Source organism: Fusibacter sp. A1, from assembly GCF_004125825.1.
Taxonomy (GTDB): Bacteria; Bacillota; Clostridia; order Peptostreptococcales; family Acidaminobacteraceae; genus QQWI01.
The window spans coordinates 173015-230685 of the sequence record NZ_QQWI01000008.1 but is presented as its reverse complement, the minus strand read 5'-3'; the positions used below and the strand labels follow the sequence as shown (position 1 = coordinate 230685).

Annotated in this window: 50 protein-coding genes and 1 pseudogene (2 of these 51 running past the window's edge); 40 read left to right on the top strand and 11 right to left on the bottom strand. The window is 36.9% G+C overall.

Features of this window, described 5'->3' with window-relative positions:
* From DWB64_RS13225 to DWB64_RS13200, 6 genes are all read left to right on the top strand, one after another.
* Positions 1-6, top strand: the end of a protein-coding gene (locus DWB64_RS13225) for a DUF6079 family protein (RefSeq protein ID WP_243118983.1). It extends 3672 nt beyond the left edge of the window; the window shows 6 of its 3678 coding nt (coding positions 3673-3678); its start codon lies beyond the left edge, outside the window; its stop codon occupies positions 4-6.
* 12 nt (positions 7-18) lie between these two features.
* Positions 19-2535, top strand: coding sequence for a DNA methyltransferase (locus DWB64_RS13220; RefSeq protein WP_129488717.1), 2517 nt, complete (start codon positions 19-21; stop codon positions 2533-2535).
* Positions 2536-2556: 21 nt separating this feature from the next.
* Complete coding sequence (locus DWB64_RS13215; RefSeq protein ID WP_129488716.1) at positions 2557-5226, top strand: DEAD/DEAH box helicase; 2670 nt, start codon at positions 2557-2559, stop codon at positions 5224-5226.
* Positions 5227-5232: 6 nt separating this feature from the next.
* On the top strand, positions 5233-6687 hold the full coding sequence (locus DWB64_RS13210; protein ID WP_129488715.1) for a PglZ domain-containing protein: 1455 nt from the start codon (positions 5233-5235) through the stop codon (positions 6685-6687).
* Positions 6680-7384 carry a hypothetical protein gene (locus DWB64_RS19490; protein WP_243118982.1) on the top strand — a complete coding sequence of 235 codons (705 nt, stop codon included), beginning with the start codon at positions 6680-6682 and terminating at the stop codon, positions 7382-7384. Before DWB64_RS13210 ends, DWB64_RS19490 begins: the two co-directional genes overlap by 8 nt.
* Before the next feature lie 81 nt (positions 7385-7465).
* Positions 7466-8455, top strand: coding sequence for a YafY family protein (locus DWB64_RS13200; RefSeq protein WP_243201598.1), 990 nt, complete (start codon positions 7466-7468; stop codon positions 8453-8455).
* 450 nt (positions 8456-8905) lie between these two features.
* Here the strand turns inward: DWB64_RS13200 and DWB64_RS19485 are convergent, their stop codons facing one another.
* From DWB64_RS19485 to DWB64_RS13185, 3 genes are all read right to left on the bottom strand, one after another.
* Entirely contained in the window at positions 8906-9151 is a 246-nt protein-coding gene (locus DWB64_RS19485) for a response regulator transcription factor (protein WP_243118981.1), read from the bottom strand.
* A 345-nt stretch (positions 9152-9496) separates the two neighbouring features.
* Positions 9497-9943 (bottom strand): hypothetical protein, encoded by a 447-nt coding sequence (locus DWB64_RS13190; protein ID WP_129488713.1) that lies wholly within the window; start codon positions 9941-9943, stop codon positions 9497-9499.
* Positions 9944-9962: 19 nt separating this feature from the next.
* A complete protein-coding gene (locus tag DWB64_RS13185) occupies positions 9963-11159 on the bottom strand; it encodes a leucine-rich repeat domain-containing protein (RefSeq protein WP_129488712.1) in 1197 nt (398 codons plus the stop codon).
* Positions 11160-11477: 318 nt separating this feature from the next.
* Between DWB64_RS13185 and DWB64_RS13180 the strand changes: the two genes are divergently transcribed.
* The gene (locus DWB64_RS13180; RefSeq protein WP_129488711.1) at positions 11478-12563 is read left to right on the top strand and encodes a hypothetical protein; all 1086 of its coding nucleotides are present in this window, start codon (positions 11478-11480) and stop codon (positions 12561-12563) included.
* Between the two features lie 54 nt (positions 12564-12617).
* On the opposite strand, the gene DWB64_RS13175 is transcribed toward DWB64_RS13180, so the two are convergent.
* Positions 12618-12794 carry a hypothetical protein gene (locus DWB64_RS13175; RefSeq protein ID WP_129488710.1) on the bottom strand — a complete coding sequence of 59 codons (177 nt, stop codon included), beginning with the start codon at positions 12792-12794 and terminating at the stop codon, positions 12618-12620.
* A 274-nt stretch (positions 12795-13068) separates the two neighbouring features.
* Here DWB64_RS13175 and DWB64_RS13170 point away from each other — a divergent pair, with 274 nt between their 5' ends.
* Positions 13069-13881, top strand: a complete 813-nt coding sequence (locus DWB64_RS13170) for an ImmA/IrrE family metallo-endopeptidase (protein WP_129488709.1) — start codon at positions 13069-13071, stop codon at positions 13879-13881.
* A 106-nt stretch (positions 13882-13987) separates the two neighbouring features.
* Positions 13988-14839, top strand: coding sequence for a hypothetical protein (locus tag DWB64_RS13165; RefSeq protein ID WP_129488708.1), 852 nt, complete (start codon positions 13988-13990; stop codon positions 14837-14839).
* A 651-nt stretch (positions 14840-15490) separates the two neighbouring features.
* On the opposite strand, the gene DWB64_RS13160 is transcribed toward DWB64_RS13165, so the two are convergent.
* Positions 15491-16498, bottom strand: a complete 1008-nt coding sequence (locus DWB64_RS13160) for a GGDEF domain-containing protein (protein WP_129488707.1) — start codon at positions 16496-16498, stop codon at positions 15491-15493.
* A 36-nt stretch (positions 16499-16534) separates the two neighbouring features.
* Positions 16535-17332, bottom strand: coding sequence for a class III extradiol ring-cleavage dioxygenase (locus DWB64_RS13155; RefSeq protein ID WP_129488706.1), 798 nt, complete (start codon positions 17330-17332; stop codon positions 16535-16537).
* Positions 17333-17984: 652 nt separating this feature from the next.
* On the opposite strand from DWB64_RS13155, the gene DWB64_RS13145 reads away from it, so the two are divergent.
* From DWB64_RS13145 to DWB64_RS13095, 11 genes are all read left to right on the top strand, one after another.
* Complete coding sequence (locus tag DWB64_RS13145; protein WP_164980410.1) at positions 17985-20684, top strand: DEAD/DEAH box helicase family protein; 2700 nt, start codon at positions 17985-17987, stop codon at positions 20682-20684.
* 189 nt (positions 20685-20873) lie between these two features.
* Positions 20874-21188 carry a type II toxin-antitoxin system RelE/ParE family toxin gene (locus DWB64_RS13140; RefSeq protein ID WP_129488704.1) on the top strand — a complete coding sequence of 105 codons (315 nt, stop codon included), beginning with the start codon at positions 20874-20876 and terminating at the stop codon, positions 21186-21188.
* A gap of 10 nt (positions 21189-21198) precedes the next feature.
* On the top strand, positions 21199-21507 hold the full coding sequence (locus DWB64_RS13135) for a DNA-binding transcriptional regulator (protein WP_129488703.1): 309 nt from the start codon (positions 21199-21201) through the stop codon (positions 21505-21507).
* A 275-nt stretch (positions 21508-21782) separates the two neighbouring features.
* A complete protein-coding gene (locus DWB64_RS13130; RefSeq protein WP_129488702.1) occupies positions 21783-22508 on the top strand; it encodes a type II toxin-antitoxin system prevent-host-death family antitoxin in 726 nt (241 codons plus the stop codon).
* A gap of 668 nt (positions 22509-23176) precedes the next feature.
* Positions 23177-23728, top strand: a complete 552-nt coding sequence (locus tag DWB64_RS13125) for a DUF6155 family protein (protein ID WP_129488701.1) — start codon at positions 23177-23179, stop codon at positions 23726-23728.
* Between the two features lie 854 nt (positions 23729-24582).
* Positions 24583-26208: a BCCT family transporter gene (locus tag DWB64_RS13120; RefSeq protein ID WP_206736678.1), complete on the top strand. Its 1626-nt coding sequence runs from the start codon at positions 24583-24585 to the stop codon at positions 26206-26208.
* Positions 26209-26352: 144 nt separating this feature from the next.
* Complete coding sequence (locus DWB64_RS13115; RefSeq protein WP_129488700.1) at positions 26353-27138, top strand: IclR family transcriptional regulator; 786 nt, start codon at positions 26353-26355, stop codon at positions 27136-27138.
* Between the two features lie 129 nt (positions 27139-27267).
* Positions 27268-28641, top strand: coding sequence for an FAD-dependent oxidoreductase (locus DWB64_RS13110; protein WP_129488699.1), 1374 nt, complete (start codon positions 27268-27270; stop codon positions 28639-28641).
* Positions 28642-28702: 61 nt separating this feature from the next.
* On the top strand, positions 28703-30253 hold the full coding sequence (locus DWB64_RS13105) for a BCCT family transporter (RefSeq protein WP_129488698.1): 1551 nt from the start codon (positions 28703-28705) through the stop codon (positions 30251-30253).
* Positions 30250-31395, top strand: a complete 1146-nt coding sequence (locus DWB64_RS13100; RefSeq protein ID WP_129488697.1) for an alanine--glyoxylate aminotransferase family protein — start codon at positions 30250-30252, stop codon at positions 31393-31395. Before DWB64_RS13105 ends, DWB64_RS13100 begins: the two co-directional genes overlap by 4 nt.
* Positions 31396-31418: 23 nt before the next feature.
* Positions 31419-32708 (top strand): FAD-dependent oxidoreductase, encoded by a 1290-nt coding sequence (locus DWB64_RS13095; RefSeq protein WP_129488696.1) that lies wholly within the window; start codon positions 31419-31421, stop codon positions 32706-32708.
* 60 nt (positions 32709-32768) lie between these two features.
* On the opposite strand, the gene DWB64_RS13090 is transcribed toward DWB64_RS13095, so the two are convergent.
* Complete coding sequence (locus tag DWB64_RS13090; protein WP_129488695.1) at positions 32769-33656, bottom strand: LysR family transcriptional regulator; 888 nt, start codon at positions 33654-33656, stop codon at positions 32769-32771.
* Positions 33657-33769: 113 nt separating this feature from the next.
* Here DWB64_RS13090 and DWB64_RS13085 point away from each other — a divergent pair, with 113 nt between their 5' ends.
* The 4 genes from DWB64_RS13085 to DWB64_RS13070 all read left to right on the top strand — a co-directional run bounded on the left by DWB64_RS13085 (position 33770) and on the right by DWB64_RS13070 (position 36490).
* Complete coding sequence (locus tag DWB64_RS13085; RefSeq protein ID WP_129488694.1) at positions 33770-34723, top strand: NAD(P)-dependent oxidoreductase; 954 nt, start codon at positions 33770-33772, stop codon at positions 34721-34723.
* Between the two features lie 150 nt (positions 34724-34873).
* Positions 34874-35233 (top strand): CidA/LrgA family protein, encoded by a 360-nt coding sequence (locus tag DWB64_RS13080; RefSeq protein WP_129488693.1) that lies wholly within the window; start codon positions 34874-34876, stop codon positions 35231-35233.
* On the top strand, positions 35223-35915 hold the full coding sequence (locus tag DWB64_RS13075; protein ID WP_129488692.1) for an LrgB family protein: 693 nt from the start codon (positions 35223-35225) through the stop codon (positions 35913-35915). The genes DWB64_RS13080 and DWB64_RS13075 overlap by 11 nt, the downstream gene beginning before the upstream one ends.
* A 326-nt stretch (positions 35916-36241) precedes the next feature.
* Positions 36242-36490 carry a YdeI/OmpD-associated family protein gene (locus DWB64_RS13070; protein WP_129488691.1) on the top strand — a complete coding sequence of 83 codons (249 nt, stop codon included), beginning with the start codon at positions 36242-36244 and terminating at the stop codon, positions 36488-36490.
* A 20-nt stretch (positions 36491-36510) separates the two neighbouring features.
* On the opposite strand, the gene DWB64_RS13065 is transcribed toward DWB64_RS13070, so the two are convergent.
* On the bottom strand, positions 36511-37701 hold the full coding sequence (locus tag DWB64_RS13065; RefSeq protein WP_129488690.1) for an IS256 family transposase: 1191 nt from the start codon (positions 37699-37701) through the stop codon (positions 36511-36513).
* On the opposite strand from DWB64_RS13065, the gene DWB64_RS13060 reads away from it, so the two are divergent.
* From DWB64_RS13060 to DWB64_RS13035, 6 genes and pseudogenes are all read left to right on the top strand, one after another.
* The gene (locus tag DWB64_RS13060; RefSeq protein ID WP_129488689.1) at positions 37674-38744 is read left to right on the top strand and encodes a methyl-accepting chemotaxis protein; all 1071 of its coding nucleotides are present in this window, start codon (positions 37674-37676) and stop codon (positions 38742-38744) included. The two genes, DWB64_RS13065 and DWB64_RS13060, sit on opposite strands and share 28 nt — an antisense overlap.
* 376 nt (positions 38745-39120) lie before the next feature.
* Positions 39121-40215: an ABC transporter substrate-binding protein gene (locus DWB64_RS13055; RefSeq protein ID WP_129488688.1), complete on the top strand. Its 1095-nt coding sequence runs from the start codon at positions 39121-39123 to the stop codon at positions 40213-40215.
* Positions 40216-40247: 32 nt separating this feature from the next.
* On the top strand, positions 40248-42188 hold the full coding sequence (locus tag DWB64_RS13050) for an ATP-binding protein (protein ID WP_129488687.1): 1941 nt from the start codon (positions 40248-40250) through the stop codon (positions 42186-42188).
* A 248-nt stretch (positions 42189-42436) separates the two neighbouring features.
* A pseudogene (locus DWB64_RS19650) lies at positions 42437-42487 on the top strand (SEC-C metal-binding domain-containing protein); the annotation flags it as partial.
* Positions 42488-42758: 271 nt separating this feature from the next.
* Positions 42759-45743 (top strand): two-component regulator propeller domain-containing protein, encoded by a 2985-nt coding sequence (locus tag DWB64_RS13040; RefSeq protein ID WP_129488686.1) that lies wholly within the window; start codon positions 42759-42761, stop codon positions 45741-45743.
* A gap of 199 nt (positions 45744-45942) precedes the next feature.
* A complete protein-coding gene (locus DWB64_RS13035) occupies positions 45943-47952 on the top strand; it encodes an FAD-dependent oxidoreductase (protein ID WP_164980409.1) in 2010 nt (669 codons plus the stop codon).
* A gap of 102 nt (positions 47953-48054) precedes the next feature.
* Here the strand turns inward: DWB64_RS13035 and kynU are convergent, their stop codons facing one another.
* Positions 48055-49329, bottom strand: a complete 1275-nt coding sequence (gene kynU, locus DWB64_RS13030) for a kynureninase (protein ID WP_129488684.1) — start codon at positions 49327-49329, stop codon at positions 48055-48057.
* Positions 49330-49410: 81 nt separating this feature from the next.
* Positions 49411-49869, bottom strand: coding sequence for an Lrp/AsnC family transcriptional regulator (locus tag DWB64_RS13025; RefSeq protein ID WP_129488683.1), 459 nt, complete (start codon positions 49867-49869; stop codon positions 49411-49413).
* A gap of 163 nt (positions 49870-50032) precedes the next feature.
* Between DWB64_RS13025 and DWB64_RS13020 the strand changes: the two genes are divergently transcribed.
* The 5 genes from DWB64_RS13020 to DWB64_RS19290 all read left to right on the top strand — a co-directional run bounded on the left by DWB64_RS13020 (position 50033) and on the right by DWB64_RS19290 (position 53421).
* Positions 50033-50524 carry a prolyl-tRNA synthetase associated domain-containing protein gene (locus tag DWB64_RS13020; RefSeq protein WP_129488682.1) on the top strand — a complete coding sequence of 164 codons (492 nt, stop codon included), beginning with the start codon at positions 50033-50035 and terminating at the stop codon, positions 50522-50524.
* Between the two features lie 39 nt (positions 50525-50563).
* Positions 50564-51130, top strand: coding sequence for a class I SAM-dependent methyltransferase (locus tag DWB64_RS13015; protein WP_129488681.1), 567 nt, complete (start codon positions 50564-50566; stop codon positions 51128-51130).
* A gap of 44 nt (positions 51131-51174) precedes the next feature.
* Positions 51175-52038, top strand: coding sequence for a phosphotransferase family protein (locus DWB64_RS13010; RefSeq protein WP_129488680.1), 864 nt, complete (start codon positions 51175-51177; stop codon positions 52036-52038).
* A 407-nt stretch (positions 52039-52445) separates the two neighbouring features.
* Entirely contained in the window at positions 52446-53162 is a 717-nt protein-coding gene (locus DWB64_RS13005; protein ID WP_164980408.1) for a PHP domain-containing protein, read from the top strand.
* A 103-nt stretch (positions 53163-53265) separates the two neighbouring features.
* Positions 53266-53421, top strand: coding sequence for a hypothetical protein (locus tag DWB64_RS19290; protein WP_164980407.1), 156 nt, complete (start codon positions 53266-53268; stop codon positions 53419-53421).
* A gap of 124 nt (positions 53422-53545) precedes the next feature.
* Here the strand turns inward: DWB64_RS19290 and DWB64_RS13000 are convergent, their stop codons facing one another.
* On the bottom strand, positions 53546-54088 hold the full coding sequence (locus tag DWB64_RS13000; RefSeq protein ID WP_129488678.1) for an exonuclease domain-containing protein: 543 nt from the start codon (positions 54086-54088) through the stop codon (positions 53546-53548).
* Positions 54089-54414: 326 nt separating this feature from the next.
* Here DWB64_RS13000 and DWB64_RS12995 point away from each other — a divergent pair, with 326 nt between their 5' ends.
* The 5 genes from DWB64_RS12995 to DWB64_RS12975 all read left to right on the top strand — a co-directional run.
* Positions 54415-54897 (top strand): peptide-methionine (S)-S-oxide reductase, encoded by a 483-nt coding sequence (locus DWB64_RS12995; protein WP_129488677.1) that lies wholly within the window; start codon positions 54415-54417, stop codon positions 54895-54897.
* A 25-nt stretch (positions 54898-54922) separates the two neighbouring features.
* Positions 54923-55591, top strand: coding sequence for a hypothetical protein (locus tag DWB64_RS12990; protein ID WP_129488676.1), 669 nt, complete (start codon positions 54923-54925; stop codon positions 55589-55591).
* Positions 55592-55796: 205 nt separating this feature from the next.
* A complete protein-coding gene (locus DWB64_RS12985; RefSeq protein WP_129488675.1) occupies positions 55797-56558 on the top strand; it encodes a DJ-1/PfpI family protein in 762 nt (253 codons plus the stop codon).
* 64 nt (positions 56559-56622) lie between these two features.
* Positions 56623-57447: an MBL fold metallo-hydrolase gene (locus tag DWB64_RS12980; protein WP_206736677.1), complete on the top strand. Its 825-nt coding sequence runs from the start codon at positions 56623-56625 to the stop codon at positions 57445-57447.
* Between the two features lie 40 nt (positions 57448-57487).
* Positions 57488-57671: the start of a type 1 glutamine amidotransferase domain-containing protein gene (locus tag DWB64_RS12975; RefSeq protein WP_129488674.1), read on the top strand. Its footprint extends 650 nt past the window's final position; 184 of the gene's 834 nt are visible here — the first part of the coding sequence; it begins with the start codon at positions 57488-57490; the stop codon falls past the right edge of the window.

The following is a 57671-nucleotide window of genomic DNA, read 5'->3' as shown; positions in this document are numbered from 1 at the left end:
AGATAGGTGGGATGCAAAATGAAACTAACTAAAGAAGATATTGATAAAGTAAGACATTTTGAGGGATTTCCAATTGCAAAAGATGAGGATATTATTGCACTCTCAAAACCTCCATATTATACTGCATGCCCAAATCCATTTATTGAGGATTTTATTAATGAGTATGGAAAGGTATATGATGAAGCTACGGATGATTACCAAAAAGAACCATTTGCAGCAGATGTAAGTGAAGGGAAAAATGACCCAATATATATGGCACACAGTTATCATACAAAAGTGCCTTATAAAGCAATTATGCGATATATATTGCACTATACATCTCCAGATGATATTGTACTCGACGGTTTTTGTGGTACAGGTATGACTGGTGTAGCAGCGCAGATGTGTGATATGCCTGATCCAGATTTTAAGGCAATTATCGAGAAAGAAAATCCTAATGTTGAATGGGGATCAAGAAAAGCAATTCTGAATGATTTATCACCTATGGCAACGTTTATAGCTCATAACTATAATTCACCATTTGAACTTGATGAATTCAAGAATGAATTTGAATCAATAATTGAGGATGTTGAAAATAAGTATGGTTATTTATATAGAACTAAACATAGTGAAAATGACGAATCATTTTCTCAAGTAGAAATTGAAGAGGAGTCAGAACAATATGGAAATATAAACTATACTGTATGGTCTGACGTATTTATTTGTTCACATTGTGGAAAAGACGTAGTTTTTTGGGATTCCGCTGTTGATCGTACTAAAAATAAAATAATTAGTGAGTTTAAGTGTTTAAGCTGTGGAGTTGAATTAAAGAAAAACACATGTGTTCGTTCTAAGGAGATGATTGTTGATGTTAAAGGGGAGGTCATTCAGTTGGCAAAACAAAATCCTGTCCTAATTAACTACACACATAATGGAAAGAGATACGAGAAGACACCTGATGCTGATGATTTAAAACTAATTCAACAATTAGACTATCAGCAAACTAACGATTGGTTTCCGACAAGCCGAATGTGCGATGGAATTGAATCAAGACGTAATGATATTAGTGGTGTAACACATGCGCACCTGTTTATGACCAAACGGAATCTTAAAATATTTGCATACATTTTTGGGCATAAAAAACTTAACTTGAGTAAAGTCGTTTTTACTAGTGTTATGATGAACTGCACAAAACTTTATAGATTCAGATTGAACGGTAAAGGCGGTTCTGTATCAGGAACTTTGTACATACCATCACTTTTCCAAGAAAATAATATTATCGAGAGTGCAAAACGGAAATTAAAAGATTTCTCTATTAGAAAGAACTTAAATACTACTATAATCGGCTGTGGTAGTACAACACAATTACCAATTTCAGATAACACTATAGATTATATTTTCACAGATCCACCATTTGGAAGTAATTTGAACTACTCAGAATTAAGTTTCATTTGGGAATCATGGTTAAAAGTATATACAAATAATCAAACGGAAGCTGTTATGAATCGTGTACAAAAGAAAAATTTACTTGAATACCAAAATATAATGACTAACTGTTTTGAAGAGTATTATAGAGTACTTAAACCAAATAGGTGGATGACTGTTGAATTTCACAATTCGCAAAATGCAGTTTGGAATGCAATTCAAGAAGGTTTGCAAAGAGCGGGATTCATTGTTGCGGATGTAAGGATATTAGATAAGCAACAAGATAGTTTTAAACAAGTAAACACTACAGGAGCCGTAAAACAAGATCTTGTTATTTCAGCTTATAAACCACAAGATAGCTTTAAAAGAGATTTTATATCACATGCAGGTAGTGAAGATACATCATGGGATTTTGTGCGCCAACATTTAGAAAAACTTCCTGTAGTATTGGTGAGAGTTGGAAAAATTGAGTTAGTTGCTGAGCGACAATCCTTTGTTTTATTTGACCGCATGGTTGCTTACCATATTATGAATGGTATTTCTGTACCATTAGATGCATCAGATTTTTATAGAGGGCTCGATGAAAAATTCTTAAAGCGTGACAATATGTATTTTCTAACGAATCAGGTAAATGAATATGACTCGGCTCGTATTATAAATGATATAGAACCAATTCAGTTTAGCCTTATGGTAACTGATGAAAAAACAGCAATTGCATGGCTGTATCAGCAATTAGATAATCCACAAACTTATGCAGATATCCAACCCAAGTTTATGCAAGAAGTTCGTTCAGTAGCAAAGTATGAAAAAATGCCAGAACTTTCAATTTTACTTGAGGATACATTCTTACAAAGTGATGATGGAAAATGGTATGTTCCAGATGTTACAAAAGCCGGAGATGTTATGAAACTACGTGATAAAAAGCTTTTAAAAGAGTTTGAAGACTATGTAGGAACAAAAGGCAAACTGAAATTATTCCGTTCAGAAGCTATTCGTGCCGGATTTGCAAAGCTTTGGAAAGAAAAAAATTATAAACTCATAGTAGATATAGCAGAAAGATTGCCTGAAAAAGTTATACAAGAAGATGATAAATTGCTGATGTATTATGATATTAGTTTAGGTAGAATTTAAGGTTAATTGAGGGGTGTGAATATGTACTGTGTTGGTGATTATGCTTTTGATATAACTAAAAGTGAAAAAGTGCAGATTCTAGAAAAATCTGAGGTTTGGGGATTTATTTCTTATAAAGTATATCATCATTCCAGTGGCGTGATTTACAAGCTTTCAGCAGATCAGCTCAGCGATACTCTTTCTGAGTTTAGTTATAATGAAAGTTATCTACGCTATATTACTCTTTTGTCAAAAATTAAAAGCGAAACATCCACAGGAATTCTTGCTAACCTTACTAGTGGCATTATACCGCTACCTCATCAGCTACATGTTCTTAATCGTGCATTGTCATCAAATAATGTAAGATACATATTAGCAGATGAGGTAGGGCTTGGTAAGACGATTGAGGCCGGCCTAATAATTAAAGAGTTAAAGGCTCGCGGTCTTGTAAAAAGGGTGTTAATTGTTTGTCCAACTGGTCTTGTGTCACAGTGGGAACTTGAAATGCATGAAAAATTTCATGAAAAATTTCATGTTATTCTTCCCCAAGATTATGACACAATTCGTAAAATAACCAGTAACGAAGATGTATATGGTCAGTTTGATCAAGTGTTATCCCCAATGGACTCGATTAAGCCACTCGAAAAACGGAGTGGTTGGTCAGAAGAAAAAATCGCTAAGTATAATGAAGATAGAATTTATTCAATTATCAATAGTGGATGGGACCTAGTAGTAATAGACGAGGCACATCGTGTAGCGGGCAGCTCAAGTGAAGTTGCAAGATATAAACTTGGTAACTTGTTGTCAGCATCAAGTCCATACTTGCTATTATTGACGGCTACTCCCCACAACGGAAAAACTGAACCCTTTTTAAGGTTAGTACGTTTAGTTGATGAAAAGGCATTTCCAAACTTTAGAGCAATAGTAAAAGAACAAGTTTCACCATATGTTATACGCACTGAAAAAAGAGAGGCTATTGATAATAGTGGAAATAAACTATTTAAAAATAGAATAACAAAAATTGTAGCGCTTAATTGGGATGAACGTCACTCATTGCAAAGAGAACTTTATGAAATTACTACAGAATATGTATCAAAAGGATACAACAAGGCAATGAGAAACCGAGGAAAAAACATGTGGTTTGTGTTTTTACTTATCATGATGCAAAGGTTGGTTACTAGTAGTACCAGCGCAATAAGGCAAAGTATAGAGAGACGGATAAAAGTATTAGAAGATCAAAGTTTTAAATATCAAAGTATGACTGAAGAAGATTTTTTAGAAATGGAAATGGAAGGCAATATGGAAGAGGCTATCCAAACAATTTCTTTGGATATTAAAGATGAACTTGAGCAACTAACTAAATTAGTTGCCATTGCAAAACAGGCTGAATATCAGTACATTGATGTAAAAATTGAACCACTACTTAATATAATTGATAATCTGTTTTCGGAGGATAAGAATCGAAAATTAATTATTTTTACTGAGTTTGTTGCTACCCAGGATTATTTGAGTAACTTACTTAAATCAAAAGGATATTCTACATCACTTTTGAATGGCAGTTTAGGTATGGATGAAAGAAATACGGTGTTGTCTGAATTTAAGACACAAACTAATATCATGATTTCTACAGATGCTGGTGGCGAGGGTTTGAACTTACAATTCTCTGATTGTCTTATTAATTATGATTTACCTTGGAATCCGATGAAAATTGAGCAAAGAATTGGACGTATTGATCGTATTGGTCAAATGAGAGACGTACAAATATTTAATTTTATACTTGCTGATACTGTTGAAAATAGGGTAAAAGATGTCCTGGAGCAAAAGCTTGAGGTTATTTTAAATGAGGTCGGAATAGATAAATATTCAGATGTACTTGATAACGAAATGGCTGAAGTTAACTTCACTGATGTTTATATGAACTCTATCAGAAATCCTAAGGATATAAATTACAATATCAAACCAGTGGAAGAAGATTTAAAACGACAAGTTAAAAATACATTGGCGGTACGAGACATTATTAAAGATGAAAAAGATCTTTCAACTTTTGTTGGAACTGAATCTAATTTTGATTTAGAAAATGCTCTTCAACAAATGGTTACTCATTATGAAAATTATAGAGGGAATCCATATTTACCAATTCACAATTTAAGCATCACTGATGCTATCATAACAAAACATTTGAATAGTGATATTGAGTTTGACATAAAAGGCAATGTCATAAATGTAAGCATTGAAAATTTTCCGAATGAAAAGGGTTATTTTATGTTGTGGCAACTTATAATTAAAAATGATTCGCAAGCTCAAAGAATTTTGCCGATTTTTGTTAATGATAAGATGTTGCTTCGACCAGTAGCTGGAATGAAAATTTGGGATGCGTTTTTGGATGAAAAAGTAGGTTTATCAACAACTGATAGAAAAGATATTGACAAAAATATAATATTAGATCTTGAAAAAATATCAAGTGATTTTGCATATGATACCTTTGTTTCATTAAAAAATGAATTTGAAAAACGTAATGATGAGACTTATAGAAAATACATGTATGCACTGGAATTAAGAATAGAAGCTGCTAAACGTATAGGTATAGAAAATATTCGAAGTCATAAATTAAAAAGTTTGGCTAAAGAAAAAGCAGAAGTTGAAAGAAATTTTATAGCTGGGAAGCAACTTTGTCCTGAATTCAAGCTTATGTTTTTAGCATGTTTGGAGTAGTGAGAGATGAAAAAACGAATATTCGATTTAATTTCAGCAGAATATGAGAAGTTGATCCTTATTTTTGATGAAGATAATATAATTGATAGAATTGATTATGCAGCATACATAAAAGGTAGTGGATTTAATATTTCCTTCTATCAAGATGTAGAAGAATTTCGGTTCTTATATGAATCAGAAATAAGAAATTCTAAAGAAAATTGGGCTGTAATCGTTACAAGTGATATATATGTGCCATTTGATATAAGGAAAGCTATGTATATAGCAAATTTGAGTATGAGTCGAATTTTTTCCAAGTTAGATAGGAATACATTACTGAGTCATAAAGTTGATTTTGAGCTACTTAGTTTGGCGTATGAGGAGCTTTTTGAATTATGTAATAGTTATGATAAAACAATTCGGTTTATTGAAAATATAGTTTATGGAAACAAAAATTTAGAAAAATATTGTGAAGTTTTGGATAAAGAGATTAAAAATAGCATAATGGTAAGTGAGTTGTCATATATAAATTGGATTGATATGGCCAAGAAAAAGGGTAGATTAGAATATTTTTCTGCAAAGCTCGATCAAACATTTGACCTAAAATTTGTTGAAGATGCTTTTAAAGATTTTATTCTTAATAAGTACAACTCACTTTCTGGAATAATGAATAATAATGGTCCAGTAATGTTAACTAGAGTACTCGAATATATAGCAAGAGGGAATAGGAAAACCGCTTTAATAGTAATGGATGGAATGTCAATTTTTGATTTTGAGATTATTTCAAAAGAATTTGATAATATTTTGTTTGACTATAATTGTTGCTATGCTCTGATTCCTACAACTACTTCGATATCTAGGCAAAGTCTTTTAAGTGGGAAATATCCAGTTGAGTTAAAAAATCCTTTTAATTTAGCTAAAGAGGAATATGAGTTTAGAAGTACAGCAGAAACTTTGGGATATAAGAAAAATCAGATTTCATATGAAAGAGGATATAATCTTAATCTTTCACCAATTGTTAAATTTGTAAGTATAATCATTAATGACATTGATGATTTGGTACATAATCAAATGCAAGGTAGACATGGTATGTTAAATGATATTGAGTACTATGCTAAAAAAGGTGAACTTCAACATTTGGTAAGTGATTTATATTCGAATGGTTTTGATATTTATATTACATCTGACCATGGGAATACATTGTGTACAGGAGTTGGAAAACCAAAAGGTCTAGGGATAGAGGTTGAAACTAGATCAAAACGGATGATGGTATTAAAAGAATTTGCTGATAAAGGCATATATGGTGACTGTGGAGAAATTTCATACCCTGGTTATTATCTAGACAAGCAATATGAGTATCTTATATGTGAATCAGGATCGTCATATGACATTCAAGATGAGATTGTAATGACTCATGGAGGTATGTCAATTGATGAGGTAATTGTTCCATTCATTAAAATAAAAGGAGTTAAAAATGGCTAAAATTGTTGGTTTATCACGCCCTATAAAATTAGAATGGTTAACTAAAACAGTAGAATTAGTATTAGAAGGTAAAACTAAAATTGAGATAAAAACTGAATTAGATGAATATTTATCTTTTGAGGTAAAAAGCCCTACAAATTTAAGAAAATCAAGAGATATTTTGATGAATATATGGGTTAAACCTATGGATGAAAATGAACAAATACGTCAGTTCGCGTTAGAGTGTTATAAAAATAATAAATCAAATAAACATGCTATTCATTGGTGCATGATTATTATCACTTACCCAGTTTTTTCAGATGTATGTAATTTGATTGGAAAAGTAACAAACATTCAGGATACTTTTACAACCTCTTGGATAAAGCAAAAATTGTTTGAACTGTGGGGTGAAAGAACAACCTTGTTACATTCAATTGACAAAATTCTTCAAACACTAAAGTACTTGAAGGTTATTGAAAATGAAAAGAATGGTGTTTATAAGATTAATAAGCAAATGATAACAGATGATATGACAATTAAACTTTTAATATTAACCGTAATTGCTATTGGTGAAAAAGCATACTATGAAATTTCAGAATTATCGCAAACTGCACAAATGTTTCCATATAATTTCCAAGTAAGTCATGAAATACTTCACAATTCTGAAGAGTTTACATTAAATAATTTTGGTGGGAAAATTGTTTTAGCAAAAGACTAGTGTGCGTTTGAGATGATGTTTCGAAATTGTTGATTTGTGGAAATTGTTTAAAAATAGCTTATAGAAAAGGGGATGATAATAATGCAGTTAAATAATCAAAAATTGAAAACGTTATTTTTATTAAAAATACTAATGGCTAAAACTGATGAAAATCATCCCTTAACGGTTAATGAATTGATTGTTGAACTTAATAGTTGTGGAATATCTGCAGAACGAAAATCTATTTATACGGATATAGATCTTTTAAAGAATTTTGGCATCGATATAATTTGTGACAAGACAAGAACAAATAATTATTATGTTGCAGGTAGAGAGTTTCAATTAGCTGAACTAAAGCTCTTAGTAGACGCTGTACAAGCTTCTAAATTTATTACACATAAAAAAAGTGAAGAGTTAATCAAAAAAATCGAAAAATTAGCAAGTATACACGATGCTAAAGACTTACATCGACAAGTGATTGTAAACGATCGTGTTAAAACCATGAACGAAAGCATCTATTATAATGTGGATGCTATTCATAATGCAATACAGCAAAATAAGATGGTGAAGTTTAAGTATTTTGATTATACAGTTGATAAACGTCTTAAGTTTAGACGAAATGGAGAAGTTTATTGTGTAAGTCCTTATGCTCTAACGTGGGTCAATGAAAATTATTATTTGATCGCTTATCATGATAGATACCAAGACATAAGCCATTTTAGAGTGGATCGCATGTCTGAAATGGAAGTGAGTAAAATTGTTAGACCAATAATTAATGAGTTTGAAGATTTTAACTTAGTCGAATATTCAAAGAAAGTTTTTAATATGTTTAGTGGTGATACTGAGCGTGTAGAACTTGAATTTGATAATTCACTAATTAATGTCGTTATTGATCGGTTTGGGAAAGATGTAAGCATTCATGGTAAAACAGAAACTACATTTAGAATTTCTGTTGATGTATCCGCTTCAGACACTTTTTTTGGATGGCTTTTAATGTTTGGTGAAAAGGCCAGAATTGTAGCGCCTGCAGCATTAGAAGAATTAATGAAAGACTATTTAACTAATGTGTTGCAAATGTACATGAATAAGTAAAAGCATTCTATTTGGAGTGCTTTTTTGTAGGAATTTATTGTGAAATCATATAATTGTAGTTGCATACACACATAAAATCGTTGTCTGGGAAGCTGTTATAAATTTAGAAAGGGAATATCATTTAACATTTTTTTGAATTGTTGATTAAATTATATGAGTTTTGAAGAAGGTAGGTGATTGAATGTGTAGAGGGGATTCCTATTATTGAAAACTACACACGCAATATCATAAACCACGATAACCTTGTCAGTAGTCACTTGACGGTTTTGACTAGCATTTACAAGCCAAAGAAAGGACCTGATAAACAGGTCTGAGTTGAAGGTGTTAAGATTTGTTTATTCCAAAATGAAATATGCGCCAACGCCTCCTTCATAATAGTTGATGGCATCAAATTGTCTAGCTGGCTTCATGAAGCTTCCGCCAGAGCAGTGGCAGGCTGATAGGTTTGACCTATCTGTTTTCATCAATCTTGAGTTTAAACTCCATGCGATTTTTTGCATCTGCTTTTTTGAGTATATGCTGAACATGTTTCTTTACAGTGCTTTCAGCAATAAAGTATTTTTTTGCGATAGCCTTATTCGATTTGCCCTTGAGCATTTCAATCGCAATTGACATTTCTCTTTCAGATAATCCGTAGTCAGATGAAAGGATGTCTTCAAGGTCTGAAACAGGTGAATTGCCTGTTCTTGTTTGCATATGAATGATATTTGCCCCCAAATAGAACAAGACACCATATATGATGGGCTTTAGGGGCGTTACAAAGTTTATGATTGATGAACCTGATAACTCTTTTAAAAATAAGAGGGTCGCAGTGAATAAACTTGTCAGTAGGACCTGATAAGTGTAAACGCTTATAAAGTTGGATTCCTGCTTGTTATATGAGGCAAATGTAAGCATCAGTATACAGGTAAACATGAGGAGGACAATTTTTACGTCAACAATTGCCTGGATGTTATAATCTATAACCCCCATAATAAGCAGGATAAACAGAATAAAAACTGATAAGCTTTTCAACCGTTCTTTCATAAATAACACCTGTCTTTAGTTATCGTTCTCTTTATTCAACAAAAGGCCCTTTATTTTAAACGTCATAGGAAGGGTTATTAGGATCACAGATAAGCTATAAAAAATACTGATGAGCACTACCGCCACTGAAGGCAAAAGGTCATATGGGCTGTAAGTACTTTGAGCAAGTCCTAAAGCGCCAATGACCGTGCCGTATACTCCTGTGCAAATCACTATGATTCTTAAGGCTTGTAGTGCCAACAAGGACCTTTTCAACTCAAGCACCTCATAGAAATTGCCTTTTGTTAGTGTGAGTCTGACAGCTCTTTTGAAGTCATTCCACAAGCCTGTTACAAGAAACAGAAGGACAGAAATGCCAAGTACAATGATTAAGGATGGGAAATCAAGTATATAGAAAATCCCTTCAATCGATAAAGAGACTGCTATGAGTATGATTGCTAGAATCAATACGATAATATACATGTTGTCCTCCCTTCAAAACCTACTGTGTAATAATCAATGTGTTTTCCAATGAATCAAGGGGTGTTAGATCAATAATTGGATTACCGCCGATGTAGAGTTTTTCAAGATTGAATAAGTGCGACAATGTGTCGACGTTTTGAATTTCATTAATGCGTAAGTTCAACACTTTAAGGTTGACCAAGTACTCCAAAGCGGTGATGTTTTTGATTTGATTGCTACCCAGTTGAAGTGTTTCCAGTGAATACATGTGTTTTAAGGGATTGATGTTATTGATTCTGTTGTCTGTAAGGTCCAATAATTTTAGATTAGGAAGGTCCTTTATAGGCGACAATTCACTAACTTCATTTGTTTCAAGAACCAGATTTTGTAGTCGGGTCAAATTGGAAAGTGGTGAAAGGTCCTGAATCTTATTATCAGACAAATCAACATGTACAAGTTTGGATAGGTCTCTTAATGGTGTGATATCCTCAATTCTTGTATGCCAAACATTTATTTCTTCTAGGTTTTTAAGTGATGCCAAAACACCGATATCTGTTACGGGGCCTAAACTGAGGTTGACTCGTTTGAGTTCTACAAGGTTTTCTAGAGGCTCTAAGTCGACAATTTGGTGGCCTAATAGGCATAAATCCTCAAGTTTTGTCAGTCCTTCAAGGTAAGAGATGTCATCAAGGCCCATAGAGCACGCATCTAGATTCCTTAGTTCATGTAGGTTTTCAATGCCCTGTAAGTTGTCTAGGTCACAACCTTCAAAACTTAGCACCTGTAATTTGCTTAAGCCTGATAGGGGTTGTGCAGTCTTAATCGGGTTGCCGTATAAGTGTAACTGCTCAAGGTTTGTGAGTTTGGATAATGGGGTCAAATCAGTAATTTGATTGATTCCAAGGTTCAGTTCCTTCATGTTGATGAAGTATTCTAGTCCTGATAGGTCTGATATTGCCATACGGCTTAAAGAAAGCGATGTAACCTTTTCGGCCTCATCAAGTGAGATTCTGCCGTCACCATCAATATCAACCTTGGACGATACTTTGTCTTGTGCGTTATAAACGGACACTGAGTACATGATTGCTCGTTCTAGTCGCGGGTCTGTGAAACTGATATATTTTTTTCCACTGATTGATCCGTTTAAGCCATTCTCTGATTGACACGATACGAGTATTAAAGCAATAAAAACGATGGAAATCAAAATCAGAATTGCTGCAGAAGTTTTCGATTTCACAGTGATCACTCCTTTCTTTGGGTTGCGTTACTATAGCTTAAGTATATTCCCATTTAGGCACAAAGACTATTATCTCATGTGAGTATTTTAAGGCGTATTATGTGAGAATAAGAGGTATATGAACTACTTCAAGAGCTTGATTTCATTTTAGAGCATGACTAGTTGATGGTAGTGTGAAGGTTCTATCCACTATATGGTAGGCCTTTTTTGTTGTGTGTTTGAAAGTGGGTAGGTAAAAAACAATTGTAATTGAAGTCGGCATATCAAATCGCCTGCATGCTTGATACACTATGGTTATAAACTATGGGGGAGGTTGCTATGACAAACGAGATGAAACAGACTATTAATCTTAGGAATCAGAAACTTATTGATGCGGTACTAAAAAAAATAGAGGTGGCATGCCCTGGATCGGTTGATCTGATCGGGGTAGCTGGGTCTTTTGCCATAGGCGATATTCATGAGAAATCGTATTTGGATTTGCTGATTGTAATCAATGATGAAAAGGCTCACGAGTTGTCATCTTGCTTTATTGTAGAGGATGTCGGCTTTGATTTTTACTGTTCAAGGTGGGATCGATTGGAGAGCATGTTGGCGTATGAAGATCCGTTTTGTACTAAATTGTTGCAACTGGACATCGTGTATCAAAAAGACGACGTTTGCCTTGAAAGGTACACGTCTTTAAGAGAAACAATGAAAAAGAGGCTTGATGCGACTTTTTCAGTGGAGGATGCTGCCCGTGTGAATGAGCAAGTAGGCGAAGCTAAAAGGACATTTGCTGATGTGATGCTTTCTGCCAGTTATGAGGCTGCCAAGTACAAAAGTGCGATGATGGTGGATTGCGTGAATTACGCCCTTTATATGCTCAATAAGAGATTTGTTAAGGGTGGTATCAGAAGAATGCTCGAGGAAATCCGTTCATTCACTAGTAGACCCGAGCATTATCTGGACTTGGTAAATTCCTTAGCTGAAGCATCGACCTTGGAAGCGATTCAGCTTTCTTCTCAACGGCTGATGAAACACTCACTTGATTATATTGCTGCACAGTGTGAATCTGTACTACGTGAAAAGACACTTAAGCAAAGTCATATCAAAGGCATGTATGAAGAAATCTATTCCAACTGGTTGAATAAAATGAGGTTAGCAGCTCGCGAAGGCGATCTTTATCTGTCATGGATGACGGCAGCGTCTTGTCAGGACTGGTATACAGACGTAAATGGGCGTTTACCGATTCAAAGGATAGAGATCATGGTGGACTTTGATCCAACGGATTTACATGCGACCCTAGCCGCTTTTGAAGAGGGTATGGCTAAAGTCAAAGCCAATTATGATCAGCTAGGGATGCCGATTGTACATTACTCGTCACTGGAAGACTTTGAAAAGGGGTACTTGGCCGTTGGTGAATAGCAAATGGACCACTGAACCAAGTACAGGTAACATGAAAAAGAAGGTGCGAGCAACCTAGCGTTTTAAAAGCACTTTACATTGAGTTGCTCTGGGAAGTTCCTTGTAGTTTTTTCGATAACGGAATCCGGTGTGCCAAAGGTGTTTTCTGACCTTCAGTTCAATGCTGGTATCCTTACCATGGATATGCGACATTATCTCGCTTCTTTTTTCTGCGGAGAAGATATCGGTCATGTTATGTCCTTTCGATCATTAAATTACCTATCAACTAGTTACCCATCAACAGGCCGGTTAAAAACATTTTGCCAGCAGTAGGTATTTAAGACTAGTGGACAGTTTTAAACGCTTCTAATTATGGTATAATTTAGAAGATAGTGGTGGAATGGCCGATAGAGTAACTAATTTGTGGATATGGGGTGACCAGATGCAAGAGGATAACATGAGCAAAGGAAGCGAGCTGGATGTATTATTTGACGAAATCGGAACGTAAAAAAAAAGCAAGAATCTCATGGAGCTTTTTACGTTTTTAAAGAAGTTTCCTAAGATTGCTGTATTCAACGCCATGTTGATCAACATTCAAAAGCCTGGCAGTGTCTATGTTGCGAACGCGAATGACTGGAAGATTGAATTCAACCGGACCATCATTCCGGGAAGTCGACCGCTGGTTATCCTAAAGCCTTTTTCACCGGTTGATTTTGTCTTTGACCTTTCTGACACAGAAGGTCCTGACCCGTTTCCGAAGAGACTGCTTGAACCCTTCCATGTCAATGGAAACATCAGTGATACCCGTTTTAACCGCTTAATAAGTAACCTGACTTCTTATGGCATTCGATTTTTGACTATGGAATCAGGAACTCATATGGCCGGTTATATTGAGGAAACACGTGCGAGTGAGAACGATTTTCTTATTAAAAGGACACGACATACGCAGTATCGTGTTGAAAACCACTATAACATTGTCGTAAACAAGAAACACAAAAAAGAGGATGCTTTCGCTACCATACTTCACGAACTTGGTCATCTGTTTTGCGGTCACTTGGGAATGGCCTACCCAGGTGTGTTCAAGGACCGATCGGCTATGACACTAAACATTATGGAGTTCGAAGCCGAGTGTGTTAGCTGGCTTGTGTGCGAGCGAGAAGGCTTGAAGAATCCTTCTAAGGAGTACCTGGCAGGATATTTGGATAAGAATGAATACATTCCGCCCATATGTATTGAATCGGTACTGAAAGCGGTGACCCTAATTGAGAACATGATGAGTAAAAGCATAGTTCGACATAAGAGGATTATTGCGCATAAGATGAAATTGAGTGAAAAATGAAGGTCCTATCAGCTAGTTGATGGGATCTTTCAATTGTTTATCAAAAGCATATTTGTTATTATGTGGTATGCAAACCAATAGATAAACGATATAGACGGGGGTCAATATGGATAATGGTAAACGCAGCATCTTTCTGGTTTTAAAAGAGGTTTTAATTGGACTGCTACTAGTTGCGGTAGTTGCATGGATTGGCATTGCGGATTATACTGATTTGCTAGCGGATGAACAACAAGAGCTGACTGCTGAAAGTGTTAAACCTATAAGTGCGGTTGCAACTAATTCGAAAGAGATTAGTCGTACATACTCTAACTTTGATGGGGATACTTTTATACTTGAGAGAATCATTGATGTTGACCAGGTGATAGAAATTCCAGAAGGTAGCATACGAATTCTTTCATTAGGGTATTCGGAAGAAATTGCTGTGATAAAGTTTGAAGACATACTTGATAAGTCTTATGCTAATATGTTCCCATCAATTGAAATTAAGGATGATAAGGGTAACATTGGACAGATGATGGGGATGCATAGTTTTGCAGATAGCATTATTCATGATGGCGAAATCATATTTGACCAGTGGCAGATTGACACTAAGTCGATTTCAATATCTATACCAGACTATAGGATTAGTGAACTAAAAGAAGTTGGAAAACTTGTAGAAGACACATTGACGATCGAGTATCAAGGTCATGTATTCGAACTTGTTAGAGAAGGGAATTCAGTTCGGTTGACATGTGAAGAAGAAATTTACGCATCAGACTTTCCTGACTTTATGTCTTATGATGGGCAGGAGTGGAATAGGTTACATTCAGATAAATATATGCTAGATCGAATTATTATTAGCAGCTTTGAGCTAAAAAAGTTATTGGGCGATCTACCGGATACTTTTACGAATGCTGATTATGAAATGGTTAAGGAGTATGCTAAAAATGTAAAGAATGCTGATGTTGATATCAGTTAAATTGAGTTTATGTTGAATCAGTACCAAAAAGGTGAGGATTTAGATCTTTACAGAAATGATAAGATAAAAACGGATAAAATCACTTTTGAAGTTTATGATCTGTCACAATTTGATAATGAGCTAGCGATTAGTAACTCTGATTTTAAAAAGAATCATAATGCTGAAGTCTTGCTGATTAGGGTTAATTAGCATTATAAACTCATCTGAAAATCACATGAGTTTCAGATTGTTGACTTTTGATTATTTCACGCTAAAGGCACCACTGATTTGCTCGTAAGAGCACCGGTGATATTCTGTTTGATTTTTCGTTTTATGGAAGCAGTAAAGAAATGTCGAACTTAGTTTTGACACCTTACCAAGGGAACTTTCCACCTGAAATTAGATGGGAAATGTTAGAGGATCAAATGTTGTCTGATCATATGCTAGATTGTGAAGAAGAGTTGCCCTATTTGGTCGAGGCTACTGGTCACCAGAACTTAGCGTATGGGACTCAGAACCTAGGGTTATCAAGGCTTAGACAACTAGAAAATGCAGTAATTGTTAAGCGAATAGCTGTTGACTAAGAAGGGGTTTTATGGAATAATCGGTCACTGGTTCTCTCACGCCGAATGACAGTGCTACACCGCAAAAAAAAGGATGTCCATCATGGAGTCATCCTTTTTTCTTTGAGTACATCGCTTTATCGGCGGCTTTGATAATTTCTTCACTGGTCTTATCATCACTAGCTACTACACCAATTGACAGCGATATTGGCTGTTCTGTAATCGCTTTGATCGATTGATTGAAGTTGGTTGAAATTCTTTTGGCTATCACAGAAGCATCCTCGACTTTTGTATGGGGAAGAAGAATCATAAATTCGTCCCCTCCGTATCTGCCTGCGATATCATACTCACGTAACCCGTCATTAATTAACTTGCCTAGCATAATCAGCACTTCATCGCCAACCATATGACCTTCGATATCATTGACGAGCTTAAAGTGGTCGATATCGATAAATAATACGCTAAAAGACTCATGATGGCGTCGGGTCTCACTGACTAATTGACTTATGGATTCAATCAAGTATCTACGATTATTGAGGCGGGTCAAGTCATCGAAAACCGAAAGGCGATAGTGTTCTTCTTGGAAACTAATATAGTTTTTTTTGAAAGTGATGCCTATACCCAGCAGCATGATATACACAATGATGTAATGGATGAGATTGCTAAAAATCAACTCTTGAGGTAGATCGACTTCCATAAACACAATCAAATTGAAGTGCTCTAAAAGCATGAGCAGTGCCACAATACACATTGTGGCAACCGACAAGATTGTCGCCCATACTTGATCTAAAACCAGAGCGCACAATATGATGAAAGCTGCCATATAAACAGGCTGAGCTCCAAAGGCACCTTTTGATGTGAACCACACAAGGGGAAGAATCACAAAGCAAAATACAATAAATAACCATTTGATGATCAGCTTGTTGGTTCGCCATTTTTTATGGGTAGTCGCAAGCGCTGTTAACATGATGACCACTGCACTATTGGACAAAATGAGACTTAGCGGTGCTCGTGTCACAAGGTTTTCAACGATCGCAAGATAGATTGCAAACGTGATAATCCTAAGGGCAACTTGGGTAATCCTTTCATCTAACTCTTGTATTGGATTTGCTACCATTGTGATACCTCTCTTTACCGCTTCATGAGTTTTTGTTTACCAGAGTATGGCCACAGACCGCTTACCTGCGATTGTATTATCAAAAATGAGTTTGCCTTTAGCTTGTACAATGCCTGCACATACATGAAGAGGAAGTAAGTGTTCTTCTCTTGGATGGCAGTATCTAGCCGATGGCGCTTTTTGCCATGCTATAAGGTTGGCTTCACGTGTCGTCTGATCGTAATCACCTGTGGTTGTGTCGATCAGCCAGTCCTGAAACTGATCGTTACGTGGATCTTCTTCAGGTGGCTCACCAAAACCAAATGCCCTTAAATTGTGGAATGAAAATCCGGAACCGATGATAAGAAGGGGTTCTTCTAGTAGTTGTGACAGGGCCTTACCAAGGTTGATATGCTCTTTGGCATCAAGGTTGTGAAGTAGCGACACTTGAACGACCGGTATGTCGGCTTTTGGATACATCAGCATTAGGGGGATAAAGACTCCGTGGTCATATCCACGACTGCTGTTGTACTTATAGGGAATACCTTGTTGAGACAATAAACTCGTGATGAGCTGCGCCGTTGACATTTGGGTTTTAAGGGGATAGTCAAGTGCGTAGGTTGATTCAGGAAATCCATAGTAGTCATAATATAGTCCAGGTGCTTTATTTGTAAGCAGTGTGGCGACGTCTTCTTCCCAGTGTGCACTAATAACCACAATCGCTTCTGGGCGTTTAAGCTGTGCAGGCAGTTTTTTCATGAACTCTATCATATGTTTATGTGATGGGTCGTTTAAAAGCGGCATAGGGCCACCGCCGTGTGATAAGTAAATTACTTGAGCTTTATTATTGTTCATCGTTAACCTCCTTAGACAGTTGATACCCAAAAGGTGAATTTACAAGCATGTGTTAAGGGTATCAGGTATTCGAAGGCACTAAAAACCACGAACTAAATCCCAACCCGAACCAGATTCCCTCTGGGACGCATATTTTACTAATCAACAAGTCTGCAACTTGCAGACTTGTTTTGCGTCTATTGGAATTTTATCTGATATACTTATTATAAGTAAGTTGAAGCAATATAGTGTTCTTAACGTGTTGATAAAGTAAATAATGAACAATGAAGTTGTTGGAGGTAAAAAATGGATCAGGAGACTGCAATTAAGTTGTTTGAGGATAGAAGAGTTCGAATTTTATGGGATGATGAACAAGAAAAATAAATTTTTTCTATTATTGATGTTGTAGGTGTGCTAAGTGAAAGTGCGAATCCAAGGAAATACTGGAGTGTACTAAAAACAAGACTTAAAGCTGAAGGAAGTCAACTGGCTACAAATTGTAGCCAGTTGAAAATGGGAAAAAATGCAAAGGCAATTAGTGAGATTGAATAGAGTAACTTCAATCATCACCGATTAGTATTATATGGTTATAGTTGAAATGGAGTGAGGTTAAGTGATGAATTATGACTAGTTGTATAAAAAATATATGATTCTTGAGGAAGAGAATGAGCGGTTGAAAGAAGAACTTCAGCAGCTGAGAGTCAAACTTGTGCTTGAAAAACCTGAAGCTTATTCTATTGATATCGATTACCTACCTAAAGAAGACATTTTAGAACAACCTGATAAATTTATTACTCAAAGTAGCTCTAGTAAAGAGAAAATCGAATTGTTTCAGTCTCTATTTAAGGGAAGAACAGATGTCTGTGCAAAGAGATGGAAAAACAAGCCTGGTTACTCACCTTATTGTTACAACGATTTTAAGCCTGGAATATGTAATAAACCTAAGATTAAATGCAGTGAGTGCAAAAGCAGTCATTTTGCACCACTGAATGAAGATCAGCTAAAGAACCATCTATTAGGCAAGTATGTGCTAGGGCTCTATCCAATGACGACAAAGGATACCTGTTTTCTTCTTGCCATGGATTTTGACGAGTCTACATGGGGTGAAGATATCAAAGTTGTTATGAACGTTTGCCATGGCAATAATATTCCAGTTTATGCTGAACGATCGCGTTCTGGAGATGGGTGTCATTTATGGTTCTTCTTCGAGGGAGAAATCAAAGCATCTCTTGCGCGGAAATTTGGAACACATCTTTTAAATCTTGCTATGCAAGAGTGCGGGAATATTAAGTTTGATTCCTATGATAGATTATTCCCAAGTCAGGACTTTTTACAGAAAGAGGGTTTTGGAAATCTTATTGCGCTTCCTTTGCAAAAAGAAGCAAGAGAACTATGCAATTCTGAGTTTATTGATATGAACTTGAATGTAATTAGCGATCAATGGCGCTACTTATCGCAAATTAAAAGGATTTCAGAGGAATTTGTAACAGGATTTTGCAAGAGGATAAGGGAAATAGAAACAAGTAATGACAATAAAATTATAGATAAGGTAAAAAACACGCTTTCTGTTAATAAGAGCGATTTTCCTGAAACTGTTATATTACATAGAAGTAAAGGTATATTGATTTCGAAAGAAGGTTTGTCACCCAAAGCTTTATTTTCAATTAGAAGGCTTGCATCCTATGCCAATCCAGAATTTTATTCAAAGCAAGCAATGCGTCAGTCAACATTTGGTACACCTCGCATTACTGCTATTTACGACGAAGATTCTGATAGTATTAACTTGCCAAGAGGAGTGGAATCTAATTTAGTGGATAGTCTTTCTTCAGCTGAAGTTAAATACACTTTAGTTAATGAAAGAAATGATGGTAGAGAAATAAAAGTTGTTTTTAAAGGTCAACTTACAGATCACCAGAGTGAAGCATTTGAAGAACTCAGTAAGCATCAAGATGGGGTATTATCCGCTACAACAGGATTTGGTAAGACGGTTATCGGAGCAAAGTTGATTGCTGAAAAACCACGTAAGAATAGTTCAATAATCGGACAACTTGGTGGTGGTAAAAAAACGATTCACGGAATTGTTGATATTGCAATTATGCAGTCTATGTTTGAAAAAGATAAAAGTGTAAAACAGATGATCAATCAATATGGTCTTATTCTGGTGGATGAATGTCACCATATTTCAGCCACTAACTTTAGTAGGATTTTAAGTGCTGCTGATGCCAAATACGTTTATGGACTTACAGCCACACCCATACGAAAGGATGGTCATCACCCAATCATATTCATGCACTTAGGACCTATTAGATACAAAGTTGATGCAAAGCTAGAGGCTAAGAAAAGAGATTTTGATCATTATATTGTTCCGAGATTCACCAGCACAAGAATGCCATTATTTAAAATTCTTGACGAATGGCACATTACCCAAGTCTATAAGCATATTTGCGAAAGTAAATATAGAAATGAATTAATTGTTACAGATGTTGCTCGTGTTATAGATGAAGGTAGAAATCCATTGGTTTTGACTGAAAGAACAAGCCATATCGATCAATTAGTGAATTTAATGTCCGAAAAAGATTTTGAGGTTATTGTTTTATCAGGGAATCTAAAAACGAGTGATAGAAAAGAATCCATTAGAAGAATTAGAGCCCTGAAGGATGAAGATCGTTTTGTAATTGTTGCAACTGGTAAGTTGATTGGTGAAGGCTTTGATGAAGCCAGACTAGATACACTATTTATGGCAATGCCAATTGCCTGGAAGGGAACAATTGCCCAGTATGCTGGAAGACTACATCGAAATTTCGAAGGGAAAGAAGAAGTTTTGATCTATGATTATGTGGATGTCCATATACCTGTTTTAGAACGTATGTACCATAAACGGTTGACTGCTTATCGTTCAGTTGGCTATAGTATAAGATCAAATAATACAGATCACAATATGGAAAATGGCATTTATGACGACACTAACTACTTTGAACATGTGATTAATGACATTAGCAGTGCAGAAAAAAACATGCTTATTTCAAGTCCATTTCTTAGTAAGAGAAAGATTAATGCTATCAAAGAACTATTGATTGAAAAGTATAGAAACAGTATTCGAATTGTTTTATGCATTAAGGCTTTAGATGAATATGCAGAGAAACACAGAACTTATATTTCAGAATTTGTAGGTGTAATTGAAAAAGGAGGCATTCAGGTTATTCAGTTGCCCAAAAACCGGTATAAATTCATGATTGTTGATAATAAAACTGTTTGGTATGGTGGTATCGATATTCTAGGCGGAAGCTATAATGAAAACTCATTGATTCGAATTGAGGATGAGGAATTAGCTAATGAGCTGGTTGGCGCAATCACAGAATCAGCATTAGAATAGAAAGTGAGGTATTGAGAACCCCCACAGCAAACTAGAACTCCTCTGGGGACAACAATGCGTCTGCAATTTACAGAGTCTTTTGTATATATTTACATATTATGTGTTGCACTTGATATAAGTTGAATTCGCACTACCCTATTAGATAGGGTATAATGTATTTAGAGAGGATTATATGACTAGAGAATCATTATGACTCCTGAATTTGATAAAGAGTGGACACGATTATGTTTAAGTGATCATGAATTACGTCAACTTCAAGAGGAAATATTAGCTAATCCACAAATCGGAAAAGTTATTTCTGGAACAGGTGGACTTAGAAAAATGAGGTTTTCAACTACTGAAGGTAAAAGTGGTGGTGCTAGAGTATTATACGTGGATATTGTAATTGCTGAAAGAGTATACTTGATAACTACTTATGCAAAAGGTAATAAGGAAAATATATCAGATAAGGATAAATTGTTGATTAAAAAGATGATTGAAAAAATTAAACACAATGAGAATTAGGAGGTGTTTTATGAGTACAAAAAGTATTCTTAAAGGCTTAGATGAAGCGGTTCAAATTAGTGAAGGTAAACTAGAGGCAAGATCAAATATACTTTCAATTACACCACTACATGACTACAATAATTATGAAATAAAAAATATTAGGACTAAACTAAATGTAACACAAGTTGCTTTTGCAGCACTTTTAGGTGTTTCTAAAAAAACAGTAGAAGCATGGGAGAAAGGAACGAACTCTCCTAATGGACCAGCGCGTAGAATATTAGAACTACTTTGTGCAGATAATGATTTAATGACTAAGTATCACATATTGAATCGATAGAGAACTATTTATGCCACTGACCGAGAGGCATCACACGAGCGTTTAAGAGAAATGACTTCGTTACTTCTCTGACTAAATAGTAATCCAATAGATGAGGCAGAGGTGTATATATTTTTATAAGCAACTAGTCCAATACACCGCTCGTAGATTAGTTAAGCGGCACAACGGCTAAAATCCCAACCCGAACAAGGTTCGCTCTGGGATGTGGTTTATTAGCTAAAACGCATTGAATATTAGGTAAAACGTGTGTATAATTATCTAAAAGAGGTGGTTTTATGCGCGTGAGTACATCCATTATTCAAAATGCATTCGGTAAGTACCTAAAAGACGTGATTGACGGTAAAGATGTTATTATCACAAAAAATGAGCGAGGCGTAGCGAAGTTAGTGCCTTATCAAGATCCCATGGTCACTATGGTGAGTGAGAGTACTGCTGAGTACTACTTGCATAGGCGGGTGACCTTTAGTGAGTATCTAGAAATATCTAATAATTCTGAAACGCGATATGAGTTGATTGATGGGGAGCTATTCTTAATGGCATCTCCAACCCATAGACATCAAGTGGTGATAGGAGAGCTCTTGGGGCAATTTTACAATTACTTTAAAGGTAAGAAATGTAGTGCACTTACTGCACCCTTTGATGTGCGCCTGATGAACGATTCTCTTAGATTTGAAGACGATCCTAATGTGGTGCAACCCGACATTCTTGTGATCTGTGACGAAGAAGCGATTGATGAGGCCGGAAAATATCATGGTGTACCTGCTCTAGTGGTAGAGGTTCTTTCTCCTTCAACTAGGAGTAAGGATATGGTTAAAAAGCTTAGTCTTTACATGCTAAGTGGTGTAAAAGAATACTGGATTGTGGATTTAGAACAGAATCAGATCCTAGTATATGCAATGCATGACAAGGGTGTTGAATCCCTAAAGGTTGTGGCAATAGGTGAGATGGTGCAGTCGAAGGCGTTTGAAGGGCTGGTTGTGGATACGCGGGAGTTTGCATGATCGAGTTAGTTCCATGATGCGGAGTAGGTAGTAAATATCAATCCCACACCGAACCTGGTTCGCTCTCGGGCACATATTTTTCCAATTAACCGTCTAATCAAAATGACGGTTTTTTTATGTTATTTCCCCAAAGTTAAATACTAACTTGGTCAATTTTGATAAAATCGAAGAAAATATTCGACGAGTTGAATCTTAGTAAAGTAAATGAGCTGATAATATGGAGTATGATATGAGTAAAAAACATAGGGGTCATTTTTGTAAAATATGCTGAGATAAAATTAAATGAGAGTTTTTCAGGTAAGGGGCATCGAAATCATACTTGTAAAATCTGCAATAAAATTCCTGCAAATGAAAGACTAGACTTGCAGCATAGGAGAACAATATATAATTTAGGATTATCAAGAAAAGATATGCGACAATTACAAATGTTTATTGATGAAAATTATTACATGTTTGATATAGAAACTGACGATTCTGATGATGGTGATGATATTCCGTTTTAATTTGTATATTAGTAAAATAAGAACTCTCTTAAGTGTTTTGAATAACACGAGTCACTCTGTACCTGGCTCGCTCTGCATAGAAAACTAAAGGTGTGACTCATCGAGCATCTTATTCACTTTATATTGAATATGAAAATAAAAACATGATAGATAGTGAGGTATTTAATGATTAAACCAATAACGATCACAGAACTAAAAAAAGAGCTGAAAAAAATGGAGCAATCTGAACTAATTGAGCTTATTTCAAACCTATACAAATCCAATGACAAAGTGAAAGAAATTATCAATGCAAAAGTTGTTGGAGAAAAATATCAAGAAGAGCTGCTTGAGGTGTATAAAGAGAAAATGTATGCTGAATTTTTTCCTGAAAACATGAGGAAAGTTCCATCATTTGTAACTGCAAAAAATATGATTGCTGAGTTTAAAAAAGTGGGGAATAATGAAATGCTTCTTGATTTAATGCTCCATTTTGTAGAATGTGGTAATGCGTTTACAATCGAGTTTGGTGATATTGATGGTCCCTTTTATAATAGATTGTGCAGTGTATATGAACAATTTATAGACCTGCTTAATTCGAAGGGGACAGAGGATTTGTATTTGAAATTCAAAGATAGAATAGACAATCTTATATCGAGTTCTTCTGGTATAGGATGGGGTTATGGGGATTTTATTTATGACATATCCTTTGAAATTGATTGGATTCAGGAAGAGATATAAGAAATCAATGAATCCCACCCAAACCAAATGCCCTTAAATTGTGGAATGAAAATCCGGAACCGATGATAAGAAGGGGTTCTTTGATTATGTGTCCCATATGGAACCAGGTTGGGTGTGGTTTTTTATTTTAAATCAACGGTTTGATCTTTAAATAGATTAAGCCGTTTTTATGATACAACCTATTTACCTTGATGGATACTGGTGATTGTTCGGAATCAAACTTGCAAAAAATCCCCTACTCTGGGTATCGAATAGTATGAATTAACCTTATAAATTGAAACTTAAAATTGATAAAAAGTAAAATTAAAGGACCAAAGTTTAACAGTGATTCAAATTTAATTTTAAAAATTATAAAAATATAATTAAGAGTGATTAAAATAAAAAGGCAGTTTACCGAATCTACGTATTACAGTTTCAGGAGGGCCATATGATTAAAAAAACTAGAGAAAACGGTGCCGCACACTAGGAGACTGCATAAGAGTGCCTAGTATGCATGAGTGGCACTGAAGGATAGAATTACATTGCCACAGTTATGTATTTATCAATAGTTATTGCCGCGGATTGTGGATGAGCAGTACCGTTTATCCAGTGCTACTTTAAATTGCAGTAAAGAAAGAAAATCGGTTGGTAATTGAATTAATAAATTGACTCTACTCCATTTTACTTTTAAATCCAAGAATGAAAGTTCATAATTTTAAAATAAAGAAAACGTTTTACTTGAAATCTAAAAAAAAGAAAGTTATAATTAATAATGAAATAACGTTTCACTTAGTGAACTTGAATAAAGAATACGCCATTCTCCATTTCAAGTACACGAATAAATGATTTTTAAGAAAGACTAATGGAGGGGTATAATGAGTGAAGTACGTGATTTAAAGATGAGTGTTGAATCTTCAGTTGACAATGTACCGAAAAAGATGAATGTTGACAAAACCGTGTTTTGGCCTGCAACGATAGTCACATTGATTGCTGGTGCCTTATTTTTTGTTTATCCAGAAGAGAGTAATGCTTTTCTTGGAAAAGTTCATGCATTTACAACAAATGAGTTAGGTTGGTTTTTCCTTGTTTTTACACTTGGATTATTGGGACTCTGTTTTTACTATGCATTTTCACCAATGGGGCATATCGTGCTTGGTGATGAAGGTGAAAAACCTCAGTTTTCTACAATAACTTGGTTAGGGATGATTTTGACATCAGGTACTGGTGGTAGTTTACTTTACCTAGGGGCTATTGAATGGATTTGGATTATGGGGGCACCACCATTTGGTGTAGAAGCTAACTCTTTAGACGCTGCAAGATGGGCTTCTGCTTATGGTATGTTTCACTGGGGTCCTTCTGCGTGGGCGTTTTACATGGCAGCGGCTATACCAATTGGTTACTTCTTCTATGCTAAGAAAAAACGAAATATGAAAATGAGTGAATATGCTAGACCACTTATTGGCAAACACGCTGATGGAATTGCAGGTCACTCACTAAACTTCTTCTACATATTCGGACTATTAGGTGGCGTTTTAACATCGGTTGCCTTAGGGACACCAGCAATTTCAAGTGGTTTTGCTTACATGCTTGGATTAGATGCTTCAAATATTGTAATTGATATCATTGTAATTGCATTATGGACATTCATACCAATCATTGCTTTGGTATTAGGGATGAAGAAGGGGTTGTCAATACTAAGTAATATTAACTTAGTTGGTTTTGGGATTCTTATATTTTCTATTTTACTTCTTGGTCCTACTTGGTTTATTTTAAACCAATCATCAGATGCAATGGGATTAATGTTCCAAAACTTTATTAAGATGAGTCTATCTACAGATGCAATTGGTAAAGGTGGTTTTCCACAGGGGTGGACAGTGTTCTACTTTGCATGGTGGGCTGTATATGCTTTACCATTTGGATTATTCATCGCAAAAATTTCAAAGGGTCGAACTATCCGTCAGATTACTCTTGGTGGTTTAACTGCTGGTTCTTTAGGATGTATGATTTTCTATATGGTTTTACCAAACTTTGGTTTAAACCTTCAACTTAATGGTACAAGTGATTTAGTCACTGTTTTAGCAGAAAAAGGACGTGGTGGTGTTGTTATTGAGATGTTCTCACATGCACCAGGTGGATCTTTGATGATTGTTTTGTTTACTATGATTTGCTTACTTTCTTATATTACTGGGCATACAGCGGTTGGATACTCACTTGCTGCTGCTTCGGAAAAAAGATTGTCAAATCTTCAAGATCCACAAAAGTGGAATATGTCATTTTGGTTAGTTTTAGCAGGTATTGTGTCATTAGGCTTATACCTTCTAAACCCATCAGCATTATATCCACTACAAACTATTTCCATTATTACTGGGTTTCCAATTTGTATTGCACTAGTGATACTAATTTTGAGTTTCTTTAAACAACTGAATTTAGATTTTCCTGACGGTGTACCATTTGTAAAAAGTGCAAAGGAAAAAATTTATGTAACTGCAGTAGAAGAATAAAATAAAAAGCTTCTCCCACAAGCCACTTTTTGTTCAGGATTTAATCTGTTCAACTAGTGGCTTGTTCCCTTAATGCTGTTTGTTCAATTGACAGAGTATGAACGCTATGATAACATTAAGTGATAATTTTACATAGGAGTAAATATGGGATCAAACGGAGTTAAGAAAAATCAATCTGTTGGAAAATTAATAGATATTATTGAAGTTATGGCGACTTATGGCGAATCCATTAGAATTAATGAACTTGCTGAAATACTTGATATGGCAACAGCTACTGTTTACAGATTCTTGATTACTTTAGTAGATAGGGGCTATGTTAAGAAGGATGAGGAAAATTCTAAGTATTTCTTAACCCTAAAACTCAAATACTTTGCAGATCAAATCAATGATAATACAAATCTGAGCCATATTGTTCAACCTTACTTGAAGCAACTTGCTGAGATGACTGGTGAAACAACTAGTTTGGTCATCATGGAAGATAACATGGCTGTATATATTAATAAGTATGATGGACCAAAGAGAATGGTAGGAAGTTTGCAACGAATAGGTAAGCGTGCCCCTCTTTATTGTACTGGTGTAGGTAAATTATTTTTAGCCGATATGACTTCTGATGAACGATTTGAAGCACTTGAAAAGAGCAGACCATTTGAAAAACTTACGCAAAATACGATTGTAGAAACGGAGTTAATTCGTTTAGAACTTGAAAAGGTAAAATTTGAGCAAATTTCATATGATAATGAAGAATGTGAAGTAGGGGCAAAATGTATTGCAGCGGCAATTCGTGATTATTCAGGAAAGGTTGTTGCAGCTATAAGTATATCGGGACCAACAACTCGAATGACTTCTGATAAGCTAAAAGTGTTTAAAACTGAATTAACAAGTGTTTGTATTGAAATTTCTAGTATACTGGGATATATTGAAAAAGTATAGGAAAGCAAAGTCATATGATTTTGCTTTCTTTTTTTTATTTTTGAAGCTTGAAAAAAATATTGAATTAGATATATAAAAACGTTATAATATAAATGAAACGTTATTTCACTAAGTGAAATTGGAGGTAATATGAATTTTTATACTGAGAAAAAACATAATGAGAAAAACAAAGAGTTACCTATTTACAAAAATGTAGATGTACTTGTAGTTGGAAGCGGACCAAGTGGTCTAGCTGCTGCTATTGCATCATCAAGAACTGGTGCTAAAACGATGATAGTTGAGCGATATGGTTGTTTTGGGGGCGTCATCAGTCAAGTTGGTGTTGAAGGTTTTGCGTGGTATAGACATACTAATACAATAGAAGCAGGTGGCATTGCTTTTGAATTTGAAGAAAGAGCAAAAAAAATTGGTGGAGAGTTAAAAGAAGTTCAATCAATTAGTCAGGCTCTTGATGCAGAGTACTTTAAAATTGTTGCTGATGAACTTATTGAAGAAGCTGGCGTTTTACCACTACTACACACAATGGTAGTAGAGGCTATACTTGAAAATGGTGTTATCAAAGGGGTTATCGCTGAGGGGAAGTCAGGTCGTTTCGCCATTATGGCATCTCGTATTATTGATTGCACAGGAGACGGAGATGTTGCAGCTAAAGCAGGTGCTCCTTTTAGAAAACGTGATCAATTACATTCTGTGACACCGCTATTTAATGTTAAAGGTGTTAATAAGCAAAAATTCCAGAACTATATTGAAAATGACTTAAAACCTACCTATGCTGATTGGAAGGGCGAATGGGAAATGTCTACAAATGGTAAAGAGGATCATTTATTCAGTCCTTACCTAGTAAAACCCTTTACCCAAGCAATTGCTGACGGTTATTTAGTTGCAGATGATATGATTGACTATGGGGGATCCTATAGTTCTGTAACTGATGAAGGTGATGTGACACAGCTCAATGTAGTTTTCATTCGAGGTGTTGATTGCACAGATGTAGAAGAATTAACACGAGCTGAAATAACTGGAAGGAAAGCTGTTCTAAATGCAATTAGAGTAATGAATAAGTATGTGCCAGGATTTGAACATGCTAAACTACGTAATTTTGGTATGACACTTGGCACTAGAGAATCAAGACAAATTGAAGGTCACTATTCTATGACCGGTGATGATGTAATGAATCAAGCAAGGTTTGAGGATTCAATAGGCATATTCCCTGAATTTATTGATGGAAATGGTATACTGTGGATTCCGACGACTGGTAGATATTATCAAATTCCCTTACGGGCTTTACTGCCTTATAAGGTGAAAAACTTACTAGTGGCAGGTAGAGCTATATCGGGCGATATAATGGCACATGCATCCTTCAGGAATATGAGTTGTTGTGTTGTGACAGGACAAGGTGCAGGTGTAGTAGCAGCACTATCGATACGTGATAATGTCGATCCAAGCCATGTTGATATAAAATCAATACACTGTGAATTAGAAAGACAAAAAGTGAGATATGAGTAATCTGAGTTTGTTTTCATATCAACCTAGGATTTGATGTAATGTTTATTAATAGGAGACTAGTATGAATAATAAGAGACAAACAATTGATGCAGCAATTTTTTTCCCTACCATCTCGATACTAGTATTGGTCTGTGCACTGATTGTAGTTTTTCCTGAAAATGCATCTGGTGCTGTGGATAAATCGCTAAGATTTATTACATATAACTTAGATTGGGTTTATTTAATTTCTGTGTTCATGACCATGCTATTTCTTATTTGGCTCGCATTTAGTAAATATGGTGCGATTAGATTTGGTGATAAATCAAAAAAGTTTAGTACTGCGAGTTGGGCTTCAATGTTATTCTGTGCTAGTGTAGGTTCAAGTATCTTATATTGGGGAATGATTGAATGGGCATACTACTATTCGACCCCTCCTTTTGGTATTGAACCCTATAGTGAATCTGCAGCAGAGTGGGCGGCCACTTATGGATTGTTCCACTGGGGAATAAGTGCTTGGTCAACCTATTGCTTAGCAGGTGTTATAGTAGGTTACTTTTTCTACTGCAAGCGAACAAAGATTTTTAGAATGAGTGAAACTTGTTTAAATGTCATTGGAACATCAAAAAAGAGCAAATTTGCTAAAAAGGCAATAGATATCTTTGTAGTACTCGGATTAATGGCCGGTGTTGCAACAAGCTTGGGACTGGGAACACCACTTGTGAGTGAAGGACTTCATAGGGTATTTAACATTGAGCCTTCATTTGTTATGAATGTCATCATCATCCTAATTTGGGGAAGTTTATTTGGCATTAGTGTGTTTTTGGGCTTAGAAAAAGGAATTAAAAAATTTAGCAATTTGAACATTGTTCTTGCAGCAATTGTTCTTACTTTTATCCTTTTTAATGGCCATACAACTTTTATTTTGAGTACATTTTGTAACAGTATAGGATTGATGTTTCAAAATTTTATTAGAATGAGTTTTTACACTGATCCAATCGCTAAATCTGGATTTCCACAGGAGTGGACAACGTTCTATTGGGCTTGGTGGGTTGTTTATGTACCTATTGTAGGTCTATTTATTGCAAGAATATCTGAAGGTAGATCTATAAAGGAAGTCATACTGGGTACAGTACTTATCGGTTCGGCCGGGTGTTGGATTTTCTTTGCAATATTAGGGAATTTTGCGATGAGTTTACAACTCGATGGAGTTGTTGATGTAGTTTCAGCACTAAACGAACATGGTGCTCCTTATGCAATTATGGAAGTATTAAGTGAATTGCCATACGCAAAAGTTGTAATAGCAATGTATGTGGTACTAGCCTTTATATCGCTGGCTACATCATTTGATTCGGTGGCTTATATGTTGGCGTCAATAACAACAAGTACTAAAAATGGATTTATGGAGCCTTCGCGAGGTTTAAGAGTGTTCTGGGCATTTGCAATTACAATTTTACCAATTGCACTCTTATTTTTGGGTGGACTTAAAACATTACAGATGTCCTCTGTAGTTGGTTCGATACCACTATTAGTGATTGTAGCGATAATGGTCGTCAGTTTTACTAAAGAGTTGAAAAAAAGTGAGAACAACTTAGAAATTGAGATATTAACAAAGAAGGAGATTAAAAGAGCATGAAAAATAAAGTAAATGTAATGATACCAGGTCCAACTCCTGTTAATAAAAGTATATTGGATCAAATGGGTAGAGAAACGGTAGCTTTTTTGGATGCAAATTTTGTTAAAGAATATAAGCAACTTATTATTGATTTAAAAAAGCTATGGCGTACAGACGGAGAATGTTTTGTAATTTCAGGATCTGGTACACTCGCGATGGAAATGGCGATTGCTAATACTACAAAGGTCAATGATAATGTCTTAATAATAAGTCATGGTTATTTCGGAGATCGATTTATTGATATGTGTGAAAGACGTCAGCTTAATGTAGATACGATTTCAAGTGAGTGGGGAAAAACAGTTGACTTAGATATTATTGAAAAAGCGCTTGCGAGTAAGCATTATGATGTAATGACCGTTACACATGTAGATACTTCAACTGGCACAAAATCAGATTTGAAAGCGATTTCAGAAATTTCAAAAAAATTCAAAGACACACTTTTGATTGTCGATGGTGTATGTAGCACTGCGGCGGAGAGAGAATATATTGATGAAATGGGTATTGACGTATTAGTCACATGTTCTCAGAAGGCATTTGGAGTACCTCCTGGATTAGCAATTTTATGGGCTGGACAAAAAGCAATTTTAAGGAGAACCTCACTAGGTAAAATTCCTGAATCGTACATTGACTTTGAAAAATGGATGCCGATTATGAACGATCCTTCAAAATATTGGGGAACACCTCCAGTGAATCTGGTATGGGCTATGTCAGAAGCGGTACGATTGATTAAAAATGAAGGTCTTGAAGAACGTTTTAACAGACATGAAAAAGATGCTAAAGCAATTCAAAAGGCACTTATATCACTTGGTTTTGGGATTCTAGCGGACGAAAGCAATCGCGCAAGCACCTTAACAAATGCTATATATCCAGAAGGTATTATAGATGCAGACTTCAGAGAAATTTTGGTAGATGAAGGAATCATTGTAGCCGGTGGTTTAGGTGCATTTGCAGGGAAATTGTTCAGAATTGGCCATATGGGTAATATTGATAAGCACATAATTATTTCAGCAATTTCAGCAATTGAAAGAGCGCTTGAGCGATCTGGTTTTAAGAACAAACTTGGTGTTGGAACAAAAACCTATTTAGAAGAAGTTGTTAAATAAAGCATAAAATAAGAGAGGTTGATATGCAGTCGTATGATTATGATATTGTAGTAATAGGTGGTGGGTTTTCAGGTTTAGGTGCCGCTATAAGTGCTGGTAGAAATGGACGTAAAGTGTGTTTGATAGAGTCAACTAATCAAGTGGGTGGAGTGATTTCTACTTGTCCAAACATGCCAATTGGTGCTGCATATCCAGCAGGTTTTTCTGTCGGTGGGCTCATCGACGACTTAGTACAACGACTAAGTGCATTAAACAGTCCAGCCGTCGAGGTACGTCCATGTATTTTAGATGATTTTGGACCAGAAATCATGTATGATAAATGGTCACTTTTCAAAGTAATCTACGACATGTTGTATGAGGCACGTGTAGATGTGCTGCACAACACCTTTGCCAGCGATGTTGAGATGGATGGATTAACAGTTAAAAGCGTGAAGTGTCATCAAAATAGTAAAGAACTCATAATTAGAAGTCGGGTATTTATCGATTGTTCTGGTGATGGAAATATTGCAATTAAGTCTGGTGTTTCGAGTCATAAAGGTGATTCAAAAGGTACGATGATGGGGGCTAGCATGGTCTTTACAATGCGCAATGTTGATTGGAACAGAGTTGATAAAGCGACACAAGACCCTTATTTTACAGATTATACATCAGAAGCTATTCAATCAGGTAAATTACATCAAGACCTAAAAAAGCTATACATTATGAAGGGGTTTGAAAAAGATTCAGCTTTTTTTAATAGTGTTATCATTGGCAATGTTGACGGTACGGATGTTCAGAGTATCAACCAAGCAGTTATAATTGCTAGAGAAAGATGTTATTCGCTTGCAGAGTTTGTGAAGAAAAGTATTCCAGGTTTTGAGAATGCTGTAATGACAGATATGGGTCATTCAGTAGGAATTCGTGAAACCAATCATTTAGAAGGTATGACGACGCTTAAATCTGAATCACTATCAATAGGTGAAAAGTTTGATGATGGCATCGTTGCATGTGATAATCCAGTTGATGATGTTTTTAGAGAGGGCGCTGAATTTTCTCATGAAAGAATTATTGGAAAAGGTGACTATTACACCATTCCATTATCTACCATGTTTCCTCGAAAGGTTAAAAATCTTATGTTCTCTGGTAGACTCCTAAGTGCAGATGAGACTTCATTTGCATCAGTAAGAGGGATGAGTCAGTGCATGATTATGGGTCAAGCTTGTGGATTATCAGCAGTTGAGTTAATTAAACAGGAAATTGATGTTCAATTATTGGATCGTTCACTGATTGTAGAACAAATGATTGCTAGTGGAGTAAATGGATTAGGAAAATAAAACTATAACTATTCACTAAAAAAGAGTCACAAGTGTTCACTTGTGACTCTTTGCCATTGTTTAGTCAAGAAAATAGGACAATGTATAATCTATCCATTCTCTTGTCGCATAGGAGAGTGTTTTATTCTTCTTCCATACTAATGACATTTCAAGGTAGAGCTCGTCAGTATCAAGAGGAATGACTTTAAAACGACTCTTATCAAGATTTTGACAGGTTCTTTCAGGAAGTAATGCGATACCATATTCAGCATGGACAATCTCTGTAATTAAATCACGCTGTGAACTTTCGCACACAATGGTTGGGCTAAATCCATAGCGATGACATTGGTAAAGAATTCGATCATATAAAGAGAAGGTTTTACTATACATAACAAATTTTTCATTACATAAATCACAAAATGAGATGCTGTTTTTATTTGCTAATATGTGGCGATTACTAACAACAACACGAATCGGATCTTGAAGCAGTAAGTGTTGTTCAAGTTGATTGAGTTTATTAGAAATATTACAAATAATACCTACATCAATGTTTGAAGATATGATAGCTTCTTCTATATCCTTTGTACCAACTTCCATGAGTTGAAGTTCAATGTCAGGATATTTGGTTTTAAATGCACCTATCAGATTCGGGAAAAAACTTGCACCAACAATTGGAGGAATACCAATATGTATTTTACCTCTTTTTAGTTCAGTGATCTGACTCAATTCTTGTGTAAGTGCATCAAATCCCTTAAGTAAATCTTTGGAGTTTTTTAAAAACAGTTTACCAACATCAGTAATCTGAATTTGCTTTGAGTCTCGATTAATAAGTTTAATTCCCAGTTCGGTTTCGAGGGTCTTTACTGACTTACTAATCGAAGGCTGACTAACATGAAGTTTTAAAGAGGCTTTGGTAAAACTCTTTTCTTCACAAACGCTAATAAAATACTGTAACTGTCTTAAATCCATTATGTTGCCTCCTATTCATTTTGTGCATGCTTATAATGCGATATATATATTTTTCGAATTAATCATCCAGTGGTATGATTAAGGAAACAGATAATTATAAAAAGGAGATGCTTATGAAAATCAAACTACTTGAACCGCTAGGTGTTGAACAATCTATTCTTGATGATTTATTTCAATCATTAAAGATTCAAGGTCATGAAATTATTCATTATAATCAGATAGCCAGTGATGAAGCAGAGATGGTAAGCAGATGTAGTGATGCAGACATTTTAATCATTGGTAGCACACCACTATCTGATAAGGTAATTTTAAATGCAAAAAAGTTAAAAATGATATCAGTTGCTTTTACAGGGATTGATCATGTAGGGCATGAACATCTAAAAGAACAATCTATTCTTGTTTCCAATTCAGCTGGTTATAGCAACGATTCTGTTTCGGAGTTAGTTTTAGGTCTAACACTCAATTTGTACAGAAATATTAGTGCAGCAGATGAAGTGACCCGAAATGGTGGTACAATCAAAGGTCTTATTGGTAATGAGATAAAGGGAAAAACAGTTGGTATTATTGGCACTGGTCAAATTGGGTTAAAAACAGCATCAATATTTAAAAGTTTAGGTTCTACACTCATAGCATATGATCCTTATATCAATGAAGCAGCTTTGCAAATGGGTGTTAATTATATGACCATTGATGAAGTGATGAGTTTGAGTGATATCATCACCTTGCATTTACCATTAATTGATGCAACAAAAAACTTTATAAATAGAGATAAATTAGATAAAATGAAGCCTTCTGCAATATTAATAAACTGTGCACGTGGTCCAATAGTTGACAATAATGCACTTGCTGAAGCCTTAAATAATGGAAAGATTGCAGGTGCAGGTATAGATGTATACGATATGGAGCCACCTATTCCACATGAATATCCTCTACTACATGCTAAAAATACACTCTTTACCCCACATGTTGCCTACGCAACTCAAGAATCGATGGTAAAAAGAGCTGAGATAGCAATTCAAAATGTCATTGCATTTTTAGAGGGCAAGCCTCAAAATATAATGACATGATAATAAGTTGAGGAAATTTCATAATAGATCACAAGGGATATTGCATGATAGATATTGATATGCTAAAGATACTACTCTACTAGATATAGTGTGATTTTCTTTTGGATTATAATTATGCAATTTCCTTAGTAAAGTACAATAGGAGTGAAAATGAAAATATTGAGACAACTTTGTATCATACTTGGGATATGTATATTGGGTGAGCTAATAAGTAGTAGTTTACCCTTCCCAATTCCAGGAAATATTCTTGGAATGATTATTATGCTGATGCTACTGACTTCAAAAATAGTTAAAAAGCAACAAGTTGAAGATGTTGCAGAATTTCTGCTTAGTCATCTTGCAGTTTTCTTTATACCTGCAGGAGTAGGACTAATTAATGTGACAAATATAATAGGGAAAGATTTGCTATCAATTATTAGTATCATCATTCTGAGCACAATCATTGTAATGGCTACAACTGGTCTTGCTGTTCAATTTCTTCAAAGGGTGGTGGCTCGCAATGGTAATTAACTCAGCATACTTTGGAATTGTTGTATCACTCATTGCATATGAAATAGGATTATTTATTTACAAGAAAATCAGAATACCATTGTTAAATCCGTTGCTAATAAGTATCGTATTTATCATTGTAGTATTAAAAACCTTGAGTATTGATTTTGCTGTATACAATAAAGGCGCGAGTATGATTTCATTCTTTTTAGGTCCTGCTACAATAGCTCTTTCGATACCTTTATATTCTAACCTCAACTTACTAAAACAAAACTTTTTACCAATAATAGGTGGTATATTTGCAGGATGTATATCCTCAATTTCAAGTGTGTTGATATTATCTAAATGGTTTGGTTTGAGTGAATTGATTACCTTATCATTTATACCAAAATCAGTTACCACACCGATAGGAATGGAGTTATCAAGTCAGCTTGGAGGCAATGCAGCGCTTACCATAGGAATGATAGTGACCACAGGAATTACGGGTGCGGTCATTGGTCCAACGGTGTTCAAATTGTTTGGTATAAAGGATCATGTATCAGTTGGTATTGCAATGGGAACTGCTTCCCATGCAATAGGTACATCTAAAGCGATGGAATTAGGAAAGACTCAAGGTGCTTTTAGTGGATTAGCAATTGGTATTTCAGGTTTAATAACAGTTTTAATTGTTTTGATTAGAAGTATTATTTTAGGCTTGTATTAAAACTAAAATAAAGCAGTTGGAATCACTAAATGAAACTGCTTTTCACAATGTGATTTTATAATAAAAAAGGCAAATAGTCAATTTTCTGAATCAGCTACCTTAAGTCAGTTAAAATTCAATAGGTAATATATAAGAAAACGGTTCCGCTGACTAGGAGACTAAATTAGAGTGCCTGGTATACATGAGTGGCACTGACTTGAGGCATGCTGGTGCAGGCACCGAGTGTTCTCGGTTGATGAATTATTTGGTATAAGGTATGAGTATTTGACATTTTGTAGAGACTGATAGTTAAAAATGCAATTGTACAACCTAAGGAGGTCAACACAATGAAATCGAAACTATCCAGTGGTGTACTCCATGATTTACCCGATGACATGATAAGAGCACTTTGTGGTACTGATGAGCTAATAAGGTTATGGGAAGGTTTAACCCCACTGGCGAGAAATGAATGGATTTGTTGGGTGATATCGGTAAAAAAAAGTGAAACCCGCCAAAAACATCTGAATAGACTTTTAGAAGACTTGCTCTCAGGAAAAAAACGCCCTTGTTGCTGGCCTGGTTGCCCTCATAGGTAGCCAATTGCTGCAAAACGGTGCTACTCACTTGGAGACTGATGCTTATGGGTGAGCGGCACGGTTTGTACGTTTTGAATATCGTTAATGCGTAAAAAGAGTAGCTTAAAGAGCGACATTTCATTTGGAAATGCGCCTTTTCTACTGGTTACCTTTCTGAGCTGATTATGATAGCTTTCTATGGTATTAGTTGTATAAATCAGTTTTCTTATGTTTTCTGGATAGGTAAAGAGGTTCTCAATTGATGTCCAGTTTTTCTCCCAGACAGCTACTGCTGCACCATGTTTAGCCCATGTTTTTTTAAACTCGTCGAACAGGACTTTAGCTTCATCAAGGCTAACAGCTCTGTAAACAGCTTTAATATCCTTAGCAAACTTAACCCAGTCCTTTCGAGGAATGTAACGTGTCGCATTACGCATAAGGTGAACAATGCATCGCTGTAAGTTCACATTTGGATATACGACTTGAATAGCATCTTGAAGACCTGGTAGTCCATCAAGGGAGATGAACAGTATATCTTCGACACCACGGCGTTTGATTTCCTCGAGGATTTGTAGCCATTCACGACTATTTTCACCTTCTGATAGCCAAAAGCCAAGGACTTCTTTTCTACCTTCTACATCGATACCAACAATGTTATAAAGGGCTTTTTGTCCAGTACCATGCTCTGTTTTACAAGGCACATACATGGCATCTACAAAGACAAAAGGGTAGAAGGGTTTAAGGGCCCTAGATCTAAACTCATTAACCTGAGGAATAATCTTATCCGTAATTTTTGATACAGTTTCATGACTCATATTAAAGCCATAAATTTCATTGATAGTTGCTTCTATATCTCGCTGTGACTGGCCTCTGCCATACATTGAGAGAACTTTCTCTTCAATGCCAGTGACATCCTTTTGCCCCTTTTTAACTATTTGTGGCTCAAAGCTAGATTCGCGGTCACGCGGAACGTTAAGCTCAATATCACCAAGCTGGCTAAGGACCTTCTTTTGTGTTTTTCCGTTACGTCTGTTCGTTGTGTCAGCAGCGCCATGTTCGTTTTTATCATAACCTAGGTGTTCATCTAACTCAGCTTCAAGCATGTTTTCTAAGGTTTCAGCAAACATGTCTTTTAGCGCTTCTTGAACGTCTAGAGCTGTTTTGATTTCGTAGTTTTCAAAGAGGTGTTCCATAAGTTGTTTTGATGCGGGGTTCTTTTTTCTTTTTGCCATTGTTTGTAAGCCTCCATCTGGTCTTAGTTGATTATAACAAATCAAACTTTACACAGATAATCTTACACGCCCGAATATTTGTTGAGTTGGCTTCAACCATAGATCAAGCTGAGTTACTAACAGAGCAAGCTAGTAAAAAGTCAGAAAACCTTATACAGAGTATTAAACATACTGAGAGTGAGTTTAATGAACTGGCCGATGCTACTCAATCCTTAGTATCTGTTTCAGAGCAAATTGGTAGGGCAACAGAAGAAATAGCGCGAGGTTCTGTGGATCAAACAGAAAACCTCAGCGATGCGATGGAAACCTTAGATTCTTTAGGAGAGTTAATTGAAAGGATATCAAGTCCCCTTGTATTCTTGTCTGAAGGCGCTTCTGAAAGTGAATCCATTAATGCCGAAAGTACAAGAACATTAACAGAACTTGAAGAAACGATAAAAACATCGGATACTCTTAATAAGGATATTATTAGTATTATCAATACAATGCTAGTGGAATTTAAACATATTATTGAGGCAATTAGGAAAATAGATTCTATTGCAGGGCAAACGAATTTACTTGCACTAAATGCATCGATAGAATCTGCACGAACTGGCGAAGCGGGCAGAGGTTTTGCAGTAGTAGCGGATGAAATCAGAAAATTAGCTGAAGAAACTTCGGATAGTGCTAAGAGTATAAATGTTGTAATTGCCAATATAGATAGTCAAATTAATAAAGCACAAGACACCTTAGAAAATATCACATCACAATCTAGTCAAACAATATCTACGGTTAATGTTGCAACTGTAAATATTCAAAAAACGTTAGAATACTTAAGAACTACTTCTTACAAATTAATTGATGCAAATAAGGATGCACTTTCACTTAATGAAATGAAAAATCAAACGCACAACAGCTTTAGTAGCGTAGCGAGTGTTGCAGAAGAATATTCAGCAACAACAGAACAAGTTAGTGCAGGCATTACTAGGATGATAGAAGATATTGAACATATCGCCACTAGCTCTAAAGGAATAAAGTCTGAAGTAGAGAAACTTAGTAAATAAGCTTATTGTTAAGAGGTAGGATTTCTTTGAAATCTTACCTTTTGTGTGTTCAATTTTAATTTTTGAGATTAAAAATGGAGGATTGCATGAAAACAATTGATTGGTTAATGTAAGGTGATCCAGTAATTCAAAGATTTACTCCGACTTATTTACTCAATGTAAAAACACATATGGGGGGAGGGGGACAACGGCTAAAAGTGAGTAAATAAATGGCTAGCAGTATATTATGTACATAACTGGGTATAGGTAGGTATGAGTATTTAGTGAGGACTAAAGGAGGTAAAGAATGGATACATTTCTTGAAATGAGTGAGTAAGAAGGGCAATAACTCGATAGAATACAACTAATTAGGTATAGATAGTAAAGGAGCTTTGATATGAAGCTAAAAATAGGGTTTCTAGTATTTATTCTATTGCTTATTCTCCTACTAGTGTCTTGTAAGGTCAATGATAAGATAGAAATCGGATTTATCGCAACACTTACTGGTACAGATTCCAATATTGGTATTGCAATGAGAGATGGTTTGCAGCTCAAAATAGATGAAATCAATGCAGATGGTGGTATTGGTGGGAAAATGCTAAGTCTTGTGATTCGTGATGATAAGAACGACCATGACCTTATTAAGAAAATTAATCAAGAATTTGTCGATCAAGGATTGCTAATTATATTTGGTCATGAGCTTTCTTCTAAAGTGCAAGCCATGACAGAAGCAACCAAAGATGAGCAAGTAATCTTAATAAGTCCTACTCTGTCGACTTTTGAAATGTCTGGTCTTGATGATAATTTTTATAGAACGATCACCTCAAATTTTGACCAAGGACGAGGACTTGGAATGGACGCAAATGCAAAGTACTCCAATACCTTAGTTATTTACGATGCTAAGAACGAAACATTTGCTGAGGGTGTTTATCAAGGGTACAGTTCAGTTTTTTCTGGTAAGCATGAAAGCTATGCAGTTACTAGGAGTCTTACTGAGGTTGGTCAGGAAATATGTGATATTGTTAAAAAAGGTGACTATGACTCTGTACTTTATATTCTAAATCCAAATGATACGATGTTTATGAGTCAATTACTGTATAAAAACAAGATAAGGGTTCAAATCTTTTCTTCTAATTGGGGAATGGCGACTAACACGCTAGATAGGGGGGGGCAAGCTATTGAAGGAGCACATTTTGTATCTCTATTAGGTGATCTTGAAAACGAAAACTATCGTATTTTTAGAAGAAATTACTTTGAAAAATATAACAAAGAACCAGAGTTTGCTGCAATTTATGCCTACGAATCAGGTATACTTATGTATGAAGCTTTAAGAACTGCTGATAACTTGACCTATCAAGGGATTAAAGACAGATTAGATCATATAGGAACTGTAAAAGGCTTACTCTCTGATTTTACACTGGATGCCTATGGTGATGTATCTCGAAGTGTATTTATAGCAGTTGTTAAAGAAGGTAAGCTTATCATCGAATAATCAAGCTACTTATTTTACGATATGGTGATAAAATGAAAAAAACTTTTATTTTAGGAAAAGTACTAAGTAGTTTTATTTTACTTTCCTTGATCTTGCCATTATTAATTATCAGTTTAGTGGCAATGAATTTTACACAATCCTTTTTATTAGAGGAAGCTAAAAATAATAATAGACAAATCGTTGAAAATCTTAAAACAAGTGTTGAGGTTTTTTTTGACGAGCCCAGTAACACACTTAAACTATTAAGAGATTTACTCATAAGTGCTGATTATCTAAATCAAGATGCTTTGACTTTTTCGATTTTTAATGATAATGTATCCCATTTTGATCACTATATGATTATTGATCGAGATGGCATTGTAGAATTTTCTTACCCAGAGGACAATAATATTATAGGCTTTGATAATTCTTCATTAGAGGCCTTTAAAAAAATTTCAAGTGGAGTTCAGGAATACTGGTCGAAAACCTATCTTGGAACTGTAAATAATGAAGTCTCTATAGACTATGCTTTGCCTTTAGGTGATAAAACACTTGTAGGCACGATACACTTAAAAAGATTCATCGAACTTTATAGTGCAGTTGCAAATACCAAAGACTTAATAATTGGGATTACAGATAGCACTGGAACCTATATTCTTCATACTGACTATGGAAATGTAGAACAAAGAATTACGGATCCGTATGTTAACAAAAGAATTCTTAACTACGATAAAGTTAGTTTCGAAAACATGGATGTCTATGGTACAACCCTTTTATCAGATTATGAGGATTGGCATGTGGTTTCCTATGAGCCAGTTTCTCATATTAGGGATAGAATTTTAACTTATACGATCATTTTATCAATGATAATCTTTATAACTATTTTAGTTGTTTCAGTAATTGCAAGTCGAATTATCCATTTGATCAAGGCAAGTTTGCAATCTGTTTTAGATAGGACAGATGCAATTGCTAAGGGGAATTATGAGTTAATCGATAGTGATAATAGCTTTAAAGAGTTTGAAGAAATCAGTAAAAACTTTAGTAATATGGCTAATCAGATTAAGTCACGAGAGGATGAAATACTAGATAAGAACGAAGAGATTCTTGCTATGAATGAGAATCTAGAAACTAGAGTATCTGAACGAACACTGGAATTAACAAATATCAATCACGAACTGATTGCGACCATAGATGACCTTGAAGCCACGAAAGCTCAACTTGTAGAGGCAGAAAAACTAGCTTCACTAGGAAGTTTAGTTGCTGGACTTGCCCATGAAATTAATACCCCCCTTGGAATTATTCTTACCATGATTACCTACGAGAAAAGTTTAATCGACGAACTGGAGCATAAGATACAAAGTGAGCAAGTAAGTGAAATAGAACTTAAAAATTACCTTCAAAGCATTAAGGAAAGTGAAGAACTGATTTATTCAAACGTGACAAGAACTTGCGATTTAATTAATACTTTTAAAGATATATCCAAAGATCAAACTCAATCGGAGTTAAGAAAAATACAGCTCTCTGAATATTTGGAAAGTATTCTTATAAGTTTAAAACCCAAATTAAAAGAATCTAAATTGCAGGTTAACTTAGAAATACAGGAGGAAGTTGAGATGATTACCTATCCTGGATCCATTTATCAAGTGCTTGTCAATCTTCTCTTTAATGCCTCCATACATGCCTATGAGAATAATGGAGGCAAAATTGATCTAACAATAAGAAAATCAGAAGATAAAGTGAGATTTATTATTCAGGATTATGGAAAGGGTATACAAAGTGAACTAATCAGTAAGATATTTGATCCCTTCTTTACTACTGCTAGGGGAGCTGGTGGAACTGGACTTGGACTTAACATTACCTACAATATTATAAAACAGATATTAGAAGGAACTATTCAGTGTGAAAGCATACTAGGTCAGGGTGCAAAGTTTACAATTGTGCTACCACGGGCCTTGAAAAATAGTGATTCTGATAACTTGCTAAGCGATGCATAAAGTATTTGGCTGGCAGAATTCTCACTTAAGATGCTTTAAGCTCCCTGATGATGTATACAGCAAATTAACTGGTGAAACAGTTAGAGGCTGGGTGGATTTAGTAGGTGTCTTGTTTCAACCACCAAGTGAACATGCTCGTTGAGCGGTTTTCGATAATGGATGTAAGAGAGTCATTTCAAAATTATTGTGAACGAAAGAAGACGGATGATGACGACAAAATCAAAATACTGAAATGATTCCCAAGTGGCTGTCCATGTGGTAGTGGGAAGAAATATAAGAAGTGCTGTGGATCGAATTGATGTTTTAAAGAAGAAATTCACAAAAGACTTATGTGATGCCTGTGGGTCTTTGCTTGCGCTTAAAAGTGAAATAGCATTAGAATGAAGGAGTACTCGATTTTGAGTACTCCACTTGTTTTTAGGGTAAATAGTGTTTATCAAGGGGCGGTCCAGTATGTCAAGCACAATCACTAGGGATATTGCATAATAGATATTGATATGATAAATTTAATACAAGATTTAATTCAAATGTATAATTTTGAAATGTTCACAAAGCGTATTGGAGGCTATTTTGCATAAGTTACTCAGTATAGTAATCATCATCGGAATGCTTATCGGTCAGACCGCTACTGTCTTTGCTGATCAGCATTTAAAGGATTTAGAACTTAATATTGAAGTAATCGGGAGAGAGGAGGGTTTATCAAATCTTTCTGTATCATCGATCGTTCAAGATAAGTATGGATTTATGTGGTTTGCGACACAGGGCGGTCTCAATTATTATGATGGTCGGGACATGAAAATCTTTCGTAACGATCCATTTGAGGAAGATGGACTTGTTCATAACCTTATTCAAACGATGTACTATGATGAAGAAAAGCATGAATTATGGTTAGGGACTTATCAAGGAATTTCGAGATACCTTATTGCTGAAAACAGATTTATTAATTACAGTGTTGAAAAAAACAATCTGTCAAACCCTGTAGTGATTGCAATTACCAAGGATTTGAATGGGGATATGTGGTTTGGTACGATGAACGGACTTAACAGATTAATCCCTGAAACAAGTCAGTTTGAGCATTTTGATGTAGCTGGCGAAGTTGTTAGGTCACTACTTATTGATTCTTTAGGAAGACTATTAGTTGGTACTTATGAAGGACTTCAACTCTTTGACTATGAAAATAAAATGTTAGAAAAAATTCCTCTTGAACTACCTTCTCCTTATGTGATGATTGTCAAGGAGTTTGATGAAGGCATATTATCACTAGGATTATGGGATGGAGGGGTTATTGAAGTAAAAAGTGATTTTAGCAGTATGAACATCAAGTCCTATGAGGATAACAGGATCTATTCACTGATGAAATCTTCTGACGGCAAGCTTTGGGTTGGCTCTTGGGGTGGAGGTTTATTCACAGACCTAACCGACGGAAGCAAACAACATCATATGAGTGACGGTAAAAAAGGATCATTAACTCATAATGTAGTTTATTCTATGTATGAAGATCAATCTGGAATTGTTTGGATTGGCACGAATGGCGGTGGAATCAATAAGATCAATCCGCGAAAACGCAATTTTGTGATTCTGACAAACAATACAGAAGATAGTGATTCGCTGAGTCAGGGTAAGATCAACAAAGTACACGAAGATGATGAAGGTAATTTATGGATTGCCGTTTATAATAATGGAATACACAGGTATAATCCCCAAAATAGCGAATTGATCAAGTACAGTGCGGATTTTGACGGCGAGTTTCAGTTGCCGGACAACCAAGTTAATGAGTTTTTTGAACTTGGGAATGACATGTATATTGGTACAAATTCAGGACTCGGAAAATACAATAAAGAAGCAAATCGTTTTGACTTAGCCGCGGAATTTACTCGAGGTAGACTTATTTACGCGATAGAAAAGATAAATGACAACGAGTTATGGCTTGGTACCTACAATAAGGGTCTTTATATCTATAACATAAAGGAAAACTCCTATAAAAGCATAAGTAGTAGCGATGCGTTAAATCCTGTTGCGGATAATTTGATTTATGATATTTACAAGGATAGCAAAGAAAGAATTTGGATTGCTACTAACAATGGCTTGAATTTAAAAGAAGCTGGAACAGAACAGTTTAAACTTTTTAGAAAAGCAGAAGGTAATTATAAAGGTCTTGCCAGTAATGCGATACGGTCGATATACGAGGATTCGAAAGGTAGAATTTGGATTTCGATGGTTGGCGGTGGCGTCTCGTACTATGTAGAGGAAGATGCAAGTTTTGTAAGTTATACTGAAAAAGATGGAATGCCCAGTAATGTAGTCACTGGTGTTGCTGAAGATGACAATGGATCTATTTGGTGTTCGACAGAAAATGGAATCGCTATTATCCAACCTGAAAGCAGGGAAATCTTTCATTTAACTCCTGATGACGGTATCGGAGGGTGGGAATTTTCTACGGGTGTGATTAAAAATAGTAAAAGTTCATTAATTTTTGGAGGTGTTCACGGAATCACCATGATACCGAGTGATTATTTTCTTGACGAAAGTGTGAAGCCAAAAGTTTATATAACCGGGGTGAACTTGTTCCAAGAACCAATTGATACCAGTCATCAATTTTATAATGATGAAGTGCTTCATTTTAGCGCTAATGATTCTTATTTAGAATTTACGGTGGCATCATTAGACTATGATACCCCATTGGAGACAAGGTTTTCTTATAAACTAGAAGGTTTTGACAAGGACTGGGTAAAGGCGGGTAGCAGAAATTACATTGCATATTCGAATCTGCCCGCAGGAAGTTATGAGTTGATAGTAGTTGCTGAGACGGCAAGAAATCTAATTTCGGATCCGGTTAGCGTAAGGATTGTGATTGCACAAGCGTGGTATCGTACGTCATATGCTTATATTGGATATGTATTGCTTACTGTTCTTTTTGTTTTGGGATTAATCAAATTAAGAGAGGGTAATCTGCTGCATGAAAAGTACTCGGAACTAAGCATTGTCAATGATAAATTGGAAGATGCAAATGCAAAGTTAGAAGAATTGTCAACAACGGATTCTTTGACAAAGTTATATAACCGTAGATATTTTGATATGATGTTCGCCGATCATTTAAAACTTTCGATTCGCGGTCAAACTGATTTAGCACTGATCATGCTTGATATCGATGATTTTAAACTGGTTAATGATAAATTTGGCCATGTGGCTGGAGACCATTTGTTAAGTAAGGTAGCAGATGTATTGAGTTCGAGAATGGAAAGGTCAACTGACTTTGTAGCACGATATGGCGGAGATGAGTTTATTGCGGTGTTTTATGACACAAGACCAGAATTTATTGAAACCTTTGCAAGTAGTATCGCTGATGAAATTCGACAAATCAGGGTTACGAGCAATACAACGAATCAGGTGATGAACATCACGGTGAGCATGGGTGCGGTTTGTAAAGTGCCAAGTTTTGATACAACACTGGAATCCTTTGTGAATTTAGCGGATTCGGCATTATATCAATCAAAAAGCAAAGGGAAAGATTGTATTACTGTAGTTAAGAATGATCAAGAGCAAGTAGGATTATGATTTTTACATGTAATATACAGGTGTAAAAAATATAAAACGACGTCCATATGAGGACGTCGTTTTTGATTGCTTGAATTTAATTATGAAATTTTTAAAAAAACTACGGGGACGCAACTTGACAAAAGTTGTTTTTGTGGTTATGATAATAACATAACAACACCCCCTATGCAGGGGGTATTACGTAAAAGAGGAGTGTATTATGGAAAAAGTAATCATCATAGGTGGTGTAGCAGCAGGAGCAACAGCTGCGGCTAAAGTTAGAAGAATGTCTTCGGATGCGCATATAACGATTCTTGAAGCTGGTCCGGACATATCATTTGCAAACTGTGGACTTCCTTACTATATCGGAGGCGATATCAAGAGCCGTTCGAAATTGATTTTGCAAAGTCCTGAAAGTTTTAACGAAGCGTATCAGGTGGATGTGCATGTGAATACGAGCGCACTTAAAATTGACAGAGAAAACAAAGTCGTGTTTGCTATGAACACGCTAAGCGGCGAGGAAATGCAGCTTGACTATACAAAACTTATTTTAGCGCAAGGCGGAAAGCCTATAGCACCACCAATTGCCGGTGCCGACCAAGAGCATGTGTTTACGCTTTGGACACTTGAGGATATGGACAATATCCATTCATTCATCGAAAATCAGAAGCCAAGCACGGCGGTTGTCGTAGGCGGTGGATTTATAGGGCTTGAAATGACTGAAGCCCTAGTAAAAAGAGGTTTAAAAGTTTCTGTAGTTGAGATGAACCCGCATGTGATGGCGCTGATGGAGCCTGAAATCGCCGGTGTCATTCAAGAAGAAATGCTTGCATATGGCGTAGATATCCAAACAGGCAAGTCGGTTACTGAAATTGGTAACAAGCATGTCGTGTTAAACGACGGCACATCGGTTAGTGCGGATATGGTACTGCTTTCGATCGGTGTTCGTCCAACGCTTGTACTTGCAAAGGAAGCTGGGCTGACAATCGGTGAAGCTGGTGGTTTACTTGTAGATTCGACGCTTAAAACAAGTGATGATTCGATTTACGCTGCTGGTGACATGGTGGAAATCGAGCACCGTGTGCTTGGTAAGAAAGTGCGTATTCCACTTGCCGGTCCTGCCAATAGACAAGGTAGAATCGCTGCTGAAAATGCCCTTGGCAAAACACACAACTACAAAGGTTCGATCGGTACGTCTATCGTTAAGGTCTTTGAATCGGTTGCTGGTATTACGGGTCTTTCACTTAAGGCTGCAAGAGCTGAAGGGCTTGATGCAGATGCGATTGTTGTTCACAAGGAAAACCATACTTCTTATTACCCTGGTGCTGAAATGGTAACTGTGCTTGTTGTTTACGATAAGGCGACTGGAACGATCATTGGCGGTCAGACTGCAGGATATGATGGTGCGGACAGAAGACTGGATGTGCTTGCGACTGCTGTAGCGTCAAAACTTACAATTGCTGATTTAGCGGATATGGATTTTGCATACTCGCCACCACTTGGCAATGCGAATGACGCCATCAATATGGCTGCCTATGTTGCAGAAAACAGAAACTCGGGCTATTCTCCTACCTTGACAATCAACGAGCTTGATGCGTACTTGGACGGAAAGAAAGTACAGTGGATTGATTTAAGAGACGTGTTCTCTTTTGAGAAGTCTCATGTTGAAGGTGCGATCAGTATTCCTTTTGAAGTACTGCGTGCTTCTCTTGACAAGTTGTCGAAGGATGAACTGATCTTACTATACGACCAGACGGGTAAAAAAGGACACCAGGCGTTAAGATTACTACTTGGTGCAGGATTTACGAATGTGCTGAATGTCAGCGGTGGATTTATGAGCTTGTCCCATCACGTAAGATCAGTGAACCCAACAAGCTTTGTGCTTGAATTGCCAGCACCAGACCAAAAGGTGATCGGCGAAGAAGAGGTTGCTGTACAGGAATCAGAGGAACAGGAAGTTGCAGTAGAAGAAGCGACTGGTCCTATGATTGTTGATGTAAGAGGCCCGGATGAGTACGCTTATGGAGCGTATCCAGGTGCTATCAATATTCCTCTTGATGTGGTTGAAGAAAACTTAGAATTGTTTGGCAGCAAGGATCGACACATTATCGTCTACTGTGCATCTGGTGCAAGAAGCGCCTATGCACAAAGAATACTGCAACACCACGGGTATGAGAATATCGAAAACGGTGGCGGTATTGGTAGAATGATGGCGAATTACCAAGGTTAAGAATAGAACTTAAAAGTCCGCTTATAAAGGCGGACTTTTTTTGTTGCATGACTTATTTACTTGAGTACGCTCTTAGGTAGTGCTAAACGAGATTGACTTACTTTATAAAACCGTTTCACGCTCAGTGGTGTAGCGCTCGAAAACCTTGTCTGTCATGATCAACTTTAACGTATCGATGACACTTACGATTTCTGTGAAGGTGTTATAAAGGGCCATTGGAGCCAGTCGAATCACGTTTGGTTCTCTATAATCGGGAATGACGTTAAGGTCTCTTAGGGCAAGGCTGATACGATAGGCTTCTTCGTGTACAAGAGCCACGTGACCTCCGCGTTTATGAAAGTCCCTCGGGCTGCCCACTGAAAATCCTAGCGAAGCCAGTTGTTGATCGATACAGGCGATTAAAAACTCGGTCATTTTTATCGATTTTTCACGTAAGGCTTTAACGCCTGCCATTTCAAAAGGAACTAGGGAACCTTCAAGTGCTGCCATGGAGAGAATATGTGGAGTGCCTTGCAATAAGCCTCCGGCATCGTTTGCCTGTTCGATTTGTTGTTTTAGGGCGAATTGAGTTTCTGAACGGTTGCCAAACCATCCTGCTAATCCCGCGGTTTTTGTGAAATGTCTGCGGTTCAGATAGAGTCCGGCTGCCGAGCCGGGGCCGGCATTTAAATACTTATAGGTGCACCATACTGCAAAATCGGGTTTAACGGCGTTAAAATCGAATTCTACAGCGCCAATACCATGTGCCAGATCCCAACCGATGATGATTCCCTGCTGGTGGGCATAGTTGGTGATGACTTCGATGTCCAAAATTTGAGCGCTGCGGTACAGGACCGCAGGCAGTAATACAAGTGCCACATCTTCTTTGAGATAGGATAAAATCATTTCAGTATCAAGGGTGGTCCCATCTTCACTTGGAACGGTTACTAAGGCGTCTTCTGGTTTTATGCCCTTAAGCTTGAGGATGCTTGTGACCGCGTAGATATCGGTAGGAAAGTTTAGGGCGTCTACGACAATCTTGTAGCGCTTTTTAGTAGGCTTATAGAGTGTTGCAAGCGCTTGATGGATATTGGTTGTGATGCTGCCCAGTACGATTACTTCTTCGGGATCGGCACCGATGAGAGCACTCATTTTATTACCAAGATATCGGGGGTAATTATAATATTTGCCACCTTCGATGCCCCAAATCTTGATGCCGTGTTTTTGCCAGTCATCCAGTGCTTTTAGTACGAATTCTTTTGAGTCGATGCCTGAAAGCCCCAAGGAGTTTCCATCCATATAAATGGATTGTTCCAAGGTGTAAAAGCGGTTTCTCAACTTCTTTAGGGAATCTGCATCATCGTGCTGCTGAGCCATTTTGTGCATGTCGAAATTCATAGGTTTCTCCTCTTTAGTTGTGTTACTTTAACTTTACCAAACTGAGTAGTAAAACAATACAGAAAAACGTCGGAAAGTAAGTCACTTTTCCGACGTTTTGAAGGTGTTTGATGGGGGTAGGCTACGTGCTGGCAACGGACTGTTTAAAACAATAGAACTTTCTACTTTGCAGTAACGAATCAGTTTAGCAAGAAAATCGTGCATCGCTTGCACTGAGCTTGCGTGAGCCTTGACAAGGTAGTTTATGTTACCTGTCATACAATGGATTTCTGTGACAAAGGGTGTGGATTCCAATAAGTGTACCACCGTATCCACACTACCGACAATCTCACTGATATTCATGTAGAATGTAATTGGATAGCCTAAAAATTGAGGGTCTAAGAGTGCCTTGTAGGCGGTGATGACCTTATCCTCATTGAGGCGATAAAGGCGTTCGCTGACGCTAGGCCTTGAAAGATTGATTTTTTTTGAGATGTCAGTCACGCTAATTCGTGCATCGTCCTGTAAGCATGCTATGATTTTAAGATCGATTATATCCATTGCTTCTCCTAAGAATAGTGGTATTTATAGCACAGTTAAGTCTTGTAGCGGCTTAATTAAATGTATTCTATAGGATTAGCCCGTATTAGTCAAGAAGTGTCAGAATTATGTTACAATTAGAGGTGATCCGCTATGGTATTGCAGTATATGGAAGGGGGTTGTCATGACTGATAAAACCAACAATGAAAAAGTCTATGAGTATCTTAAGGATTTAGGAATCGAATTCGAATCGGTGAAACACGGACCTATTTTTACTTGTAATGAGGAGTGTCCTGAAATGATAGGCATTGAAGTCATGGATATTAAAAACCTGTTTTTAAGGGACAAAAAGGGCAGAAATCATTATTTGCTTGTGGTTCCATATGAGAGGGCGATTGATTTAAAAACCCTAGCGGTAGAGCTTGGAACGACTGCTTTATCATTTGCCAGCGAGGAAAGACTGTTAAGATTTCTTGGTGTCGAATCAGGTGCTGTGTCGATCTTCGGCCTTTTAAATGATACGGATTCTGAGGTTGTCTTGGTGCTTGATAAAGCGATACTAAAACCTGGTAGAGTTGGGTTTCACCCCAATAGCAATACGGAGACACTTTTATTTGATAGCAGTGATTTAGTGAAGTTTGTGGAGAGTGTTACCAATACAATTGTCTATCTGTGATCAAGGCTGATCAGCTTACTTGTATGAATTGGAGATGCTATGAACTTTTATGATGCCTTTATGGGCCCTTTGGAATCAAAAGCACTTGGCCGGTTAAGAAAAGCACTTATTACTCCCATAACAGGAACTGTACTTGAAATCGGTGCTGGAACGGGTGTGAACTTGCAGTACTATCAAGATGTGAAGCTTACGATTACAGATAAAGAGCTATCGCCCAATCTGCTGAAGTCACTCGAAAAGAATAACGCACCCATAGTGTCTGTCGCGTGTGATGTGGGGATGCTTCCCTTTGAAGATGAAACCTTTGATTTTATCGTTTCGACCCTTGTGTTTTGTAGTGTAGAGGATGTGCAGCGAGGTTTAAGCGAGCTGCACCGCGTGTTAAAAAAGGGGGGTAGGTTTATCTTTATCGAACACGTTTTACCGGCTGAACAGCCTTCGAGACTTATCTTTGATGCTGTAACACCAGTTTGGAGTAGACTGGCAGGCGGATGTCATCTAAACTGCGATTTTATCGCCTCGGTAAAGGAATCTGCGATGGTCTTAGACGAGGTTGAATACGCCATGGGGACTAAGTTTGTGGCTGGGACCGCTACAAAGCCTTAATTCGATCGGACCAGTTATAGTGAATATTGAAAAAGGGAGCAAAAATGCATAAATTTATAGATGTAATTCAAACAGCAGTGCCTGAGCTTATCATTGATTCTTCTAAACTTATCGAATGCGGACAAAACAACTACTTACTTGAAGTCAACGGCAAGTGGATGTTTAGATTTCCAAAGGCTCCAGTAAATCTTGAGGAGGATAAGTTGGAGTATCGAATTTTATCAGTACTTACAGGTCAAGTCTCGCTACCGATACCAAATCCTAGCTACGCGCAGTTGACAAGTCATGTAGAGGATTCGTTTTATGCCTATGAAAAAATTGACGGTCAGCCTCTGTTTCAAGAAGCTTTTAATTCTTTGAAAGATACTACAAAGATAGCACAGCAATTAGGAACTTTTTTGAAAACGCTACATCATCCTGATACAAAAGAGGCGCTTAGCACTCTGCTACCTGTAATCAACCCAAAAGCTAGATGGCAGGACTTATACAACCGTGTCAGAAACCATCTGTTCGGGTATATGAATGCTTCCACCATGGCAAAGGTTACAGAAATTTTTGACAGTATTATTGTAGAAGTAAGCAGTGCCGAGTTTGTTCCGTGTGTTGTTCACGGCGATTTTGGACCGAGCAATATCTTATTTGACCCCTTAAAGGAAGAAGTAACAGGAATTATTGATTTTGCAGAAATCCATATTGGAGACCCGGCGACTGACATTGCCAGTTTAGTGGGTAAATTCGGCTATACGGATGCATTTATCGATGAGCTTTCTAAAACTTATCCTAAGGCTCAGCACTACCTAAAACGAGCTAAGTGGATGACAAAGACATTCGCACTTCAAGAAGCGCTGTATGGCAGCGAGAACAATGATGAAAGAGCTTTTGAAGCAGGCATGAAGGAGTATATCTAAGAGCAGCTGATTGCCTTGAATCGCTTGTTCGCTTGGTTTGAGTGGTTTGAGTGGTTTGAGTGGTAGGTGTGTCAATTATTAAAAAGGTGATGCTTGGATTTGACACAAGTATGAAATCCGTTTATACTGTTAAAGGCGAATTAAGTATGCGTATTAGCCGCATGTCGAGTGTTGTATAACTTTCATTGTATAGCATAAGGCTTGCATTTTGGCGAAACGTGTAGTGAAAAGCGAATTTAGAACTGTGGCTTGACAAGGTTCAAATGGACCTGTCTATACTATGGAAACGTGGTATAATGATTAGCTGAAAAAGCGAAGCTTAAGCACTCTAACTCTATTATTTATAGGGTCGGAGTGCTTTTTTATTTGCAAAAATTGAAGACAAGCAAAGGCTTATGGGAGAAATTATGCACTTTATCGTTGATTTACATGTTCACACTACCGCCAGCGGTGACGCTTATAGCACGCTTATGGATTACGTAAACTATGCAAAAGAATTCAATATCAATGGCTTTGGAATCACAGAGCATGGTCCGGACAATCCTGTTGGACCTCATGAATTCTACTTTGCCAATATGAACACCATACCTAGGTTTATTGATAATGTGCTGGTGCTCAAAGGTGTGGATGCCAATATCACAGATTACGAGGGAACGCTTGATATTAAAGAGGAGCTGCTTGACGATCTGGACTATGCGATTGCATCCTTTCACGAACTTGTACTTTCTTCTGGAACGGTTGAAGAGAATACACAGGCCATTCTTGGCGCCTTAAAAAAATCAAAGGTAAGAATACTTGGAGACCTTGGTAATCCTAGATATCCTGTAGATTATAATCAGATAGTGGATGCGTGCTTGGGTGCGAATGTTGCCATTGAAGTGAATGATCGCAGACTCTTAAAAGAGGAATCAACCTCATCGGTCGAATCCTATAAAGACTTTATTCAATATGCCTATGAAAAAGGTGTGACGATCATCTTAAGCAGCGATTCGCATTTTCATGAGTCGCTTGCTGAGTTCAATAAGTGTTTTCAGCTACTGGATAGCTTAGGCATACCTCGTGATTACCCGATCAACTATAGACGGGATGTGTTCTTTGACTGGTTGAACATTGACCTTGGCTAGGTGAAACTATAAAAAATATTTATCTAATTGATATTGTTTATCAACTAAAAGGTGTGGGTATCTATTTATCATAAGCAAGACGTTAAATAAAGGAGTGATAAATATGACAAAATTCCAAGAGAAGCATATTTCTGATAAGACTTTAGAGGAGTATGAAACACTGCATACCAATTTCATCGGTAACCAGCACGAAGAAGACGGCACCCTCGATAAGGAGTTTCATGAATTCCTTTTACATGAATCAGTGAAAGAAGAGTAGATAATAATCCCCATGATTTTGATAATCATGGGGATTTCTTTTAGTCGGCTTATAAACGGGCACGCCTTAAGACATACCTAGTGTTAGGTGGTATAATATGACTAGGTAGGCACTGCTTGGCATATTACTTGAGTTGGCTTTTTACCTTGCGCATGGCTGCCTTTTTATCGGAGTGGAAGATGCGGTAGATTTCTTTAAGCATGAGGGTGTCACTTCTTACATCGTGATGCTGGGCGGAATCATCGTCTGTAAGTGCCGAGTATACTTTTTTTAGGCCTGGACGGAACTTATAGTCACAGTACTCGACAAACTCAGTTTGAAAATCGACGATGTTGAACTCAAGTTCATCGGCCAATTGCATGCTAGCCTTGTAAATCGCTTCAAGGTCTGTGTCGCCCCATACATAGATCGTGTCGTCTTGAGCGATGTTTTCTAACATTTGGTCGTAAATATCTTCGAAATAGGGCTTGTCAGAAAGGTCGTTTTGACTGATACCCGTCAGGTCGGTGCAGTAGTCAGAAACCTCGTAGTCATCGTCTTCTGGGTGGATAAAGCTTAAGAGTTCATAGCTGTCGTCTTCTGATAAAATGCAGATTGCGATGATGTCGTCTTCATAGACATCGTGTTCGTCGCAGAGAAATTCTAAATCCATAAAGAATGTTTTCATTGCATGCTCCTTTGTTAGGTCTATAGTCAATGCTAACAAGGGGTCAATGTTCTGTCAATACCTATGTGGCACGGAAAGCTCGTTTAAGGAGTTTTCGAATGAAGAAGTACTTAGAGCTAAATGGTAGTTCTCAGGCTGTGATTACCTTTATGAACAAGCTTTATAACGATTTGAACCTGGAGCAAGAAGTCAAGTCTATGGACCTGTGAGGTTAACCGAGGTAGTGGACATACAGGAAAGAATCGTACAGTCGATTAATTTGAACTGTACCCTTTGATGGATATGAAAAATTTTAAGTCAGTCGAACAATCGAAAGGGAGATCAAAATGGAAACAGTCTATTTTGCAGGTGGGTGTCTTTGGGGAGTGCAAGCTTTTATGAAGACATTACCTGGTGTTGTGGCTACTGAAGCTGGACGAGCGAATGGTAGGACACAAAGCTTAGAGGGGCCATATGACGGGTATGCGGAGTGTGTGAAAACGACGTATGAACCGGATGTGGTCTCCTTAACCGAGCTGATGAGCTATTTTTTTGAAATTATTGATCCCTATAGTCTGAACAGGCAAGGGGATGATATTGGTGAAAAGTACCGAACGGGGGTATATAGCTTATCTAAGGAGCACCTTGAAGAGGTTGAAGCCTTTATTAAATTGAGAGAGGACCGTGACAGAGTAGTGGTCGAAGTCTTGCCGCTTGCCAACTATGTGAGAAGCGCAGAGGAACACCAAGACAGGTTGACGAGGTGTCCTGATGATTACTGTCATCTTCCGGATTCGCTTTTAACAAAGTATAAAGACAATGAAGTGTGATAGATGCTGATGCAAAGGAGATGCCATGAAGAACAAATGGGTAGTACCGGGTCTAGTCGTACTGATCTTCGCTTATGTTCTGATGCAGATGAACACTCTGTCAACCAGAGTGCAGCAGCTTGAAACTCAGTTGAGAGATGAAAGTGCAATCACTGATAATTTGAAAAAGGATTTAGAGGTTTTCGGATCTAAGTTGAACTACCATGATGACTATATGGCTGGTTTTAGGCTTGAACACATCAAGTTAAATGAAAGGTACGATAACATCGAAGATGAAGTGGCTGAGGTGAAAGCTGGATTTGACCGGTTTGAGTCAGATCAGCTCTATTTAGATCAGCTACTGACCAATGATGGTAGGACCGAGTCTGTGTTCGGTTATTTTGAGAAGGCGGATGAGGATAGGATTTACATTGACTATTGTGAATGGTTAACCCACTATGACGATCAAGAGAAGCTGACCGAACTTGGAATCGAGTACGACACCCTTCCGAGCGGGTTTTATATTTTGGATGAGGACGAGACGATCGTTTCATATGAAAGGTATGAATATATGGAAAGTTATCGTTTAGTAGGCGCTATAGGTGAACGGGTCGATCCAAATTTGTTTTTAAACGAACTTGAAGAGGGAACACTGGTTATGCTTACCTTACTGGATGGTAAGATAATTACTATTATGGAGCAGTATCGTCCTTGAGAAACTATATAATTTTATCACGAGAACCATTGAAAAAAACTCATGACAAGCGCATGAGTTTTTTTTGTGCGATTATGTGACCGAATATGACCAAGTTTGTACGTTATTCATGCACATGAGGCAGAACGTGTTATATATCAATGTTTCGGGGTAAACAATACAGCGTTTAACATTGAGAAATACTATGAAAGGAAGGAGAATTATCATGGGAAAGAAAGTGCTTGTTCTTGCTTCAAATTATGGCCTTTGGGCCGAAGAACTTCAGGCGCCGTGGGATATTATGAAATCCGCGGGTTTTGATCTCACTTTGGCAACCTACAAAGGCATGACTCCGTTACCTGGTTCGATGAGTATGGATCCAGACTTTATTGATCCCCAGCAGGGGGTGGCGATGAATCCGCAGAAGGTGATCGACCGTGTCAATGAGATTCTGGATACGGGTGAATGGGATAATTCGATTAAGTTTTCAGATGCTGACATGGATCAGTATGACGCTCTTGTCATGGTGGGTGGCGCAGGTTCTCCCCTTGATATCGCAGGTAATCTGACGGTTCATGAACTGATCTACAAAGCATATAAGAGTGGTAAGATAATCGGCGCCCTATGTTATACGGTGGGTGCGCTGGCATTTACCAGGGATCCCGAAAATGACTATAGAAGTGTGATTTACGGTAAGAAGGTAACTGCACATCCGCATGAATGGGACTTTGTGGGGGATCATAATTTTGAGTTCCATCGTCCTACTCCGACTAATCCGGATATGAAGCTTATGATTAACGGTTTTCTTTTTCCTTTGCAGTTTATGGTGGAGGATGCTGTCGGTGACAGAAAGTTAGTTAGCGCAGATCCGACGACGAGTCGTGAAAATCCATGCGTGATCTACGACCATCCTTTTGTGACAGGATTGTCCGTTGAATCGTCATCGGCCTATGGTCACAAACTGGTCGAAGTCATAAACAAAATGTAGAAACGAACGTGAAGTGATTTCATTCACGGATACTACTTGACTTGACCATGTAAAGGAGATTTTTATGGAACAGTTAATGAAACCCTTTGATGTAAAGGTGATAGATCTTTCAGAAGAGGTTCGCATTCACACGTTCATCTGTCCCGAGGACTTCTTGTCTGTCGCGACACATGTCATCGAAGGCCCGAACAAGCTCATTGTGGTTGACGGGCAGCTTGTCAATTACTATGCTCATGCGTTTCGAAAGTATGTAGATGATATTGGTAAGCCTATCGAACGCGTATACCTATCACATGACCATCCCGACCACTTCTTTGGTCTGAGCGCCGCGTTTTACGATTTACCGATATATGCCTTGCCTGAAACGATCGATTCACTTATAGAAAGCGGTGAAACCATTCGAAGTGAACTTAAGCACATTTTTGGAGAAGGTGTACCGGATTTTATTGTGATACCTGAGCATAAAGTGGGGCTTGACGACCAGTTGATTGACGGTATCAGGTTTTCTTTTGACCGGGTCACAGATGCCGAAGTGAAGTTTCAGCTAGTGATCAAACTACCCGATTACGGTGTGACGATTTTACAGGACTTGCTCTATAGTGGCAGTCACGTATATATCGAAAGCACCGCACTTGAAAACTGGACGGATTACCTTGAAGAGATGGCAACGCATGAAAAGATGCTGTTTATGCCTGGACACGGTGAACCTGCCGATCACAAGGAGGTCTTAGCGAATATTGACTACATTAAGACGGTCGTCGGATTGGCTATTAAATATCAGCCGGATGTAGCAGCGTATAAGGCTGCGGTGCTTGAGTTATACCCTGACAGAATGGCTCCTCAGATTATCGATATCTACGGACCAAGATTGTTCGGTGAAACTCAGTAAAGCAAAACAATCAGTTTATATGATGAAAGGATGAAGATAAATGCCTAAAAAAGTTCTTGTAGCTCTTTCGGAAAAAGGATTTTGGGTGGAGGAGCTGCTTAAGCCCCTTGATCGGCTCAAAGAAGCAGGTATAGCATACGATTTTCTGGTGAACACAGGTAAGACCACGCCTTTTCCGGATGGTGCCTCACTAGAGGCCGCCTACGTCGATCCGCCTCTTGGAC

What these genes read in the sequence shown, in the direction of transcription:
- DWB64_RS13220 (WP_129488717.1), top strand. Translation starts at nt 19, where the DNA reads ATGAAACTAACTAAAGAAGATATTGATAAAGTAAGACATTTTGAGGGA.
- DWB64_RS13215 (WP_129488716.1), top strand. Translation starts at nt 2,557, where the DNA reads ATGTACTGTGTTGGTGATTATGCTTTTGATATAACTAAAAGTGAAAAA.
- DWB64_RS13210 (WP_129488715.1), top strand. Translation starts at nt 5,233, where the DNA reads ATGAAAAAACGAATATTCGATTTAATTTCAGCAGAATATGAGAAGTTG.
- DWB64_RS19490 (WP_243118982.1), top strand. Translation starts at nt 6,680, where the DNA reads ATGGCTAAAATTGTTGGTTTATCACGCCCTATAAAATTAGAATGGTTA.
- DWB64_RS13200 (WP_243201598.1), top strand. Translation starts at nt 7,466, where the DNA reads ATGCAGTTAAATAATCAAAAATTGAAAACGTTATTTTTATTAAAAATA.
- DWB64_RS19485 (WP_243118981.1), bottom strand. Translation starts at nt 9,151, where the DNA reads ATGCAAACAAGAACAGGCAATTCACCTGTTTCAGACCTTGAAGACATC.
- DWB64_RS13190 (WP_129488713.1), bottom strand. Translation starts at nt 9,943, where the DNA reads ATGTATATTATCGTATTGATTCTAGCAATCATACTCATAGCAGTCTCT.
- DWB64_RS13180 (WP_129488711.1), top strand. Translation starts at nt 11,478, where the DNA reads ATGACAAACGAGATGAAACAGACTATTAATCTTAGGAATCAGAAACTT.
- DWB64_RS13175 (WP_129488710.1), bottom strand. Translation starts at nt 12,794, where the DNA reads ATGACCGATATCTTCTCCGCAGAAAAAAGAAGCGAGATAATGTCGCAT.
- DWB64_RS13170 (WP_129488709.1), top strand. Translation starts at nt 13,069, where the DNA reads ATGGAGCTTTTTACGTTTTTAAAGAAGTTTCCTAAGATTGCTGTATTC.
- DWB64_RS13165 (WP_129488708.1), top strand. Translation starts at nt 13,988, where the DNA reads ATGGATAATGGTAAACGCAGCATCTTTCTGGTTTTAAAAGAGGTTTTA.
- DWB64_RS13160 (WP_129488707.1), bottom strand. Translation starts at nt 16,498, where the DNA reads ATGGTAGCAAATCCAATACAAGAGTTAGATGAAAGGATTACCCAAGTT.
- DWB64_RS13155 (WP_129488706.1), bottom strand. Translation starts at nt 17,332, where the DNA reads ATGAACAATAATAAAGCTCAAGTAATTTACTTATCACACGGCGGTGGC.
- DWB64_RS13140 (WP_129488704.1), top strand. Translation starts at nt 20,874, where the DNA reads ATGACTCCTGAATTTGATAAAGAGTGGACACGATTATGTTTAAGTGAT.
- DWB64_RS13135 (WP_129488703.1), top strand. Translation starts at nt 21,199, where the DNA reads ATGAGTACAAAAAGTATTCTTAAAGGCTTAGATGAAGCGGTTCAAATT.
- DWB64_RS13130 (WP_129488702.1), top strand. Translation starts at nt 21,783, where the DNA reads ATGCGCGTGAGTACATCCATTATTCAAAATGCATTCGGTAAGTACCTA.
- DWB64_RS13125 (WP_129488701.1), top strand. Translation starts at nt 23,177, where the DNA reads ATGATTAAACCAATAACGATCACAGAACTAAAAAAAGAGCTGAAAAAA.
- DWB64_RS13120 (WP_206736678.1), top strand. Translation starts at nt 24,583, where the DNA reads ATGAGTGAAGTACGTGATTTAAAGATGAGTGTTGAATCTTCAGTTGAC.
- DWB64_RS13115 (WP_129488700.1), top strand. Translation starts at nt 26,353, where the DNA reads ATGGGATCAAACGGAGTTAAGAAAAATCAATCTGTTGGAAAATTAATA.
- DWB64_RS13110 (WP_129488699.1), top strand. Translation starts at nt 27,268, where the DNA reads ATGAATTTTTATACTGAGAAAAAACATAATGAGAAAAACAAAGAGTTA.
- DWB64_RS13105 (WP_129488698.1), top strand. Translation starts at nt 28,703, where the DNA reads ATGAATAATAAGAGACAAACAATTGATGCAGCAATTTTTTTCCCTACC.
- DWB64_RS13100 (WP_129488697.1), top strand. Translation starts at nt 30,250, where the DNA reads ATGAAAAATAAAGTAAATGTAATGATACCAGGTCCAACTCCTGTTAAT.
- DWB64_RS13095 (WP_129488696.1), top strand. Translation starts at nt 31,419, where the DNA reads ATGCAGTCGTATGATTATGATATTGTAGTAATAGGTGGTGGGTTTTCA.
- DWB64_RS13090 (WP_129488695.1), bottom strand. Translation starts at nt 33,656, where the DNA reads ATGGATTTAAGACAGTTACAGTATTTTATTAGCGTTTGTGAAGAAAAG.
- DWB64_RS13085 (WP_129488694.1), top strand. Translation starts at nt 33,770, where the DNA reads ATGAAAATCAAACTACTTGAACCGCTAGGTGTTGAACAATCTATTCTT.
- DWB64_RS13080 (WP_129488693.1), top strand. Translation starts at nt 34,874, where the DNA reads ATGAAAATATTGAGACAACTTTGTATCATACTTGGGATATGTATATTG.
- DWB64_RS13075 (WP_129488692.1), top strand. Translation starts at nt 35,223, where the DNA reads ATGGTAATTAACTCAGCATACTTTGGAATTGTTGTATCACTCATTGCA.
- DWB64_RS13070 (WP_129488691.1), top strand. Translation starts at nt 36,242, where the DNA reads ATGAAATCGAAACTATCCAGTGGTGTACTCCATGATTTACCCGATGAC.
- DWB64_RS13060 (WP_129488689.1), top strand. Translation starts at nt 37,674, where the DNA reads ATGCGGGGTTCTTTTTTCTTTTTGCCATTGTTTGTAAGCCTCCATCTG.
- DWB64_RS13065 (WP_129488690.1), bottom strand. Translation starts at nt 37,701, where the DNA reads ATGGCAAAAAGAAAAAAGAACCCCGCATCAAAACAACTTATGGAACAC.
- DWB64_RS13055 (WP_129488688.1), top strand. Translation starts at nt 39,121, where the DNA reads ATGAAGCTAAAAATAGGGTTTCTAGTATTTATTCTATTGCTTATTCTC.
- DWB64_RS13050 (WP_129488687.1), top strand. Translation starts at nt 40,248, where the DNA reads ATGAAAAAAACTTTTATTTTAGGAAAAGTACTAAGTAGTTTTATTTTA.
- DWB64_RS13035 (WP_164980409.1), top strand. Translation starts at nt 45,943, where the DNA reads ATGGAAAAAGTAATCATCATAGGTGGTGTAGCAGCAGGAGCAACAGCT.
- kynU (WP_129488684.1), bottom strand. Translation starts at nt 49,329, where the DNA reads ATGAATTTCGACATGCACAAAATGGCTCAGCAGCACGATGATGCAGAT.
- DWB64_RS13025 (WP_129488683.1), bottom strand. Translation starts at nt 49,869, where the DNA reads ATGGATATAATCGATCTTAAAATCATAGCATGCTTACAGGACGATGCA.
- DWB64_RS13020 (WP_129488682.1), top strand. Translation starts at nt 50,033, where the DNA reads ATGACTGATAAAACCAACAATGAAAAAGTCTATGAGTATCTTAAGGAT.
- DWB64_RS13015 (WP_129488681.1), top strand. Translation starts at nt 50,564, where the DNA reads ATGAACTTTTATGATGCCTTTATGGGCCCTTTGGAATCAAAAGCACTT.
- DWB64_RS13010 (WP_129488680.1), top strand. Translation starts at nt 51,175, where the DNA reads ATGCATAAATTTATAGATGTAATTCAAACAGCAGTGCCTGAGCTTATC.
- DWB64_RS13005 (WP_164980408.1), top strand. Translation starts at nt 52,446, where the DNA reads ATGCACTTTATCGTTGATTTACATGTTCACACTACCGCCAGCGGTGAC.
- DWB64_RS19290 (WP_164980407.1), top strand. Translation starts at nt 53,266, where the DNA reads ATGACAAAATTCCAAGAGAAGCATATTTCTGATAAGACTTTAGAGGAG.
- DWB64_RS13000 (WP_129488678.1), bottom strand. Translation starts at nt 54,088, where the DNA reads ATGAAAACATTCTTTATGGATTTAGAATTTCTCTGCGACGAACACGAT.
- DWB64_RS12995 (WP_129488677.1), top strand. Translation starts at nt 54,415, where the DNA reads ATGGAAACAGTCTATTTTGCAGGTGGGTGTCTTTGGGGAGTGCAAGCT.
- DWB64_RS12990 (WP_129488676.1), top strand. Translation starts at nt 54,923, where the DNA reads ATGAAGAACAAATGGGTAGTACCGGGTCTAGTCGTACTGATCTTCGCT.
- DWB64_RS12985 (WP_129488675.1), top strand. Translation starts at nt 55,797, where the DNA reads ATGGGAAAGAAAGTGCTTGTTCTTGCTTCAAATTATGGCCTTTGGGCC.
- DWB64_RS12980 (WP_206736677.1), top strand. Translation starts at nt 56,623, where the DNA reads ATGGAACAGTTAATGAAACCCTTTGATGTAAAGGTGATAGATCTTTCA.